This window comes from Pseudorhodoplanes sp. (assembly GCF_050250235.1).
Classification (GTDB): domain Bacteria; phylum Pseudomonadota; class Alphaproteobacteria; order Rhizobiales; family Xanthobacteraceae; genus Pseudorhodoplanes.
Genome location: NZ_JBFWPA010000022.1, coordinates 1 through 56,247 on the forward strand (window position 1 = coordinate 1; position 56,247 = coordinate 56,247).

General features: G+C 61.3%; 57 protein-coding genes (1 of these 57 only partly in view). 36 read left to right on the plus strand and 21 right to left on the minus strand.

From position 1 onward, the window contains the following. The 3 genes from dxs to hpnH all read left to right on the plus strand — a co-directional run. The coding region (gene dxs / locus AB7F49_RS12250) for a 1-deoxy-D-xylulose-5-phosphate synthase (protein WP_428522651.1) at positions 1-1,790 on the plus strand (1,790 nt) is incomplete at its 5' end. Continuing rightward, on the plus strand, positions 1,759-2,751 hold the full coding sequence (gene ispH, locus AB7F49_RS12255; protein ID WP_428522653.1) for a 4-hydroxy-3-methylbut-2-enyl diphosphate reductase: 993 nt from the start codon (positions 1,759-1,761) through the stop codon (positions 2,749-2,751). The genes dxs and ispH, both read left to right, overlap by 32 nt. 19 nt (positions 2,752-2,770) lie before the next feature. Continuing rightward, the gene (gene hpnH, locus AB7F49_RS12260) at positions 2,771-3,931 is read left to right on the plus strand and encodes an adenosyl-hopene transferase HpnH (protein WP_428522655.1); all 1,161 of its coding nucleotides are present in this window, start codon (positions 2,771-2,773) and stop codon (positions 3,929-3,931) included. Here hpnH and AB7F49_RS12265 read toward each other — a convergent pair. Genes AB7F49_RS12265 through AB7F49_RS12290 form a run of 6 tightly spaced genes read right to left on the minus strand, consistent with a single transcriptional unit; the run spans position 3,872 to position 10,702 of the window. Further along, the gene (locus tag AB7F49_RS12265) at positions 3,872-4,636 is read right to left on the minus strand and encodes a phosphorylase (protein ID WP_428522657.1); all 765 of its coding nucleotides are present in this window, start codon (positions 4,634-4,636) and stop codon (positions 3,872-3,874) included. The genes hpnH and AB7F49_RS12265 overlap by 60 nt on opposite strands. Before the next feature lie 10 nt (positions 4,637-4,646). Then, a complete protein-coding gene (shc, locus tag AB7F49_RS12270; protein WP_428522659.1) occupies positions 4,647-6,614 on the minus strand; it encodes a squalene--hopene cyclase in 1,968 nt (655 codons plus the stop codon). Then, positions 6,611-7,846: a hydroxysqualene dehydroxylase HpnE gene (hpnE, locus tag AB7F49_RS12275; RefSeq protein ID WP_428522661.1), complete on the minus strand. Its 1,236-nt coding sequence runs from the start codon at positions 7,844-7,846 to the stop codon at positions 6,611-6,613. The genes shc and hpnE overlap by 4 nt, the downstream gene beginning before the upstream one ends. Beyond that, on the minus strand, positions 7,846-8,679 hold the full coding sequence (gene hpnD / locus AB7F49_RS12280; RefSeq protein WP_428522663.1) for a presqualene diphosphate synthase HpnD: 834 nt from the start codon (positions 8,677-8,679) through the stop codon (positions 7,846-7,848). Before hpnD ends, hpnE begins: the two co-directional genes overlap by 1 nt. After that, positions 8,676-9,560 carry a squalene synthase HpnC gene (gene hpnC, locus AB7F49_RS12285; protein ID WP_428522665.1) on the minus strand — a complete coding sequence of 295 codons (885 nt, stop codon included), beginning with the start codon at positions 9,558-9,560 and terminating at the stop codon, positions 8,676-8,678. The genes hpnD and hpnC overlap by 4 nt, the downstream gene beginning before the upstream one ends. After that, positions 9,560-10,702 carry a glycosyltransferase gene (locus AB7F49_RS12290; RefSeq protein WP_428522667.1) on the minus strand — a complete coding sequence of 381 codons (1,143 nt, stop codon included), beginning with the start codon at positions 10,700-10,702 and terminating at the stop codon, positions 9,560-9,562. The genes hpnC and AB7F49_RS12290 overlap by 1 nt, the downstream gene beginning before the upstream one ends. A 301-nt stretch (positions 10,703-11,003) precedes the next feature. Between AB7F49_RS12290 and hutC the strand changes: the two genes are divergently transcribed. From hutC to AB7F49_RS12370, 16 genes are all read left to right on the plus strand, one after another. Beyond that, the gene (hutC, locus tag AB7F49_RS12295; RefSeq protein WP_428522669.1) at positions 11,004-11,756 is read left to right on the plus strand and encodes a histidine utilization repressor; all 753 of its coding nucleotides are present in this window, start codon (positions 11,004-11,006) and stop codon (positions 11,754-11,756) included. A gap of 125 nt (positions 11,757-11,881) precedes the next feature. After that, entirely contained in the window at positions 11,882-12,859 is a 978-nt protein-coding gene (locus tag AB7F49_RS12300) for an isopenicillin N synthase family dioxygenase (protein ID WP_428522671.1), read from the plus strand. Positions 12,860-12,873: 14 nt separating this feature from the next. Next, positions 12,874-13,848 (plus strand): ornithine cyclodeaminase family protein, encoded by a 975-nt coding sequence (locus AB7F49_RS12305; RefSeq protein WP_428522673.1) that lies wholly within the window; start codon positions 12,874-12,876, stop codon positions 13,846-13,848. After that, positions 13,845-14,810 carry an ABC transporter substrate-binding protein gene (locus AB7F49_RS12310; protein WP_428522675.1) on the plus strand — a complete coding sequence of 322 codons (966 nt, stop codon included), beginning with the start codon at positions 13,845-13,847 and terminating at the stop codon, positions 14,808-14,810. Before AB7F49_RS12305 ends, AB7F49_RS12310 begins: the two co-directional genes overlap by 4 nt. Before the next feature lie 117 nt (positions 14,811-14,927). Then, entirely contained in the window at positions 14,928-15,746 is an 819-nt protein-coding gene (locus AB7F49_RS12315) for an amidohydrolase family protein (protein ID WP_428522677.1), read from the plus strand. Beyond that, entirely contained in the window at positions 15,739-16,617 is an 879-nt protein-coding gene (locus AB7F49_RS12320) for a branched-chain amino acid ABC transporter permease (RefSeq protein WP_428522679.1), read from the plus strand. The genes AB7F49_RS12315 and AB7F49_RS12320 overlap by 8 nt, the downstream gene beginning before the upstream one ends. 1 nt (position 16,618) lies before the next feature. Next, positions 16,619-17,482 (plus strand): branched-chain amino acid ABC transporter permease, encoded by an 864-nt coding sequence (locus AB7F49_RS12325; RefSeq protein WP_428522681.1) that lies wholly within the window; start codon positions 16,619-16,621, stop codon positions 17,480-17,482. Further along, on the plus strand, positions 17,479-18,237 hold the full coding sequence (locus AB7F49_RS12330) for an ABC transporter ATP-binding protein (RefSeq protein WP_428522683.1): 759 nt from the start codon (positions 17,479-17,481) through the stop codon (positions 18,235-18,237). The genes AB7F49_RS12325 and AB7F49_RS12330 overlap by 4 nt, the downstream gene beginning before the upstream one ends. A gap of 8 nt (positions 18,238-18,245) precedes the next feature. Further along, on the plus strand, positions 18,246-18,962 hold the full coding sequence (locus AB7F49_RS12335; protein WP_428522685.1) for an ABC transporter ATP-binding protein: 717 nt from the start codon (positions 18,246-18,248) through the stop codon (positions 18,960-18,962). 158 nt (positions 18,963-19,120) lie between these two features. Continuing rightward, positions 19,121-20,422 (plus strand): ABC transporter substrate-binding protein, encoded by a 1,302-nt coding sequence (locus tag AB7F49_RS12340; RefSeq protein ID WP_428522687.1) that lies wholly within the window; start codon positions 19,121-19,123, stop codon positions 20,420-20,422. A 113-nt stretch (positions 20,423-20,535) separates the two neighbouring features. Further along, entirely contained in the window at positions 20,536-21,426 is an 891-nt protein-coding gene (locus tag AB7F49_RS12345; protein WP_428522689.1) for a branched-chain amino acid ABC transporter permease, read from the plus strand. Then, complete coding sequence (locus tag AB7F49_RS12350) at positions 21,423-22,514, plus strand: branched-chain amino acid ABC transporter permease (RefSeq protein ID WP_428522691.1); 1,092 nt, start codon at positions 21,423-21,425, stop codon at positions 22,512-22,514. Before AB7F49_RS12345 ends, AB7F49_RS12350 begins: the two co-directional genes overlap by 4 nt. Continuing rightward, positions 22,511-23,263 (plus strand): ABC transporter ATP-binding protein, encoded by a 753-nt coding sequence (locus AB7F49_RS12355; protein ID WP_428522693.1) that lies wholly within the window; start codon positions 22,511-22,513, stop codon positions 23,261-23,263. The genes AB7F49_RS12350 and AB7F49_RS12355 overlap by 4 nt, the downstream gene beginning before the upstream one ends. After that, positions 23,263-23,970, plus strand: a complete 708-nt coding sequence (locus tag AB7F49_RS12360) for an ABC transporter ATP-binding protein (protein WP_428522791.1) — start codon at positions 23,263-23,265, stop codon at positions 23,968-23,970. Before AB7F49_RS12355 ends, AB7F49_RS12360 begins: the two co-directional genes overlap by 1 nt. A 63-nt stretch (positions 23,971-24,033) precedes the next feature. Then, positions 24,034-24,588 (plus strand): nitrile hydratase subunit alpha, encoded by a 555-nt coding sequence (locus tag AB7F49_RS12365; protein ID WP_428522793.1) that lies wholly within the window; start codon positions 24,034-24,036, stop codon positions 24,586-24,588. Next, the gene (locus AB7F49_RS12370; RefSeq protein ID WP_428522695.1) at positions 24,585-25,340 is read left to right on the plus strand and encodes an alpha/beta hydrolase; all 756 of its coding nucleotides are present in this window, start codon (positions 24,585-24,587) and stop codon (positions 25,338-25,340) included. The genes AB7F49_RS12365 and AB7F49_RS12370 overlap by 4 nt, the downstream gene beginning before the upstream one ends. A gap of 30 nt (positions 25,341-25,370) precedes the next feature. On the opposite strand, the gene AB7F49_RS12375 is transcribed toward AB7F49_RS12370, so the two are convergent. The 3 genes from AB7F49_RS12375 to AB7F49_RS12385 are packed head-to-tail and all read right to left on the minus strand — an operon-like array spanning position 25,371 to position 28,966. Next, entirely contained in the window at positions 25,371-26,282 is a 912-nt protein-coding gene (locus AB7F49_RS12375; protein ID WP_428522697.1) for an SDR family NAD(P)-dependent oxidoreductase, read from the minus strand. A 21-nt stretch (positions 26,283-26,303) separates the two neighbouring features. Next, positions 26,304-27,305: an NADPH:quinone oxidoreductase family protein gene (locus AB7F49_RS12380; RefSeq protein ID WP_428522699.1), complete on the minus strand. Its 1,002-nt coding sequence runs from the start codon at positions 27,303-27,305 to the stop codon at positions 26,304-26,306. Beyond that, on the minus strand, positions 27,305-28,966 hold the full coding sequence (locus AB7F49_RS12385) for a class I adenylate-forming enzyme family protein (RefSeq protein ID WP_428522702.1): 1,662 nt from the start codon (positions 28,964-28,966) through the stop codon (positions 27,305-27,307). The genes AB7F49_RS12380 and AB7F49_RS12385 overlap by 1 nt, the downstream gene beginning before the upstream one ends. 90 nt (positions 28,967-29,056) lie before the next feature. On the opposite strand from AB7F49_RS12385, the gene AB7F49_RS12390 reads away from it, so the two are divergent. After that, a complete protein-coding gene (locus AB7F49_RS12390) occupies positions 29,057-29,833 on the plus strand; it encodes an SDR family oxidoreductase (RefSeq protein WP_428522704.1) in 777 nt (258 codons plus the stop codon). Here the strand turns inward: AB7F49_RS12390 and AB7F49_RS12395 are convergent, their stop codons facing one another. After that, positions 29,834-30,514, minus strand: a complete 681-nt coding sequence (locus tag AB7F49_RS12395) for a TetR/AcrR family transcriptional regulator (protein WP_428522706.1) — start codon at positions 30,512-30,514, stop codon at positions 29,834-29,836. A gap of 159 nt (positions 30,515-30,673) precedes the next feature. Between AB7F49_RS12395 and AB7F49_RS12400 the strand changes: the two genes are divergently transcribed. The 10 genes from AB7F49_RS12400 (at position 30,674) to AB7F49_RS12445 (ending at position 39,219) form a co-directional block, all read left to right on the plus strand. Next, positions 30,674-31,459, plus strand: a complete 786-nt coding sequence (locus tag AB7F49_RS12400; protein WP_428522708.1) for an enoyl-CoA hydratase/isomerase family protein — start codon at positions 30,674-30,676, stop codon at positions 31,457-31,459. Positions 31,460-31,478: 19 nt separating this feature from the next. Then, on the plus strand, positions 31,479-32,270 hold the full coding sequence (locus AB7F49_RS12405) for an SDR family NAD(P)-dependent oxidoreductase (RefSeq protein WP_428522710.1): 792 nt from the start codon (positions 31,479-31,481) through the stop codon (positions 32,268-32,270). A 125-nt stretch (positions 32,271-32,395) separates the two neighbouring features. Next, positions 32,396-33,385, plus strand: coding sequence for a tripartite tricarboxylate transporter substrate binding protein (locus AB7F49_RS12410; protein WP_428522712.1), 990 nt, complete (start codon positions 32,396-32,398; stop codon positions 33,383-33,385). Positions 33,386-33,433: 48 nt separating this feature from the next. Next, positions 33,434-34,273 carry an enoyl-CoA hydratase family protein gene (locus AB7F49_RS12415; protein ID WP_428522714.1) on the plus strand — a complete coding sequence of 280 codons (840 nt, stop codon included), beginning with the start codon at positions 33,434-33,436 and terminating at the stop codon, positions 34,271-34,273. Next, the gene (locus tag AB7F49_RS12420; RefSeq protein WP_428522716.1) at positions 34,273-35,442 is read left to right on the plus strand and encodes an acyl-CoA dehydrogenase family protein; all 1,170 of its coding nucleotides are present in this window, start codon (positions 34,273-34,275) and stop codon (positions 35,440-35,442) included. The genes AB7F49_RS12415 and AB7F49_RS12420 overlap by 1 nt, the downstream gene beginning before the upstream one ends. After that, a complete protein-coding gene (locus tag AB7F49_RS12425) occupies positions 35,439-36,359 on the plus strand; it encodes a CoA transferase subunit A (RefSeq protein ID WP_428522718.1) in 921 nt (306 codons plus the stop codon). The genes AB7F49_RS12420 and AB7F49_RS12425 overlap by 4 nt, the downstream gene beginning before the upstream one ends. Further along, positions 36,356-37,141, plus strand: coding sequence for a CoA-transferase (locus AB7F49_RS12430; RefSeq protein WP_428522720.1), 786 nt, complete (start codon positions 36,356-36,358; stop codon positions 37,139-37,141). Before AB7F49_RS12425 ends, AB7F49_RS12430 begins: the two co-directional genes overlap by 4 nt. A gap of 222 nt (positions 37,142-37,363) precedes the next feature. Then, positions 37,364-37,783: a DoxX family protein gene (locus tag AB7F49_RS12435; RefSeq protein WP_428522722.1), complete on the plus strand. Its 420-nt coding sequence runs from the start codon at positions 37,364-37,366 to the stop codon at positions 37,781-37,783. A 54-nt stretch (positions 37,784-37,837) separates the two neighbouring features. Next, positions 37,838-38,293, plus strand: coding sequence for a cupin domain-containing protein (locus tag AB7F49_RS12440; protein ID WP_428522724.1), 456 nt, complete (start codon positions 37,838-37,840; stop codon positions 38,291-38,293). An 11-nt stretch (positions 38,294-38,304) separates the two neighbouring features. Beyond that, positions 38,305-39,219, plus strand: a complete 915-nt coding sequence (locus AB7F49_RS12445; RefSeq protein ID WP_428522726.1) for a VOC family protein — start codon at positions 38,305-38,307, stop codon at positions 39,217-39,219. 44 nt (positions 39,220-39,263) lie between these two features. Here AB7F49_RS12445 and cyoD read toward each other — a convergent pair whose 3' ends face one another. The 4 genes from cyoD to cyoA are packed head-to-tail and all read right to left on the minus strand — an operon-like array spanning position 39,264 to position 43,103. Continuing rightward, entirely contained in the window at positions 39,264-39,566 is a 303-nt protein-coding gene (cyoD, locus tag AB7F49_RS12450; protein WP_428522728.1) for a cytochrome o ubiquinol oxidase subunit IV, read from the minus strand. Positions 39,567-39,581: 15 nt separating this feature from the next. Continuing rightward, the gene (cyoC, locus tag AB7F49_RS12455) at positions 39,582-40,193 is read right to left on the minus strand and encodes a cytochrome o ubiquinol oxidase subunit III (RefSeq protein ID WP_428522730.1); all 612 of its coding nucleotides are present in this window, start codon (positions 40,191-40,193) and stop codon (positions 39,582-39,584) included. After that, positions 40,190-42,232 carry a cbb3-type cytochrome c oxidase subunit I gene (locus AB7F49_RS12460; RefSeq protein ID WP_428522732.1) on the minus strand — a complete coding sequence of 681 codons (2,043 nt, stop codon included), beginning with the start codon at positions 42,230-42,232 and terminating at the stop codon, positions 40,190-40,192. Before AB7F49_RS12460 ends, cyoC begins: the two co-directional genes overlap by 4 nt. Then, positions 42,213-43,103 (minus strand): ubiquinol oxidase subunit II, encoded by an 891-nt coding sequence (cyoA, locus tag AB7F49_RS12465; protein WP_428522734.1) that lies wholly within the window; start codon positions 43,101-43,103, stop codon positions 42,213-42,215. Before cyoA ends, AB7F49_RS12460 begins: the two co-directional genes overlap by 20 nt. A gap of 503 nt (positions 43,104-43,606) precedes the next feature. On the opposite strand from cyoA, the gene AB7F49_RS12470 reads away from it, so the two are divergent. Genes AB7F49_RS12470 through AB7F49_RS12480 form a run of 3 tightly spaced genes read left to right on the plus strand, consistent with a single transcriptional unit; the run spans position 43,607 to position 47,567 of the window. Further along, positions 43,607-45,478, plus strand: a complete 1,872-nt coding sequence (locus AB7F49_RS12470) for a glycoside hydrolase family 15 protein (protein WP_428522736.1) — start codon at positions 43,607-43,609, stop codon at positions 45,476-45,478. Positions 45,479-45,499: 21 nt separating this feature from the next. After that, positions 45,500-46,480 carry an SMP-30/gluconolactonase/LRE family protein gene (locus AB7F49_RS12475; RefSeq protein ID WP_428522738.1) on the plus strand — a complete coding sequence of 327 codons (981 nt, stop codon included), beginning with the start codon at positions 45,500-45,502 and terminating at the stop codon, positions 46,478-46,480. A gap of 37 nt (positions 46,481-46,517) precedes the next feature. Then, positions 46,518-47,567 (plus strand): aldose epimerase family protein, encoded by a 1,050-nt coding sequence (locus tag AB7F49_RS12480; RefSeq protein WP_428522740.1) that lies wholly within the window; start codon positions 46,518-46,520, stop codon positions 47,565-47,567. A 155-nt stretch (positions 47,568-47,722) separates the two neighbouring features. On the opposite strand, the gene AB7F49_RS12485 is transcribed toward AB7F49_RS12480, so the two are convergent. Continuing rightward, positions 47,723-49,150: an FAD-dependent oxidoreductase gene (locus AB7F49_RS12485; RefSeq protein WP_428522742.1), complete on the minus strand. Its 1,428-nt coding sequence runs from the start codon at positions 49,148-49,150 to the stop codon at positions 47,723-47,725. A gap of 331 nt (positions 49,151-49,481) precedes the next feature. On the opposite strand from AB7F49_RS12485, the gene AB7F49_RS12490 reads away from it, so the two are divergent. Further along, positions 49,482-50,249, plus strand: a complete 768-nt coding sequence (locus AB7F49_RS12490) for an SDR family NAD(P)-dependent oxidoreductase (RefSeq protein WP_428522744.1) — start codon at positions 49,482-49,484, stop codon at positions 50,247-50,249. Between the two features lie 33 nt (positions 50,250-50,282). On the opposite strand, the gene AB7F49_RS12495 is transcribed toward AB7F49_RS12490, so the two are convergent. The 3 genes from AB7F49_RS12495 to AB7F49_RS12505 are packed head-to-tail and all read right to left on the minus strand — an operon-like array spanning position 50,283 to position 52,334. After that, positions 50,283-51,494, minus strand: a complete 1,212-nt coding sequence (locus AB7F49_RS12495) for an amidohydrolase family protein (protein ID WP_428522746.1) — start codon at positions 51,492-51,494, stop codon at positions 50,283-50,285. After that, positions 51,491-51,916: a hypothetical protein gene (locus tag AB7F49_RS12500; RefSeq protein ID WP_428522748.1), complete on the minus strand. Its 426-nt coding sequence runs from the start codon at positions 51,914-51,916 to the stop codon at positions 51,491-51,493. The genes AB7F49_RS12495 and AB7F49_RS12500 overlap by 4 nt, the downstream gene beginning before the upstream one ends. Then, positions 51,903-52,334 carry a Rieske (2Fe-2S) protein gene (locus AB7F49_RS12505; protein WP_428522750.1) on the minus strand — a complete coding sequence of 144 codons (432 nt, stop codon included), beginning with the start codon at positions 52,332-52,334 and terminating at the stop codon, positions 51,903-51,905. The genes AB7F49_RS12500 and AB7F49_RS12505 overlap by 14 nt, the downstream gene beginning before the upstream one ends. A gap of 436 nt (positions 52,335-52,770) precedes the next feature. Between AB7F49_RS12505 and AB7F49_RS12510 the strand changes: the two genes are divergently transcribed. Beyond that, entirely contained in the window at positions 52,771-53,235 is a 465-nt protein-coding gene (locus AB7F49_RS12510) for a MarR family winged helix-turn-helix transcriptional regulator (RefSeq protein WP_428522752.1), read from the plus strand. Between the two features lie 58 nt (positions 53,236-53,293). Here the strand turns inward: AB7F49_RS12510 and AB7F49_RS12515 are convergent, their stop codons facing one another. Genes AB7F49_RS12515 through AB7F49_RS12525 form a run of 3 tightly spaced genes read right to left on the minus strand, consistent with a single transcriptional unit; the run spans position 53,294 to position 55,851 of the window. Beyond that, the gene (locus AB7F49_RS12515) at positions 53,294-53,929 is read right to left on the minus strand and encodes an isochorismatase family protein (RefSeq protein ID WP_428522754.1); all 636 of its coding nucleotides are present in this window, start codon (positions 53,927-53,929) and stop codon (positions 53,294-53,296) included. Between the two features lie 23 nt (positions 53,930-53,952). Next, the gene (locus AB7F49_RS12520) at positions 53,953-54,993 is read right to left on the minus strand and encodes a 2,5-dihydroxypyridine 5,6-dioxygenase (protein ID WP_428522756.1); all 1,041 of its coding nucleotides are present in this window, start codon (positions 54,991-54,993) and stop codon (positions 53,953-53,955) included. 33 nt (positions 54,994-55,026) lie between these two features. Next, complete coding sequence (locus tag AB7F49_RS12525; protein ID WP_428522795.1) at positions 55,027-55,851, minus strand: alpha/beta fold hydrolase; 825 nt, start codon at positions 55,849-55,851, stop codon at positions 55,027-55,029. A 241-nt stretch (positions 55,852-56,092) separates the two neighbouring features. Between AB7F49_RS12525 and AB7F49_RS12530 the strand changes: the two genes are divergently transcribed. Next, positions 56,093-56,247, plus strand: the 5' end (the start) of a protein-coding gene (locus AB7F49_RS12530; RefSeq protein WP_428522758.1) for an FAD-dependent monooxygenase. 1,030 nt of this gene lie beyond the right edge of the window; 155 of the gene's 1,185 nt are visible here — the first part of the coding sequence; it begins with the start codon at positions 56,093-56,095; the stop codon falls past the right edge of the window.

The following is a 56,247-nucleotide window of genomic DNA, read 5'->3' on the forward strand; positions in this document are numbered from 1 at the left end:
CCGGCGGCCATCTCGGTGCCGGCCTTGGGGTGGTTGAACTCACCGTCGCGCTACATGCAGACTTCGATACGCCGACCGATCGGCTGATCTGGGATGTCGGGCACCAGGCTTATCCGCACAAGATATTGACCGGCCGCCGCGGTCGCATCCGCACCCTCCGACAGGGGGGCGGATTGTCCGGCTTCACCAAGCGGGCGGAGAGCCAATACGATTGCTTCGGCGCGGCCCACTCCTCCACGTCCATTTCTGCCGGCGTGGGAATGGCGGTGGCTCGCGATCTGTCGGGCCTTGCCCACAATGTGGTCGCGGTCATTGGCGACGGTGCGATGTCGGCCGGCATGGCCTATGAGGCCATGAACAATGCCGGTGCGATGGATTCGCGGCTCATCGTCGTCCTGAATGACAACGCGATGTCGATTGCGCCTCCGGTCGGCGCGATGTCGGCGTATCTCGCGCGACTGATTTCCGGGAAGACCTATCTCTCGCTGCGGGAAATCGGCAAGCAGTTCGCGAGTCACTTGCCCCGATTCATGAAGGATCAGGCGGCGCGTGCTGAGGAATATGCGCGCGGGATGGTGACCGGCGGAACGCTGTTCGAAGAACTCGGCTTCTATTATGTCGGCCCGATCGACGGGCATAATCTCGATCATCTTCTGCCTGTTCTGCGCAATGTGCGGGACGCCAATATCGGTCCAATTCTGGTTCACGTCGTGACCCAGAAAGGCAAGGGCTACGCTCCGGCCGAAGCGTCGCCGGACAAGTATCACGGCGTGGTCAAATTCGATGTAGCGACGGGCCGCCAATCCAAGGTCAAGGCCAACGCGCCTTCCTACACCAAGGTGTTCGGCGATAGCCTTGTCAAAGAGGCGCAAAAGGACGATCGAGTCGTCGCTATCACCGCTGCCATGCCGTCGGGCACCGGGGTCGACATCTTCGGCAAGGCCTTTCCGGAACGGACCTTCGATGTCGGCATTGCCGAGCAGCATGCCGTGACCTTTGCAGCCGGGCTCGCAACCGAAGGTTTCAAGCCCTTTGTGGCGATCTACTCGACATTCCTGCAGCGCGCCTATGATCAGGTCGTCCACGATGTGGCCATCCAGCGGCTTCCGGTGCGGTTTGTTCTGGATCGCGCCGGCCTCGTCGGCGCAGACGGTCCGACGCATGCGGGATCGTTCGATGTGGCTTATCTTGGGTGCCTGCCGCATTTTGTGATGATGGCGGCCGCCGACGAGGCCGAACTCGTTCATATGGTTGCGACCTCCGTAAGCATCGATGACAGGCCATCCGCGTTGCGGTACCCGCGGGGGGACGGCGTTGGTGTCGATCTGCCGGATGCCGGGATTCCCCTGGAGATCGGAAAAGGCCGCATCCTGCGGGAAGGCAATGCGATTGCGCTCTTGTCATACGGCACCCGACTCGCCGAATGCATGAAGGCCGCCGACATGCTCGCGGCTCATGGACTGACCGCGACGGTTGCCGATGCGCGCTTTGCCAAGCCGCTCGATATCGAGCTATTGATGCGGCTGGCGAAAAATCATGAAGTGCTGCTGACGGTCGAGGAAGGGAGCATCGGAGGTTTCGGATCGCATGTCCTCCAAACCCTGGCGGAGCACGATCGCCTCGGCCGCGGTCTGAAAGTTCGTTCGATGGTCCTGCCGGATATCTTCATCGATCATGACACCCCGGCTGCCATGTACGCAAAAGCCGGGCTCGATGCGAACGGGATTTTCACCAAGGCCTTCGCGACCCTCGGAAAGGATGTCAAGAAAAGCATGGTGCAGCTTGCTTAAATCCGATCAAGTCATCGACGCGGATGCCCGTACGCTCAAGGTTTTTCTTGCGCAGCCGAGGGGATTTTGTGCCGGCGTCGTCAGGGCGATCGATATCGTCGAGCGCGCTCTGAAGAAATACGGTCCGCCGGTCTATGTCCGACATGAAATCGTTCACAACAAATATGTGGTCGAAGCGCTGAAGGCGAAAGGCGCTCGCTTTGTCGAGAACGTTTCCGAGATTCCGGATGGAGCTGTTGCCATCTTCAGCGCGCATGGTGTTTCGAAGGAAGTCGAACGCGAGGCCGAGGAACGGAACCTTCCGGTTATCGATGCGACCTGCCCTTTGGTCACGAAAGTTCACAATCAGGGCAATCGATATGTCGATCAGGGACGAACCGTGATCCTGATCGGACACGCCGGACATCCGGAAGTCGAAGGGACGATGGGGCAAATCCCGGGCACGGTCGTGCTGGTTCAGACCGTCGCGGACGTCGAAAAGCTCGATCTTCCGACCGATGCGCCCGTTGCCTACGTGACCCAGACGACGCTGAGCGTCGACGACACCCGCGATATCATTGGCGCGCTCACGCGTCGTTTCACCGACATTCGAGGTCCCGATATCCGCGATATCTGCTACGCGACCCAGAACCGTCAGAGCGCCGTCCGGGACCTATGCAAAGTGGCAGATCTCATCCTGGTCGTGGGCGCGACCAACAGTTCGAATTCCAACCGCTTGCGCGAGATCGGGGCCGAACTTGGAATTCCGAGCTATCTGATCGCCGACGGGTCGGAGCTCGATCCGGCGTGGCTCGATGGTGTGGGTATTGTCGGAATTACTGCGGGAGCTTCCGCGCCCGAGGTTCTGGTGGACGACGTAATCCGCACCCTTAATCGCTTGCGGCCTGTCGAGGTGGTGACCCTGCCGGGGCGCGAAGAGAATATCACATTCCGTCTGCCGAGCGCTCTGGCGTCGGCGTAGCCCCGCGGTACATCGGTTCATGACCATTCCATTCCACAAAGAATTCCGGATCGGCGCTTACCTGCTCAAGCAGAAGCTGCTCGGCCGCAAGCGCTATCCGCTGGTGCTGATGCTGGAGCCGCTGTTTCGATGCAACCTCGCCTGCGTCGGCTGCGGCAAGATCGATTATCCGGATGCGATCCTCAACCGCCGCATGACCGCACAGGAATGCCTCGATGCTGCCGACGAATGCGGCGCTCCGATGGTCGCGATTCCGGGCGGCGAACCGCTCATCCACAGGGAGATCGGCGAGATCGTTGCGGGGTTGGTGGCACGCAAGAAATTCGTGTCGCTGTGCACCAATGCGTTGCTTCTCGAGAAGAAGCTTCATCTGTTCACGCCGTCGCCCTACCTGTTCTTCTCTGTGCATCTCGACGGGCTGCGCGACCACCACGACAAGGCGGTGTCGCAGAAGGGCGTGTTCGACAAGGCGGTGAAGGCGATCAAGGCGGCGCAGGACAAGGGCTTCGCGGTCAACGTCAACGCTACGATCTTCGACGGCCATTCCGCCGAGGACATCGCGGCATTCCTCGACTATGCCAAGAGCATGAATGTCGGAGTTTCGATCTCGCCGGGCTATGCCTATGAGCGCGCGCCGGACCAGGAACACTTCCTCAATCGCAGGAAAACCAAGGAGCTGTTCCGCAAAGTGTTCGCGCTCGGGAAAGAGCGCGGGAGGGGCAAGGGCTGGAAGTTCATGCACTCCAGCATCTTTCTCGACTTCCTCGCCGGCAATCAGGAATTTGGCTGCACCCCTTGGGGGATGCCGGCGCGCAACATTTTCGGCTGGCAGAAGCCCTGCTACCTGCTCGGCGAAGGCTACGCCACAACCTTCAAGGAACTGATGGAAACCACCGACTGGGATTCCTACGGCACCGGGAAGTATGAAAAGTGCGCCGACTGCATGGCGCATTGCGGTTACGAGCCGACCGCGGCGCATGCCGCCATCAGCAATCCGCTGAAGGCGCTGTGGGTATCGCTGCGCGGCATCCGCACCTCGGGGCCTATGGCGCCGGAAATAGCGATGGATCACCAGCGGCCGGCGCAATACGTGTTCTCGTCGCAGGTACAGATGAAGCTGTCAGAGATCCGCGCCGCGGAAGCCGAAGAGCGGGCCAAGAAGACGGCGACAGCGGCGTAACGACGCGAACGCGCGCTCCGAATCGATGCCGGCCGCGATCAGCGCCGGTAATTGACCGGGCCGGCGCAGCAATCCCCCGATCACTTTCGACGGCGCCACATTGCCGTCGGGGGTCAGCGCATCGCTCGCCAGACCCGGCAGGCAGCGCGTCGCCGGATCGCTGATCGCGCGCAACGAAGCGAAAGGAAGACCATGCTCGCGGGCGAAAGCCGCCGCGATATGCGACTCCATGTCGACGGCGAGCGCATTGCTGATCGAATGCAGCGCGACCTTGTCGGCGGATTTGGTCAGCACCCGATCCATGCCGGCAATCAGGCCGCGATGGAGCCGCACTGCGCCTTCGAGTTTGGAAGCCATCGCGTCGTGCCAGTCGAGGGTTACGTCGTGGTGGGCATCGCCTGCTCTGACATGGGTCGCCAGCACGATATCGCCCGGTTTCAGACCCGGCGCGAGGCCGCCCGCGAGGCCGAAGCTGAGGATGCCTCCAATCCTTCCACCGCTCATTCCTGCGAAAGCGGGAAGCCAGTCTTTTTGCGCTGGGTCCCTGCCTTCGTGGAGACGAGCGGGATGCAGATTCATGAGGCGTTCTCTCAACAGGACCGGTCTGCCGCCGCTGCACAGCGTCGTCACCCCCTGGCCCGACGCAATATCCGCCTCGCGCTGAAGTCCGGTGACCACAAGGATCAGGGATTTTTCAGCGGTCATGCGCGCAGCATCACATGCCGAATGCGACGCGGCGGTCGTTCGCTGCGGTCAGATTGCGATACCGCGCTACCGCCCAAAGCGGGAAGAATTTCCGGTAGCCGTGATAGCGCAGGTAGAACACCCGCGGAAAGCCGGTAGCGGTGAAGCGCTCCTCGTCCCACAGACCGTCGCCGTTTTGATGTGCGAGCAGATATCTGACTCCGCGCTGCACCTGCGGGTGCTCGACCTTGCCGGCTGCCATCAGCCCAAGCAATGCCCATGCGGTCTGCGAAGCCGTGCTGGGCGCCGGCTCGTAGCCCTTGTAGTCGAGCTTGTAGCTCGCGCCGTCCTCACCCCAGCCGCCATCGTCATTCTGGATGCTGAGCAGCCAGTCGGCGGCGCGCGCGACCGTGTCGTCGTCGGCGCCGAGCCCTGCAGCATTGAGCGCGCACAGGCAGGACCAGGTTCCGTAGATGTAGTTCAGGCCCCATCGGCCATACCAGGAGCCGTCGGAAAGCTGCGTCTTGCGCAGATAGCCGATGCCGCGCGCGATCGCCTGCCGGCCGGCTTCATCGGGCGGAAGTTGCGCCAGCATCGAGATGCATCGCGCGGTGACATCTTCCGTCGGCGGATCAAGCAATGCGCCGTGATCGGAGAACGGGATGTTGTTGAGATAGCCGTAGGTGTTGTCGGCGTCGAAGGCCGCCCAGCCGCCGTTCTTGCTCTGCAGGCCAAGCACCCATTCGCGGGCGCGCGCGATCGCGGGATCGAAGCTGCTCGTGCTGTCGCTGGCCTGCGCGCGATCCATCGCCATCGCGACCACCGCGGTGTCGTCGAGATCGGGATAATGCGCATTGTTGTACTGAAACGCCCAACCACCCGGCCGCACGTCAGGGCGCTGCTCGGCCCAGTCGCCCTTCACGTCCAGCACCTGCAGCGGGATCAGCCAGTCGAGGCCCGCCTTCGCCGCCGTCTTCGCCGGATCGCTGCCGGCTTCCATCATGGCATGGGCGGCCAGCGCGGTGTCCCAGACCGGCGAGACGCAGGGCTGGCAATAAGCTTCGTCGTCCTTGATGACCAGCAGCCTGTCGATTGATCGTCGTGCGATGGCCCGATCCGGATCATCCTCCGGATAGCCCAGCGTGTCATACATCATCACGCTGTTGGCCATCGCCGGATAGATTGCGCCGAGCCCGTCCTCCCCGTTCAGCCGCTCCTTGACGAAGCCGAATGCAGCATCGATCGCGCGCTTGCGCGTGGTCTTCGGAAACAGCGGCTCGGTCGCGCGCAGCACGACGTCGACGCCCCGGAAGAACAGGAACCAAGACCATTTCTGGTGCGGCGCCTTCTTCACCCCACCAACCGATTTCGGGTCCTCGAGGAACAGTTCGTCGATGGTGACGCCCTTGCCATTGCGCGCCAGCGGCTTCAGCGCGCCGAGAACCAGCAGCGGTACGATCACCGTGCGCGCCCAGTACGACACCTTGGTCAGGTGAAACGGAAACCAGCGCGGCAGCAGCATGATCTCGACCGGCATCACCGGCACCGCGTGCCAGCTCACCACCCCGTAAAGCGCAAGCAAGGCACGGGTAAACACATTGCTGCGCGATGCGCCGCCGCGCGCGCGGATGGCCTCGCGGGCACGCCGCATGTGATCGGCATCCGGCGGATCGCCGATCATCTTCAGCGCGAAATAGGCCTTCACGCTGGCGCTCATGTCGAACGCGCCCTCATGGAACAGGGGCCAGCCATCATGCCGGCCCTGGATTCGGCGCAGATAGACCGCAATCTTGCGCTCCAGCTCCGCGTCGACCGGCTCGCCGAGATAATGCCGCAGCAGCACGTATTCCGCGGGGATGGTGGCGTCGGCTTCGAGTTCGAATACCCAGTGCCCGTCGGGCTGCTGCATCTTCAGCAACGCGTCGGACGCATGGGTCACGGAGCTTTCGAGACGGTCGCGGGAGAGCGGCGTCGCCGGATCGTTGATAATATGCATCATCCCGAGGGTATCATTTCTGCGGCACGCCGGCCGGAGCGGATGGCGCTCTCGATCGTTGCGGGCAGCCCGGTATCGGTCCAGTCGCCCGCCAGAAAAAGGTTGGGCCAGCGTGTCCTGGGGCCGGGCCGGCGCGCATTCTGCTCGGGCGTTGCGGCGAATGTTGCACGCCGCTCGCGCACCAATTGCCATTTTGGAAGCGGCGCGTCCATCTCCAGTATGTCCGAAATCTCCCTCCAGACCGTCTCGGCAAGCTCCTGCCGCGGCAGCGTCAGCAGGCGATCGGCATGGCTGATGGTGGCGGAGATACGGTGCCTGAACGCAAAAATCCACTCGACATTGCGGTTGATCACCCCGGTCATGAACGGCGAGCCGGTGGGCGGCGCAAAGTCGTAGTGAATATTGATGATGGCCCGGAACTGATCCGGTGCCGTCAGGCCAGGAACCAGCGTCGCTGCCGCATAAGCCGGGACCGCGAGCACGACGGCGTCATCGGGCGCAACAGCGATTTCACCGTCCCTGAAGCGGATTGCGCTCACCTTCTGGTCTGCTACCGACAACGCTTCGAGTTCATGCTCGAATCGTATGACCGCGCCCCGCTCCGTGAGCCAGGCCAGCGCCGGATCGACAAAGGCCGTACTCAGGCCCTGCTCGAACACCAGCGGCCGGCAGGCGCGCCCTCCGCGCAGCAACGTCTCGCGCGCGATCTGCGCAGCGAGTTTTGATGAGCCGCTCGGCGTATCAATGTTGAGCGCGGCAACCATCAGCGGATCGAGCAGCCGGCGATAGAGTTCGCTGTCGCGGTCGATAACCTCCCGCAGCGGGCGGTCCGCGCCGCCAATGAGAAGCGGCAGGAGCTTCAGGTAATCGAGCAGCGCCGTTCGCGGAACACGGCTGCCGGCATCGAAGATCCAGGTCGGCAGGTTGCCGTCACCCAGCCGGAGTATCCAGCTTTCCCCATTGGCGCCGTCAACAAAGCGGAAATCCGCCGGCGCGAAATCGGGTGCGATGCCGATCGCCTTGAGATAATCCACCGCGCAATGGTTGCCCGACAGCAGCAGATGCGTGCCGTTGTCGATATGCATTCCGGTCGCGGCGTCGTCATAGGAGCGGCAGCGGCCCCCGGCCTGGCGCGTCGCTTCATGCACGCTCACGCCAATGCCGGCCTTCGTCAGTCGAACGGCGGCGGAAAGGCCGGCAAGACCTGCGCCGATGATGTGAACATGTCGCGGCATCAGATGAAAGCGTAGCGCAGGATCGCCAGAATGAGATGCGCGCGGTTGATGCGCACCCGCTCGCGCGGCGGCGCGAATCCACGCCGTTCGAGCGCGTCCAGCATCGGGGCATAGGCTTCGGCCATGATGCGGGGCGCTCTGACGGCCGTACGCGGCTGTCGATCCATGATCGCGCGCGCCTTGCCGAAATGCTCGCGCGCGGCCGCAACCAGCGGCGCGCAGGCCGGGGTCAGGTCGGTCTCTATCGCGTCCTTCGGATCCCTGATGGCGACGCCGACCGCGTCGAGATATTCACGCGGGAGATAGAGCCGACCGATGCCGGCATCCTCGTCGATATCGCGCAGGATATTGGTGAGTTGCAGCGCGCGGCCCAGATGATGCGAGAGCGCGATGCCGTCGGCCTCCGGCACTCCGAACACCTTGACGGAGAGCCGTCCGACCGCGCTGGCGACCCGGTCGCAATAGAGATCGAGGGTCGAGAGGTCGGGTGCGCGGATGTCGGAGACGACGTCCATCTCCATGCCGTCGATGACCGCAAGGAAGTCATTCTTGCGCATCCTGAATTGTTGCAGCGGCTCGATGAAGCCGCTCATGCGTCCGGCCGGCTGCCCGGCATAGAGTGCCTCGACATCGGCGCGCCAGGAGTCGAGCGCGGCGAGGCGGGCATCGCGCGGTCCCTCGGTATCGGCGATGTCGTCGACCTGGCGGCAGAATTTGTAGATTTCGAACATCGCCTCGCGCTTGGCGCGCGGCAGGATGCGCATGGCGAGATAAAATGAACTGCCTTTTGCAGGCGCCGCGGGGTCCTCCCCGGAGGTTTCGACCATCGTCATGATCTCACATCCTGCGGCCTCTTGTGCGATGACCACGGCGAAATCATTCTGCGTCCCAGTGTGCGGCTCACCGCGGCGACAAGCACTCCGATCAACGTGCCGCGACCCAGGTGAACCTTGTCCCGGAGGGGATCGCGTTGCTGGATGATCGAAAGCAGCCGGTACGCGAGAGCTTCGATCGCGGCTACTTCGCACGCCAGCCGAAGGTCAGCAATGCATCGCGACAAGGATGCTTGCGACGCCAGGCATTGCTCCGTGCGCCCCGCCAGCCGGTGGAGACAATCCAGCAACGCAGGTGACGAGGTGTGTCCGCCGAGTGCGTCTGTCGCCGTCCCCGCCGCGATCAGCGCGTCCTGCGGAATATAGACCCGATCCAGATCGCGGTAGTCCTTGCCGCAATCCTGCAAGTGATTGATGATCTGCAACGCGGCGCATAGCGTGTCGGACGCGGGCCAGGTCGATGCATTCTCGCCATGCACGTCGAGCACAAAGCGGCCCACGGGCATTGCGGAATAGCTGCAATAGTCGATCAGTTCGTCCCAGTCCGCATATCGGTTCTTCGTAACATCGCGGCGGAAGGCGATCAGCAGATCGAGCGCGTGCCGTGGCCCGAGCGAGCGGGTTTCGAGGCACTCGCGCAGGCGAACCGAGACCGTATCATCCGATGTCTCGCCCGTCAGAGATGCGCGCATGCGGTCGAGCTGGTGCAGCTTGTCTTCGCGCGGCAGGGAGGGATGATCCGCAATGTCATCCGCGGTGCGCGCGAAATCGTAGAAGGCCATGATGATTGCGCGGTGTTTGGCACTTACCAGGCGCGAAGCGACCGGAAAGTTCTCGTCGCGATGTCCTTTGCCAGAACGAAAGGCTGCCGACTGTTCCATCACGCTTTTTTGGCCTGGTAGCGGCCCTTCCAGCGGCCACCTCTTCCGAACATGTGCTGAAATGCTGAACTCAGCGTGAATGCCATATAGCCGGTCGCAATGGCCGGCAAGGCCGGTGCCCAAAACGGTGACGAACCGTAGAGCCGCAAGGTTGGCCAAAAAGTGACCGTCATGATTGCCCAAGTGGCGAGCCCAAGCAGTCTTTCAGTTGTTCCCCCGAAAAAAACGACCAAAACCGGCGTCCAGTAGGTGAGTGCCATACCCGCCAGCGTCAGGATCAGAAGGAGCGGCGAATATTGAAGCTGGGCATAGGCCGACCTCGACACCATGGCGTGAATGTCGGAGATGGCTTCCGAAATGCGGATGCTGTGGACGCGTTGCGTCAGTCCAAGCCAGATTGGGCCCCGTGCCTTCATTTCTTTGGCGAGCGAGCAGTCGTCGATTAGCGCGTCGCGTATGACGGCGATCCCACCGGCCCGTGCGAGGGTATCGGCTTTGATCAGCATGCAGCCGCCCGCCGCTGCGGCAGTGGACCTGCGGGGATTGTTGACCCAGGAAAACGGATACAGCATCTGGAAGAAGTAGACGAAAGCCGGAACGAAGGCGCGCTCGGCGGGCGATTCGCAACGCAGCTTGACCATCAGGGATGTAAGAACGGAGCCGCTTGCGGCAGCGTGCGACACCAGCCAGGAAAGCACGTCGCGATCGTAGACGATGTCGGCATCGGTCAGCAGAAGGTATTCCGGCATCTCGGCATTGGCATGGGCCACGCCTTGGTGGAGCGCCCACAACTTGCCGGTCCACCCCGGCGGCAAAGGCTTCCCTCGAATCAGCGCGACAGGCACGGACGAATTTGTTGAGCGGCGAAGGCGTTCGGCAATCTCTGCGGTGCCGTCATCGCTGTTGTCGTCGACCATGACGATGGAAAACGCTCCGGGATAATCCTGGTCCAGCAACGATCGCAAACTCATTTGGATACTGGCTGCCTCGTTGCGCGCCGGTACGATCGCGACGATCCTGGGTAGCGGGGAGCGCGTCGTCGAAACGCCGTCGTCTCGAACGCTCGAGCGCCAATAGCCGCCGCGAAACAGCAGGCAGTAAACCCAGATTGCAAGGCTGGAAATCGTCGCCGCAAGTATCATGGAGGCGTCAACCCTGTTATTTCCCGAATCCTGCGGATGTTGCAACCGCTGGGCTTTATGGCAGAAAATGAGGAAACTGCCGCCACGATTCCAGCGGTTCCTGCATACGTCGCTGGTCGAGGCGACGACAGGTGGCGTTGGCGCCCGGAGGCGTCCGGTCGGCAAGTCCGGACATTGCGAATGCGCGTCAGGGACGGCCCGCGCCGAGCGACTCCATTTCCGGTGTGACGACGGGAAATCCTGTGCTAGATCGCCTGTGCGCATAGTGCATTGAGATTTGCAAAGGATACTCGAGACGCACGTGGCCAGTCGGGATACCCAGCGAGCAAAGTCTTCGCTGCCGCGTTACGAAGAAATCCGCCGGCGTTTCGAAGAAGCGATTCTCTCCGGTGCGTGGCCGGCCGGACGCCGGGTTCCGTCGGAGCGCGAGCTGGTCGAGGAATATGGCTGCGCGCGCATGACCGTCAATCGCGCGCTTAGCGCGCTGGCTTCCGCCGGCCTGATCGTGCGCCGCCGACGCTCCGGAAGTTTCGTCGCGACACTGAATGCCCAGAAATCGGTCGGTGAAATTCACGATATCGAGGCCGATGTCCTGAAGTCCGGCCGGCACTATCGCTATCTCTTGCTGTCGCGTGCCGTCAGGCGTGCCACCAGCGCGGATCGCGCGCGGATCGGCGTGCGGTCGGGCCAGCAGATCCTTGCCGTCAAGGGGCTTCATTTCGCGGCCGGACGCCCGCACGTGGCCGAGGACCGGCTGGTGAACCTGTCTGCGGTCCCGGATATCCGAAGTGTCGATTTCAACCTGATCTCTCCGGGGAAATGGCTGTTCAATGAAGCGCCATGGAGCTTCGGCAAGCACAGCATCCGGGCCGTCTGCGCCTCCGCCGCCGAAGCCAGACAACTCGATATCGCGAGCGGCTCTGCCTGCCTTCTGGTCGAACGCATGACCTGGCAGGGCAGCACGCCCATTACGGCCGTGCGGCTGCTCTATCCTGGCGATCAGCATGAGCTGATCGCTGAATTCAGCCCCTCGTCACAAGCCGAACGCGTTTAGCGCCTTCCGCAAGCCCCGCGTGTCGCGGTGTCGTGCCGTACCGCGGTTATATGTATAGACAAATGGAAGATAAGGCGCGACAATTGCATCCGCGCTTGATCTCGAGCTTTTCCCAGGGGGCGCTCATGGCCTATGCGGCGGCGAAAGATATCGGAAGCGAAATTCCGGTCATCGACATGGCTCCGCTGATTGACGGAACGCAGGCGCAGATCGAGCGCGTTGCGGACGACATCCGCCGTGCGGCGATCGACATCGGCTTTTTCTATGTGAAGAATCACGGCGTTTCCCAGATTCTCTATGATCGCGCGCTGACGGCGGCGAAGGCTTTCTTCGCTCTGCCGCTCGAAACAAAGTCGCAGCTTGGAATAAGCAAGCGGCATCGCGGCTTCGTCGCCATCGGGGGGGCCAATGTCGCGCAGGGAAAACGCATCGACGCCAAGGAGACATTCAGCTGGGGGCTGGAGCTTCCGGAGGACGATCCGGACGTGATCCGGATCAACGGGCTGCCCGGACCGAATAACTGGCCGAGCTTCTTCCCCCAGCTGCAGCCGGCTCTCTACGACTACTTCCTGGCGTCGTTTGAATGCGGGGACCGGCTCCTCCGCGCGATCGCGATCAGCCTCGGTATCGATCCGGAATTCTTCCTCAAGCGATACAGCAAACCGTTCGCGCGCGGGCAGATCATTCATTATCCCCCGCAGTCACCCTCCGCGGGCGTGGAACAGTTCGGTATCGGCGAACATACCGATTTCGGCGCAATCACGCTGCTCTGGCAGGACATGAACGGCGGGCTGCAGGTCAAGAGCCGCAGCGGCGACTGGGTGCATGCAACGCCGATCGAGGGGACCATGGTCATCAATATCGGGGACCTTCTCGAGCGCTGGAGCAACGACCGCTTCAAGTCGAACCCGCACCGCGTCGTGAACAAGTCGGGGCGAGACCGGTATTCGCTGACCGTGTTCTACGATCCGGATTACCCAACCATCGTGGACCCGAGGGAGATGGGTCTGCCGCCCGGCATGACGCCCAAATACGAACCGGTCGTCGCCGGCGATCACATCCGATCGCGGTTCGACAAGACATTTTCGTACCGTCAAAAGTGACCGTTGCGGAGCCCATGACCTGCAATGTAACTCAAGGCCAGGTACGCGTGCTTTCTGGCAACGACATCGCAAAGCTCCTGCCGCTTCCCACCTGCATCGAATTGATGAAGACCGCACTTGCCGCCACCTCACGGGGAGACGTGATCCAGCCTCTGCGGCAGGTGATTGGATTGCCGGGCAACGACGGTGCGCTCAGTCTGATGCCCGGAGCGCTGGCCGATCCGCGCTGCTTCGGAGCCAAGGTGGTGAGCGTTTTTCACGGCAACTTCGCGATCGGCCGACCTTCCCACCAGGGTGTTGTGGTTCTGTTCGAGCCCGAGCGGGGTTCGCTTGTCGCACTGATGGACGCAACCGAGATCACCGCTCGCCGCACCGCCGCGGTCAGCGCGGTTGCCACCGATGTTCTTGCGCGACGCGAGGCCGGCGATCTTGCGATCCTCGGCTACGGGCAGCAAGCGAGCGTTCATCTCGCGGCGATGTGCGCTGTCAGGACGATCCGTCGGGTCCGGGTGTGGGGCCGGTCCAGTGCGAGCGCACAGAAATTCGCAGCGCGCGAGAGCGAAAAGCATGGCGTTTCCGTTGAATCCGTCTCCACGGCGGCCGCATGCGTCCGCCATGCGGACATCATCTGCACAACAACCTCGGCTGAGTCCCCGGTGCTGAACGGTGCCGATATCAGCCTCGGCGCGCACCTCAACCTCGTCGGGTCGAGCGTTCCGGAAACGGCCGAGGTCGATGCCGAGACGCTGAAGCGCGCCCGCGTTTTCGTTGATTTTCGCGAAGCGGCGCTTGTCCAGGGCGGCGAATTGCGGCGCGCGATGGCGTCGGGAGAAATCTCGCCCGCTCACGTCCTGGGCGAGATCGGAGAGGTGGTGCTCGGACGTGTCGAAGGCCGCCGCACCGATACCGACATCACCCTGTTCAAATCGCTTGGGCTTGCCGCCGAGGATCTGGTCGCCGCATCAACGGCAAGAAGCTCAAGATCGTGAAATTCGATACCGCCGGGCAACCGGAGCAGGCGGTGGTTGCCATCCGGCGCTTCGCTCGCGACGAGAAGGCGCTGGCGGTGATCGGGCCGTTCCTGTCGAGCGAATGTCGGGTCGCGTTTCCGGTCGGTGACCGTGAGGGGATCGCCATGATGTCCTCGGCGTCATCCGCGCCTGGCCTGACTGACGGCTTCCAATACGCGTTCCGCAACACGATGGATGAGTCGGTCAAGGTCAAGCGTCTGCTTGACATGATGGGCGAGCGCAAGATGCTGGGTAAGTCGGCTTCGGTCGCCTACGCCGCCGATGATTTCGTCTCGAAGTCGCTCGGCGCCGAGGCCTTTCCGAGGCTGCTGAAAGAGGCGGGGCTGAAAGTCGACGGGTCGGTCAGCTTTTCCTTCAATGCATTTGACCTCGCCCCGCAGGTTTCGCAGCTGATGGCCAATCCGAGTGACACGGTCGGACTTTCAGCACCGCCGGAATCGGCGGCCAAGTTTGTCCGCGAATTGCGCCGGCTTGGCCACAAGGGCCGTGTCATCGGTGGGTCTGTCTTTGCGACGCCGGAATTTCCGGGCCGGGTCGGCGAAGCCGGGGACGGGACCTTGTCGACCGTCACATTCTTCAGCGGGCTGGATAACCCGCGCGTCAAGAAGTTCGTCGCCGATTTCCTCGCCCTGGCCAAGGAGCGCAAGCTCCCGGAGGTGCTGCCGCCGAGCCAGTTCGATTCCGCGAGCTTCGACGTGGTCTACATCTATGCCGATGCATTGCGCCGCGCCAACGTGACGGGCGACCCCTCCAAGCTTGCCGCGGAACGAAAGGCGGTTCGCGACCAGATCGCGGGGCTCAAGGATTTTCCGGGCCTGGAAGGCCCGCTCACGATGGGTCCGAAGGGTGACATGATCAAGAACGTCTATGTCATCGAAGCTCAAGGCGGGAACTGGAAGTTGTTCGAAACCATTCGCTGACGGCGATCGGAGCGGCGCTCCTGTCATTAACGAGCGAACATGATTCCGTCATGCCCTCCGCCCAGGACTCAGCTTCGCAGACCGAAGCTGAGTCTGCCGCGTGGCGCCTGCGATGCCATGGTGCATGTTTTCGGGCCGCAGGCGCGGTTCCCTTACATGCGCGACCGCAAATACGACGTTCCCGACGCCCCGCTCGAGGATCTGTGGCGCCTTCTGGATTTCCTCGGATTTGATCGCGCGGTGCTTGTCCAGGCCTCGGTTCATGGCGTCGACAACAAGGCGATGATCGATGCGCTCGCGCGGGGCGGAGGGCGGCTTCGGGGCGTGGCATTGATCGATGAGACGTTTTCTGAGGACGATATCGCGCAGATGAACGCGGCGGGTGTTCGCGGTGTCAGGTTCAATTTCGTGCGGCTCCTGGGCGGACCGCCGCCGTTGTCCGTCTTTGAACATGTGGTGGAGACGATAAGGCCGTTCGGCTGGCACATTGCGCTGCATGTGGGCGGCGAGGAACTGATCGAATACGGTACGCTGTTCGAACGGGCAGATGTGCCCGTCGTGATCGAGCATATGGGGCGGGTGGATATCTCCGGCGGTCTCGAACAGCGGTCGTTCCGATGGATGATCGACCTCGCAAAGACCAGCGGTTTCTGGATCAAGATCGATATGGGCGACCGCCTGTCGCTGCAAGGTCCGCCCTATGACGACATGGTCCCCTTCGCGCGGGCGATTGTGGAGGCGATACCGGACCGGACGATATGGGGAACCGACTGGCCTCATCCGATGTACCAGGCCGGCAAGATCATGCCCGACGACGGCGACCTTGTAGACCTGCTGGGCCGCTATGTGCCGGATGCCGAGTTGCGCCATCGCATTCTCGTCCAGAATCCGCAAGCGCTCTACGGCTTTCCCGAGATGCGGCAGGCCGATGTTTAGTCAGCAACTCGTCAACGGCGTCATGCTGGGAAGCATCTATGCCCTTGTCGGCGTTTCGTTCACGATGACAATCGGCATTCTGAACTTTCTGAATTTCAGCATTCCATCCATCTTCATGCTCGGCGGCATGATGAGCTGGGCCTTCATCGTCTGGGGCGGTCTACCATGGTTTGTCGGTGTCGCGCTGGGTATCGCGACCGGCGGCGTCGCGTCGCTCGTTGTCGAACGGTTCACCTACCGCCGCCTCAAGAACTCGCATCCCGACGTGCCTCTGATCAGTTCGGTCGGTTTCCTGGTGCTGTTCGAGAATCTCGTGATCGTCTATTTCGGGGCTTATATCCAGCGGTTTCCGACGCCGTTCGGCGATGCGAACCTGCGCGTTGCCGGGCTTGTTGTCAGTATCCCGCAACTCTGTTCGCTGCTGATTACCGCGATCCTGGTTCTGACGCTTCATTACATCCTTCGTCGTACCCAGCTTGGCCGGTCCCTTAGGGCAATCGCGGAAAATCCCAACACCGCTCTGGTGGTCGGGATCAATGCGAACCAGATTGTGCCGATGCTGTTTCTGATCAGCGGAATCTTCACCGCACTTGGCGGGGTCATTTTTGCGACCAACTATCATCAGGTTTCGCCCTTCATCGGCAACGAGGTGACGTTGAAAGGCGTGGCGGCCATGATCATCGGTGGCATGGGAAATATCTGGGGCGCCGTCCTTGGCGGCCTGCTGCTCGGGCTGACCGAAGCGGTGTCCATTCATGTTTTCGGCGGGTCTGTTGCCGAGGTCGTCATCTTCGCTTTCATCATCCTGCTGATCTGCGTGCTTCCGACCGGTCTGTTCGGCGACCGCAACATTCGATCCGAGCGGGTCTGATATGAGCGGATACGCCGAAGGCATTCTCGTGATCATGGCGCTGAATATCATCACCGCCTACGCGACCTATCTGCCGCTCAGTGCCGGCCAGCTCAATCTCGGCGTCGCCGGCTTCATGGCGATCGGAGCCTATAGCGCGGCGTTTCTCGGCAACGAATTGGCGTGGCCGGTTGCGGCGACCGTCGCGGCCGGCGCCGGCGTTGCCGGGATCGTGGGGGCCGTGATCGGCTATCCGGTACTCCGTGCGCGGGGCATTTACCTCGTGCTCGCGACGCTTGCTTTCGGCGAACTGGTCCGGACCGGGATACTCAATCTCGATGTTGTCGGTGCCGCCGCCGGCTATCCGGTAAAGGGCTATGTCAGCTACTGGGTCATCTGCCTCGCGGCGGTTTGCGTCGTCGTCTTCGTCACCTGGCTGACCTATACCCCGTTCGGTCTGGCCATGGTCGCCGTGCGTCAGGACGAGATCGCCGCGGAGCAGTTCGGAGTTACGATCCGCAACACCAAGACCATCGCGTTCGCGCTTGGCGCTATGCTGGCCGGTCTCGCCGGCGCCCTGTATGCGCACCATTTCAGCTACATCGAAGCTCAGAGATTCAGCGTGGTCGCAAGCGTCTATGTCGCGATGTATGTGCTGCTCGGCGGCGTTCAGACCGTTGCCGGACCGCTGGTCGGAGCCGTGTTCTTCACATTGCTGCCCGAGGTGTTCCGCGTCGGCGATACGTGGCGCTTTGTGATTTTTGCGGTCGTGCTCATCCTGACGATGCTGTGGCGCCCCGAGGGTCTCATCGATCGTGATCTGGTCGAGGCCGCAAAGCACAGGCTTGCGCGAATCCTGCGCAGGTCGCGCGCGAGGCCGACGTGACCGGCACCGCAAGCCCGATTCTTGAGATCAAGCGGCTCACCAAGGAGTTCGACGGCCTCAAGGTCATCGACGACATTTCCCTGACGCTCATGCGCGGACGCCGGATCGGATTGATCGGTCCCAACGGCGCCGGCAAAACCATGCTTTTCAATCTTATCACCGGAGTTTATCCGCCGACGGCTGGCTCCATCAGTATCGACAGCCGGGACATCACAGCTGCACCGGCGGTTCGGCGCGTCCATTACGGAATTGCGCGCACATTCCAGAACGTGCGCCTGCTCGGGCATCTCACGGCGCTGGAAAATGTCCTGCTGGGACAGCATGTGCGGATGAGCGCCTGGCAAATGGTCATCCCGGTCATGGCCGGCAGCGGCAATCGCTGGATGGAGGAATGCAGGGCGGGGCTGGAGGAAGCCGGGCTGGGAGCGCACGCCCATACACAGGTCCGAAACCTGCCGTTCGGCATTCGAAAGCGCATCGAGGTCGTACGCGCGATCATGACGCGACCGCAATTGCTTCTGCTCGACGAACCCGCCGCAGGCCTCAATGAGGCCGAAACCGATGCGTTCAGAGATCAGCTGGATGATGTCTCCAGGCGTGGCATTACGATATTCGTGATCGAGCACGACATGAATTTCGTCAGCAGGTTCTGCGAGGATCTGATTGCGTTCAATTTCGGACGGAAGATTGCCGAGGGAACGCCCGATCAGGTCCGCATGAACGCCGAAGTCCGGCAAGCCTATCTGGGATTATAGGGCGGCCGATGACGCTTCTGTCCATCCAGTCGCTCAACGTGAATTACGGTTACATCCAGGCGCTCAGGGATGTCGCGCTGCATCTCGATGCCGGCGAAACCGTCGCTGCGGTGGGGGCCAATGGTGCCGGCAAGAGCACGCTCCTGCGGGCGGTCATCGGCGCCGTCACACCTGTGGCTGGTGTCATCTCTTTCGCCGGAAAGGATATCGGAACACTGTCTGCTCCTCAGCGCGTCGCCGAAGGCATCGCCATGGTGCCGGAAGGCCGTCAGGTGTTCGTGAGCCTGACCGTCGAGGAGAATTTGCTCGTCGGGATGTCAGCGCGGCGCGATCGCGACAATCATCGTGAGGACATCGATCGCATCTACGAGCGCTTTCCCAACCTCGCGGAGCGACGTCACTTCGAGGCGCGCGTATTGTCAGGCGGAGAGCAGCAGATGCTGGCGATTGGCCGCGCGCTGATGGCGAGGCCGCGACTCCTGCTGCTCGATGAACCTTCGCTTGGCCTCAGCCCGGCCTATGTGAATCGCGTCTATGCGCTCCTAGAAGACCTGCAGCGGCAGGGCATGTCGATGCTGCTGGTCGAGCAGAATGTCACGCTGGCGCTGAAGCTTTCAAACAGAGCCTATGTTCTGGAGCTGGGACGCGTTGCTCTCTCCGGGAAGTCTTCAGACCTCATGCAGTCTCAGCGGCTCCGCGAAGCCTATCTCGGTCGCGAGACATAGTCGCGACGACGGTCCAGCGTCGATCGGCCCACGTCGGACGGGCATTGCCTGTCTGGAAAAAATGTTTCCGGACAGTTGACACGTTTGGTTTGCTGGGGCACGCTGACTTTGCCGGACTGAAGCGATCGTTATGCGCGAGCCCTCTGGAAGGAGCTACGATGACCGACGAGCAGAACGCCAAGATGTGGCGATCCCGGTACAAGACCATGGACCGCCGGGAGTTTGTCATCGCTTCCCTTGCTGCAGGAGCGATGACGCTTGCGCCCCGGCACGTCAGCGCCCAGGCGGGCACGCCCTATCGGATCGGATTGCTGCTGCCCTCAACGGGTGCCGGAGCCAACTGGATGGCAGAAGCGATCCGCGGGCTTCCGGTTCTGGCGGCGGAGATAAACAAGACCGGCGGCCTGCTCGGAAAGCATCCGATCGAAATCATCTACCGCGACACACAAACGAAGCCGGATGTGGGCGCGCGCGAGGCGCGCCAGTTGATCCTGAACGAGAAGGTCAATGCGATATTCGGCGTCTATTCCAGCGCGGTAGCGCTTGCCGTTCAGGAAATCATCCACGAGCACAAGATTCTGCATTTTGCAGCAACGAGCAACAGTTCGACCCTCACGACCGAGAACCATACTCCCTATACCTACCAGTGGTGCCCGGACAGCGACATGCAGGCTGGTGCTGTCGTAGTAGCGGTTAGCAAGCTGATCAAGGAGCGCAATTGGAAGAAGTTTGTAAGCATCGGCCAGGACTACGAATGGGGTCGTGCGACTCACAGGGGATTTGTTACCGGGCTTTCGAAGGTGGCGCCGGAGGTCAAGGAGACGAAGCAGCTTTGGTTCAGGCTGGGAGAAACCGACTTCACATCCTATATCGCGGCCATTATGGCCGAGAAGCCCGACTTCGTTTATCCATCGATTGCCGGCAAGGACAACGAGACCTTCATCCAGCAAGCGCAGGGTGCGGGCCTGCTGAAACTCACCGCCTATCCTGGCGGCGTGATTTCCGTCGTCGAGTTGCGGCAGCAACGCAAGTCGCTGCCGCGGGGACTGATCGGGCTGACTCGCTGTCCGTTCTTTGCGCATATGGATCAGCCGCTCATGCAGAAGTATGTTTCCTTGCATCGAGCGAAATTCGGTCCGGATTTCTACCCCGACGACTGGGCGTGCCTGTATTTCGACGCGCTCATGGGGCTCGAGCAGGCGGTGACGCGAGCCAATTCCATTGACACCGAGCAACTGCTCAAGGTGCTCAAGGGCGGCACCTTCGAGACCTGCCGCGGCAAGCTGAAATTCCGCGAGGCAACCAACCAGCTCGATTGCCCGTCCTATGTCGGCGAGGTCTGGGATTCGCCGGACTATCCATTCCCGATCTACAATCCGAAGACGATGATCACGGTCGAGGGAAACACCGTCTGGCGCGACGACGAAACGGTCAAGGCCAAACTCAAGAAGCGCGCATGAGCCGGTGATGGCCGCCCCGGACTGCTGGCGCGGCGTTGCGAGATGTGTGCGCGCGATGAAGGCGCAACAACCGAAGCCATCCTTTCCTGCAGCTGCGGCTTCGGAGAATGCCGGTGCCTGACGTCAACGCGCTCCTGATACAGCTGTTTGCCGGCCTGTCGCGCGGCATGGTGCTGTTCCTGCTTTCCGCGGGCTTGTCGCTCATATTTGGAGTCATGAACATCCTGAACTTTGCGCATGCAACGTTCTGGCTGCTCGGCGGCTACATCACGGTAACGATCTTCACCTCTCTGGCGGAGACATTCGATCCCAGCTTTGCGCTGCTGGTTCCGGCCGTAATGGGTGCTACCGCGATCATGGTCCTGGTGGGTCTGCTGGTGGAGCGATTTCTGATCCGGCGGCTTTACGGCCGCGATCTGCCGGAACAACTCCTGCTGACCTTCGCCCTTGTCCTGATTCTTGGTGACGTGATCAAGCTGATCTGGGGCGTGCAGAACCGGCGCATATTCGTCCCAACGCCGCCAATGGAGGCGTTCGGAGTCTTCGTCAATCCATACTACTTCTTTATCATCGGCTCCGGCATTGTGGTCGCGATCGGGCTGTGGGCGCTTCTTCACCGCACCAAATATGGCAAGATTGTCCGCGCAGCCGTCTCGAGCCGAGAAATGGTCAGCGCGCTCGGAATTCGTATTCCGCTCATCTATGCCAGCGTTTTTGCTCTCGGTGTCGGCATCGCGGCGTTTGCCGGCGGCATATTCACCCCGCTGCTCCCCATGGCGCTCGGAGTCGATATCGATATCATCGTGCAGTGCTTCGCCGTGGTCGTGATCGGCGGATTTGGCAGCATCCTCGGCACATTTGTCGCGTCTCTGCTGGTGGGAATCGTCTACTCGTATTCAATTCTCATCTGGCCGGACGGGGCGCTGGCGATCGTTTATCTCATCGTCATCGCCGTTCTCGTGTGGCGGCCATGGGGCCTGTTCGGAACCGAGCTGCGGGTATGAGTGCCGTGACCGAGCAGGAAAAGGCGGGCCTGGACATGCCTGCACCCAAGCCCGACCGGCTGGCGGGACTGAACGCAGGTGACCGGCTTTCCGTCATCGTCGCCTTGCTGATATTCGGATGCCTCGCGCTTGTGCCGCTGCTCCCGGGGCAATTCTGGACCTACGTCGCGACGGAGATCCTGATCCTTGGCCTGTTCGCGATGAGCTTCAACCTGCTGCACGGCTATATGGGACAGATTTCATTCGGTCATGCCGCATTCTTTGGGCTTGGTGCGTATACGACAGCCATGCTCATACGCTACTTCAAGGATGCAAGCGGCAGCGGCGAGATCGGATATGCGGAATTCTTCTTTTCGCTTGTCGCTGCGCCGCCGATCGCCGCCGCAGGCGCGCTTGTCGTAGGGTATTTCTGCGTAAGACTCACAGGGATCTACTTTGCGATCCTCACCCTCGCGTTCGGCGAACTGGCCTATTATATCGTGTTCTCCTGGTACAGTTTCACCAAGGGTGACGACGGCGTGCAGGGCCTGCTGCCCCCTCGCTTTTTCCAGGACCCGGTCAATTATTACTATTTCACGATGCTTGTGGTCGGCGCCGCGCTGGTGCTGATGTGGCGCATCGTGCAATCGCCGTTTGGTTATTCACTGCGCAACATCCGCGACAACCAGCGGCGCACCGCATTTCTCGGAATCAACGTCCGGGCTCACATGCTCGTCAACTTCGTGACCGCCGGCGCTTTCGCCGGCGTTGCCGGCGCACTTTGGGCACCATTTCAGCGCAGCGTCGCTCCGGGCCTTCTGGGCTGGCAGGAGTCTGGCATTGCCGTTTTCATGGCTCTGATCGGAGGCACGAAATATTTCATCGGACCTATCGTTGGTTCCATCGTCTACACGTTCCTCCACGCCTGGGTGACGACGTTCACCGTCTATTGGCCGCTCACAATCGGGATAGTCATTCTGCTTATCGTTCTGTTTGCTCCGGGTGGGGTGCTCGGACTGACGGCGGATCTCATGCGACGGCGACGGAATTCGCCCGATCCGGAAGCGGGAGCGCCATCCCTGCCGCCCGAGGGACGTTTGGCGCCATGACCAGCAACCTGCTTGAGGTCAAGGGCCTCAGCAAGAGTTTCGGCGGAAACAAGGTCACGCAAAACGTGACTTTCAACCTCGCCGAGAGAGCGAAGGAAGCAATCATCGGCCCGAACGGAGCCGGCAAGAGTACGCTGTTCAACCTCCTCACCGGGTATCATGCGCCCGACAGCGGCTCCATCCATTTTGACCGCACCGATATCACAGGCTGGTCTCCGCACCGCATTTCACGCTCCGGCATCGCCCGGGCATTCCAGATCAGCAATATCTTTCCAAGTCTGACCGTTCGCGAGAATGTTCGCTCGGCTGTACATGCGCAAATGGGACAGTCGCTGAACATGATCGGAAGCGCGCGGACGATCGGAACAGCGCGTACCGACGAAGTCATCGAACTGTGCAATCTGCAGGATCGGCGGGACGTGACCGCGGGCGAACTTTCGCAAGGCGACAAGAAAAAGCTCGAGCTTGCTCTGGCGCTGGCATCAAGGCCAAAGCTCCTGCTCCTCGATGAGCCGACCGCCGGCATGTCTCTTGAGGAAACGCGGTCGACCATGGACCTCGTCGATCGCCTCAATGACCAGCTTCGATTGTCGGTGCTGTTCACGGAGCATGACATGAGCGTCGTATTCAACCATGCGAGCCGCGTCACCTTGCTGCACCGGGGTGAAATCATCGTGCAGGGCTCGCCCGACGAGGTGCGACACGATCCCACCGCCCAGAAGATATACCTCGGCGAGCACCAGATATGATTCATCTGCAACTCGACGATGTGCACACCCATTATGGATCCAGCCACATTCTCTTCGGTATTCACCTTGAGGTGACGGAGGGGCGGGTGGTGTGCCTGCTCGGCCGAAACGGAGCGGGCAAGACAACGACCATGAGAACCATCATGGGCCTTGCACGTACCAGCAGGGGAAAGATCGCCTATAACGGCAAGAATATCGTAGGCGCGGAACCGCACGATATCGCGCGCATGGGCATAGGGTTCGTTCCCGACGATAGAATTATCTTCCCCGATCTGACCGTGCGCGAGAATCTCGAGATTGCGGCGCGCAAGGGGCCGGGCGCAGAGAAGTTCGACTGGACGATCGACAAGATCTACGACCTCTTTCCGGTCCTCAGGCGGCTTGACCGGCACATGGGCGCCTATCTGAGCGGTGGCGAACAGCAGATGCTCACGGTCGGGCGCACGCTCATGGGAAACCCGTTGCTTCTGCTGTTAGACGAACCGGTGGAGGGTGTGGCGCCGATTGTCGTACAGGAGCTTGGAGAGAAGATCCGTACCCTGAAAGCGATGGGCCTCACCATCCTGATGGCGGAGCAGAACCTGCATTTTGCAACGCAGATCTCAGACTATGCCTATGTTATCGAGAAGGGCCTGATCCGGTATCAAGGCACGATGGTGGACTTGGCGGAAAATGAGCAGGTCAAGCAGAAATACCTGATGATCTAACCGGTCTCCTATGATCGCCATCGCTGCGGAGATTGCCTTATGTCACTGGTCCTGAATCATGCAATGGGCTGCATCATAGCCCGCGCCTGGTCGGACAGGAAATTCCATGGCCGGCTCATGGATGACCCGCGTGTGGCGCTGCGCGAACTCGACATTTCGATACCGCAATCGACGACGATCGTCGCGGTGGAAAACACGCTGGATCGGATTGGGCTGGTACTCAGTGCGCCGCCTGCGGCCATGCCGTTGTCCGCGCTATCCGAGATCCGGGACTTTGGCGAAGTGTATCGCGATCCCCGCTTGTGGCCATTGAACTGGCTGGCGCGCGATCCCGTCGCGGCGAGACGAATGGTGACGGATCCGCGACGCGAACTGGCGAAGCTTGGCGTCGTGGTTCCGGAGGCAATGGATGTTTCATTTGTAATCAATACGTTTGATATGGTGCACCTGGTTGTTCCCGCCTTGCCGGCGGGCATGACAGATCGTATCGAGTCGATTCTGAAGTCCGTGTCGAGCGGCAGTGTGCCCGCCGCACTTCGTTTCGGGCGCCTGTTCGGCGATTCTGCGTATGCGACCTTGCTTGATTCAATTCGGGAAGCTGCAGGATCACGCACATGATCGAGACGCAGACAGTCGTGTATGGCTACGTGGATGGGGCCTCGCTGCTGGCGGATATCGCGAGGCCGCGTACGGGAGACCGTCTCCCGCTGATCCTGTCTGTTCACGGGGGCCGCTGGTACTATGGAACGCGCAGGGACACCGGCGCCATCGATGTGCGGCAATGGGCCGGATTCGGTTACGTTGCGATGAGTATCGACTATCGGCTGGTGACCTGCACGCCGGCGCCCGCCTGCTATCAGGACATGCTGTGCGCGCTTCGATGGGCTCATGCCAACGCGGGTGATTTTGGAATCGATGCCGCGCGAATCTTCCTCATCGGCATGTCCGCGGGCGGCCACATGGTTTCGCTTGCATCCACCCTCGGCGAGGGGCGTTTCCCCAGATCAGGCGGATGGGACGACTACCCTGCCAGCTTCCGGGCAGCGGTGTGCGTATCAGGAGCGTACGATCTGGTGAAGCTCGACTGGGGTGCCGGATGGGCGCCCGCGGGCGAGCCGTTTCCTCATGCGCGCGAATACGCGTCCCCGATTCGGCATGTACACGCGCGCGCGATGCCCCAGCTTATCCTGCACTCGGACGACGATCCCTCGATTCCGATCGAGCAGGTATTGCGGATGGAACGGGCGCTGGCCGATGCAGGCGCGCCGCACCGCTTTATCCGCTACACGGATCGCGGACACATGTTCATAACCGACGAAGTCATTCGCCACGCAAGGGAATTTATCGACAACCACTGCGAGACCATGTGATGCCGTGGAGTGCAGCACGGACCGATCTAGCTAGATCGGATCCCAGGCGAAGATGTCTGACGAGCGATCCAGAGGCGTGAAATTTGGCGCGAAGGCGCCTTTGAGCTGTTCATCGAGCGTCTCGGGCGTCCAGCCGTCGGAGCGGTGGATGGTTCGGATCGGGCGATTTTGGCTGAACAGAAAAATCTCGTTGTTACGTACAGAGAATATCTGGCCCGAGATTCCGGTCGCCGCATCCGACGCCAGGTAGGTCACCAGGGGTGCGACTTTCTCCGGCGTCGTCTGCTGCAGCCGTTCGACGCGCTTTTTCTCGGCTTCCGTCTCGGCGCGGATGGAGCCGATCATCCGGCTCCACGCAAAAGGCGCGACGCAATTCGAGCGGACGTTATACGCCTGCATGTCCAGCGCTATGCCTCGAGACAGGCCGACGATACCGAGCTTTGCCGCCATGTAATTGGCCTGCCCGAAATTTCCGATCAGCCCCGAGGTCGACGTCATGTGGACGAAGGCCCCGGAATTCTGCTCACGAAACAGCCGGGCGGCAGCGCGCGAGAGGTTGAATGAGCCGTGCAGATGAACGGCAATGACATCGGACCAGTCCGACCAGCTCATCTTGTGAAAAATTCGATCCCGAAGGATGCCTGCGTTGTTCACGACGGCGTCGACACGGCCGAATGCCGTGACGGCGGCCTCGACAATCCGGTCAGCATTTCCCGGATCGGCAATGTCGAATGTCAGCGGGAGTGCGGTACCGCCCTCCTTCAAGATTTCGTCGTTGACCTCTTTCGCTGGTGCCGAATCGGTGCCCGCGCCGTCGAGTGAGGCGCCGACGTCGCAGATCACGACTTTGGCGCCTTCCCGCGCCATCAGAATGCAAATTGCCTTTCCGATCCCGCGTCCGCCGCCGGTTACGATCGCGACCTTTCCGTCCAGTAGACCCATGCTTCTTTTTCCTTGATGCGATCAATCGTAACGATGGGTGTCCGCCTGCTCGAGGACGATCCGCGCGGCAGCTCTCCGACTCGCCAGATCGCTCAACGCTTCGGGTGCGCGCGCGATCGGCCAGACCACCGTTGGTACCGGCTTCACCAGTCCACGCTGAAACAGATCGAAAATGTCGTGCCAGCATTGGGCAATGAGGTCGGGATGCCTTCGGCGATAGTCGCTGATCTGCATGCCTGACAGCGATATGTTCTTCAGGAGGAGGTAATTGGTCTGGATCTCCGGGATATTTCCGCTGGCGAAGCCAACGATAACGACCCGGCCCTCCCATGCCACCGCGCGCAGCGTATTGGCGAACAGCGGACCGCCGATCAGATCGACAACAACGTCCGCGCCCTTGCCTTCGGTAAGCCGGAGGATTTCATCCCTGACAGATGCGGATTCGGACCCGGGCAGGATGATAACCCGGGCGCCCGCAGCCCGCGCCACGCCGGCCTTTTCCGAACTCTGGACGATGGAGAGAACATTGGCACCCGTGGCGCGCGCCAACTGCGTTGCCGCGAGTCCGACGCCGCTGCTTCCTCCCAGCACCGCCAGCGTCTCGCCGGACCGGAGCATTCCGCGCCGATGGATTGCGATCCATGCGGTATCGAAGATCGATGACAATGAGGCCGCTTCGGCAAATGTCATTGAGGCCGGAAGCAGAAAACAATCCTTTGCCTTGACGGCCAATCGTTCGCCAAAGCCGCCGATATCCGCCAGAGTCAAAACGCGATCGCCGGTCTTGAACCCGGACACGTTCCGGCCCACGATTTCGATCACCCCCGCGGGACATTTTCCCGGAATGAAAGGCAACGGCGGCTTGAACTGATAGCGTCCGGCCACAAGCAGCGAGTCGGCGAAATTGACCGCCGTCGCGCGCACCGAGAGGATGACGCCGTCATCGGCGAGGATCGGCTCTGGCACTTCTTTGGAGATGAGGTTGGTGTAGACGCCAAACTCGGAGAGAACAAGCGCGCGCATCAACTGGCCAGCCGGATCGCTTGGGGGACGATCTCGCCCTCCTTCACGCGCTTGACGAGATCCGGTTTGCGCACCTTGCCATTTGTCATGACCGGAATTTCCGAAAGCTGCACGAAATATTCCGGCATTTCATATCGAGTGAGGCCGGCCTCCGCCATCCGCGCGAGAATCTGGTCCGCTGAGGCCTCGCGGCCGGGCTTGAGCATCACGGCGAGGCAGATGCGTTCGCCCAGGCGCTCGTCCGCCAGGGGGAATACGGCCGCGCGCTCGACCGCATCGTGGCGCATGACGAAATCCTCGATCCGCCCAGGATTGATGTTATGGCCGCCGCGGATGATGAGGTCCTTCATGCGGCCGGTGACATACAGATAACCGTCCTTATCCTGCCTGCCGAGATCGCCGGTCATGAACCAGCCGTCCGAATTGAATGCCGCTTCGGTGGCGCCCTGATCGCCATAATATCCGAGCATCAGGCTCGCGCCCCTGCCTCCGATCTGTCCCACTTCGCCCTGCGCGAGCGGCCTGTCGGGGTCCTGGATGTCGAATATCCGGACTTCATATCCAGCGCAGACCTTTCCGCAGGTTTGCAGGATCCTTTCCGCGGAGTCCGAGGGCCGCGTGTATTGGTGAGCGCAGTTCTCGGACATCCCATAGCCGCTCTGAATCGGAACATAGAAGGAGAGCAGGCCTTCAACGACGGAAGAGGGCAGGGCGGCTCCCGAAACCCTGAAGCATTTCAGTGTACTGACCTCAGGAACTCCGGCACGGCGCAGTTCACCAAGCAGGTCGATCGCGTGCGTGGGTACGCCGACCAGATAGTTTGCACTGGTTTCCACGATGCGATTGAGAACGCTCGCGCCGCGAGCCAGATCGTGCAGCACGAATTCGCCGCCATTTACCAGCGAGGTCAACCATCCGCTGATGCCGAGACCGTGGCTGATAGGGCTGAGCGAGTAGGTCACCGTATCCGCATTGAAGCCCCAGTCCGCCGACATCGAGCGAAGCACGGTGATCAGCGAATTGTCGCTGTGCATGACTCCCTTCGGCACCCCAGTAGAGCCTGATGTAAACGATAGATAGCGCACGATGTCCGGGTCGTTGTTGATCCAGTGCTGCGGGCGCTGCCCGGGCGACAACGCGTTGAACTGGCCAAAAGGGACTTCGTCCGCGCATTCGACCGGAACAAGTTTTTCAACCTGGCGAAGAGAGGAGACGCCTTCCAGCGCCTGACCTATATCGTCCTTGTCGGAATCGGCCCCGAACCCCGACTGGTAGATGAAGGCGCTCGCTTTGACGCGCCGCAGCAACTCGACGACATCCGCCGCCGTGTGGTTGCGGTCTGGCGAGGGGCAATAGACCTGGCCGCCGCGCGAGCAGGCGATATGCGTGACCGCGCATTCCAGCCGGTTGGGCATCCACGTGACGACGCGTTCGCCGGATCGCAGCCCATGGTTCGCAAACGCGTCAGCCAGCGCTTCCGCGCGGTCGAGCAGTGCGGCGTAGGTCAGCCGGCGCGTCTGTTCGCGCACGGCAACGCGCTCGGGAGTGCGGGCGGCGTGCCTGCGCACGATCGCGTAGAGCGTTTCGTCCCGCCAATGCCCGGCCGCGTAATGGCGCCGTCGCGCGTCTCGATCAGCGAGGGCCAGTATGGGCGCGTTCATTAGCCTATTCGATCCGTTGCGTTGACATCACCGTCCAGAATATCTACCAAATGCTTGTTCAAAATTCAAACCCGCTTCGAGAGGGTGGATATGCGCGGACTCGCTGGAAAGAGTGTCATCGTGACGGGCGGCGCCAGCGGCATCGGGCGGGAAATCTGCCGGCGGATGGCGAGCGAAGGCTGCGCGCATGTCGGCATCTTCGACCTGAACGAGGCTGGAGCGCACGAGACCGCCGGACTGCTCCGCTCCGATGGGAATTCCGACGTCGCTTCCGTTCATGTCGTGGATATCACCGATTATGATGCGGTGCAGCGTGCGGTGGAGGCGTTTCTGGCCGTTGGTGGCGGGATCGACATCCTCGTCAATTGCGCCGGCTGGGATCGGCCCACGCTGTTTCTGGACAGCAAGCCGGATCTTTGGCGCACAATGGTTTCCATGAATCTCATGGGTCCGATCAACATGCATCATGCCGTGCTTCCCCATATGGTGGAGCGAAAAGCCGGCAGGGTGGTCAATATCGCGTCCGATGCGGGACGCGTCGGCTCCTCTGCGGAAGTGGTCTATTCGGCATGCAAGGGCGGCGTCATCGCGATGACCAAATCACTATGCCGCGAACTGTCCCGTTACAACATCACCCTCAACGTCATTTGCCCCGGGCCGACGAATACGCCGCTTCTCGATATCTTTACCGGCTCCACCGAGAAGGGGCCGAAGATGCGCGAAGCGATGATCCGCGCGACGCCGCTTGGCCGGCTGGCAGAGCCCTCCGACATGGCCGGAACTGTCGCGTTCCTGGCGAGCGACGACGCCGGTTTTATCACCGGGCAGACGATCAGCGTCTCCGGCGGATTGACCATGCATGGCTGACTATTTCGGATCTTCGGCGACGCCGTAATAGAAGAAGCTCAAGAGCCGGTCGGCGAGCGCAGAGATCGGCTGCTTGGAAGCGTCGTACCAGTCCACCGTCCAGTGCAATGCCCCCAGCAGGAACAGCCTCAACAGCGTGAGATCGACCTCTGGTTTGAGTTGGCCCGCCGCCTTCGCCTCTTCGAACAGCGAACGCCAGTATGCGGCGTATTGCTGGCGCAGCACCAGGTTCCGCTTTCGAATCACAGGCGGGGCGCGCTCGAACTCGCGGGCGTTGGCGCGAATATAGTCGCCCTGGCTCAGCAGGGCGTTGAGATGCGCGTGCACGGCGGCGCTGACGCGGTCGCGCGGCGTAGCCCTTGCGGGAAGCGCTTCCACCGCAGCCCTGACCGCATTGTGAAGGGCGATGATGCCCTCCTGAAGGACTGCATCCAATATGTCTTCCTTGGAATCGAAATGATAATAAATGCTGCCGGATATCATGTTGGCGCGGTGAGCGATGTCGCGCAGCGAGGTGTCCGCGTAGCCCTTGCGCCGGAAAAGATGCGCCGCAGCGTTCAATATCCGGCGTCGCGACCGTTCCGACTTGCGGTAGGGCGCCCGGGTCTTCGACGCGGCGCGCGCGGCGCCTGAGCCGCGCCTGGCGGGCGCAGAGCCCCTTGAATCCGTGTTGGGTGGCATTTCCGAAGCCATGGCGTGATTGCCATCTCTGTAACCTCGCTCGCGCTATTCGGCAACGCAGCAATGTGATCGAGGGCGCCCGCATTCAAAATAAATCAAACGATTGATCGGAATTTATTATTGTGCCATGTTCGGCGCTTCCACTTGGAGCAGGCGGGAATGGCGGAAGAACCGCACCTTTTGTTCGAGACAAGGTCCGCGGTGGCGGTGCTGACGTTCAATCGGCCGTCCAAATACAACTCGATGTCCGGGCAGCTTCTCGACGGTCTGGAGCGGGCGCTCGATGACATCGAGCGTCGCTCAGATGTGCGGGCGCTTCTGATTTGCGCGACGGGGAAGCATTTCTGTACCGGAGCGGATATCGACATCGTCCTTGGATGTGTCGCGGATGGCGAGGCAGCGGTCGAGCGCTGGCTGCGGCGCGGTCAGCATCTGTTTCGGCGTATCGAGGCGCTGCCGATTCCGACCGTGGTTTCGATCCAGGGACTGTGCCTTGCCGGCGGGCTCGAGCTAATGCTCGCCTGCGATATCGCCTTCTGCTCCGAGACTGCGAGGTTCGGCGATCAGCATGTCAATTTCGGATTCTTGCCCGCCTGGGGCTCCAGCGAGCGGCTGCCGCGGCTGGTGGGCACGAGGCGCGCTCTCGATCTGATGTATAGCGGCCGCCTGCTGTCGTCGGCGGAAGCGCGCGAGTGGGGCTTGGTCAACGCCGTGATTGCGGACGACAATCTGCAGAGCCACGCCATCTCCTATTGCGAAACGCTGACGACCAGAAGCCGCTCCGGGCTTGCCGCAATGAAGCGGATGGTGCGCGAGGGGGCCAGCGTCGCGCTCGAGGACGCCCACCAGCGCGAGTGCATGTTGGCCGGGCGCCAGTTGTTGTCGCGGGACGGTGCGGAAGGCTTCGAGGCCTTTCGCGAAAAGAGAAAGCCGGTCTTTGCATGACGGCATGTGGGCAAACAGGATGAGAGTGGACCGGCGAAATCCCCTGAAGGGTCAGCACGCCGTTGTAACCGGCGCGTCGCGCGGGCTCGGACGCGCGATCGCGCAAGAACTGTATGATCTCGGCGCGAATGTGACCTTGATCGCGCGTTCGGAGGCGCTCCTCTCGGAAACCGCTGCTTTGCTGCCCGCGACCCCTGGCCGGGGAGTCTGCGTTGCACCCGCCGATGTGACGGACGGCGCTGCGCTGAAGCATGCGATCGACAAAGGTCAGGGACAATTCGGTGCGGCAAATATCCTCGTCAACAATGCCGGTGCGGCCGAGGGAATTCCGTTTTTGAAAATGGATATGGCTGCGTGGCACCGCACCATGGACCTGAATGTAACCTCCGTTGTCGTTGCCACCCAGCACGTGCTGGGCGCCATGGTCAAAGCGAATGCCGGACGGATCGTCAATATTGCGTCTGTCGCCGGCCTGAAGGGCGTGGCCTACGCGTCGGCCTATACTGCCTCGAAGCACGCCCTGGTCGGGTTGACGCGAGCGCTTGCGCTCGAGTGCGCCAGGCGGGGCGTGACGGTGAACGCCGTGTGCCCGGGCTATGCGGACACGCCGATGCTCGAAAAGTCGGTCCGCAACATCATAGAGAAAACCGCGCGATCGGAAGATGAGGTCCGCAAGACACTCTCGGCCGGAAACCCGCAAGGCCGGTTTGTCACGCCGGAGGAGGTTGCCGCCGCCGTCGGCTGGCTCTGTCTGCCTGCCGCCGCATCGATCAACGGGATCGTGCTGCCGATTGCAGGGGGAGAGGTCTAGGACGCGCACGAAGGCGCCTTTCATGCATCCAAAAAATCAAACAAGCGTTCGATAGAAACGTGAATTTGCCAACGGAGCGGATAACCGCCGGCGAGAAGTCACCGGGAGCAAACAAGGAGGAACATATGAGACTGACGAAATTTGCGAGGTGGTCCGTTGGATTGGTCGCCGCCGCCCTGTCGCTGAATGCGTCCGCGGCACTCGCCCAGGAATCGAATTATCCAACGCGGCCGGTCCGGATCATTGTTCCCTATCCGGCGGGTGGTTCGAACGACATCGCGGCTCGCATTCTCGCGCAGAAGCTCTCGGAGCAGATGGGCCAACAATTCATCGTCGAGAACCGCGGCGGTGGCGGTGGCAATATCGGAATGGAAGCCGTCGCCCGGTCCGATCCGGACGGATACACGCTGTTGCTGACGGCGCCGGGTCCGCTGGCGGTCAACCACGCCTTGATGAAGAACATGCCGATCGATCCCGCGAAGGCGTTCACGCCGATCGCGTTGATCGGAGAGGTCCCGGTTGTTCTCGTCGTTCACCCGTCCCTGAAGGTGAAGTCGGTTCAGGAACTGGTCGCACTGGCCAAATCGAAGCCGCGCGGTCTGAACTACGCTTCTTCCGGAAACGGCTCTTCGCATCATATGGCGGCGGAGCTGTTCAAACATATGGCGGACGTTGAAATCGTGCACGTTCCCTACAAGGGCGCCGCGCCGGCCTTGAACGATGTCCTCGCGGGGCATGTTCCGATCATGTTCGACAGCATGCCGGGCGTCATCAGCCACATCCGCGACGGAAAGATCGTCGCCTTGGGCGTCGGAACGCCGGGCAGAGCCAAGGTTCTGCCCAATGTGCCGACAATCAGCGAAGCCGGCGTGCCGGGCTATCAGTCGCCTGTCTGGTACGGCCTCGTGGCGCCGGCCGGAACCCCGGCGCCCGTGGTGAAGAAGCTGACCGATGAGGTCATGCGCGCACTGAAGGATCCCGATGTTGCCGGGCGGATGTCGAAAATCGGAATCGACCCCGGAACGATTTCGGGCGCCGAATTCGGAAAGTATCTCGCCGACGAGACCGCCAAGTTCACCAAGGTGATCCAGGTCTCCGGCGCAAAGGTCGAATAGCGCATTCAGCGCGAACAAGACGGTCGCAAGACCGGCACATGAAAGGAGATGGGCGTGATCGCTGCCAATCCGGTGACGTTGCCTTTGTCGGAGTACAAGGCAAGACACGTGCTTTTCGATGTCGTCGGAAAGGTTGCAACGATCACGCTCAATCGACCCGAGCGCAAGAATCCTCTCTCGTTCGAGAGCTACGCGGAAGTTGGCGACATTTTCCGAGCCGCGCAACTCGATCAGAGCATCAAGACATTCGTCGTGACTGGAGCGGGCGGCAATTTCAGTTCCGGCGGCGACATGCACGAGATCACGAAGCCTCTTCTCGACATGGATACGGTCGGCCGGCTCGCCTTCACGCGCATGACCGGAAGTCTGGTCAAGGCTCTGCGTGCGGCCCCGCAGCCCGTAATTTCCGCTGTCGATGGAGTCTGCGTCGGCGCCGGAGCGATCATCGCCATGGCCTCCGACCTCCGCCTGGGTACGCCGAACTCGAAGGTTGCATTCCTTTTCAATCGGGTTGGCATCGCCGGATGCGACATGGGAGCTTGCGCCATTCTGCCGCGCATTATCGGGCATGGGCGGGCGGCGGAATTGCTGTTTACCGGGCGTGTCATGGGCGGCGAGGAGGCCGAGCGCAGCGGTTTCTACAGCCGGCTCGTCCCGCCGGAGCAATTGCTGCCGGAGGCGACCAGGCTTGCGACCGAACTCGCCAGCGGACCGACTTTTGCCAATGCGATGACCAAGCGAATGCTCGAAATGGAATGGGCAATGTCGGTCGAGCAGGCGATCGAGGCTGAAGCCGTCGCCCAGGCATTATGTATGGAGACGCAGGATTACAGCCGCGCCTATCACGCATTTGCTGCAAAGCAGAAGCCTGTATTCGAGGGAAATTGATGCTCGCGGCGACGCTCGCCTGGCCGTTCTTTGCCGAGCGGCATCGGCGCTATGCAAAGGATCTCTCCGACTGGGCGGTGCAGCACTTGCCGAAGCGACCGCAATCCAATGTCGACGAGGTCAGCCGCGATCGGGTGAAGCAACTGGGCGCGGCGGGCTTTTTGTCCGCCATCGTCCCGGCGGGATTTGGCGGCGACTCTCCCGAACTGGACGTGCGGACCATCGCACTTGGGCGTGATATCCTGTCCTTCCATTGCGGCCTTGCAGACAGCGGCTTTGCCATGCAGGGCCTCGGGAGCGGGCCGATCACGCTGTTCGGCTCGCCGGCTCTGAAGCAACGATATCTGCCGGGCGTTTGCGCAGGCACCCTGATCGCCGGACTGGCGATGTCAGAGCCCGACGCCGGTTCCGATGTTGCCGCGCTCTCCGTCACCGCGGTTCCGGACGGACATGAACACGTCCGCATCAGCGGAACCAAGACCTGGATATCGAACGGCGGCATTGCAGATTTTTACGTCGTCTTCGCCCGCACGGGCGAAGCGCCAGCGGCCAAGGGCCTGTCGGCTTTCGTCGTCGATGCGGATTCCCCGGGCCTCACGGTTGCCGAACGCATCGAAGTGATGGCGCCTCAGCCGCTTGCGAAGCTCCGCTTCGACGAGGTTCGCGTTCCGGTCGCCCACCGGCTGGGCGCCGGGGGAGAGGGCTTCAGGGTAGCCATGGCGAATCTGGATATTTTCCGTTCGACGGTCGGCGCCGCAGCGCTGGGCTTTGCCAGACGCGCCCTGGATGAAGGCGTGGACCGCGCCAGGGAGCGAGAGATATTCGGCGGCACGCTGGCGGACTTGCAGCTTACGCAAGCCGCGCTTGCGGAATGCGCGATCGAAGTAGACGCCTCCGCGCTGCTCGTGTATCGCGCGGCCTGGCTGAAGGACAGCGGCGCGCCGCGCGTTACGCGCGAGGCATCGATGGCGAAATATTTCGCGACCGAAGCGGCCCAGCGCGTGATCGACCGGGCTGTTCAGTTACATGGTGGGCTAGGCGTCACGCGCGGCGTGAAGGTCGAAGAACTGTACCGTGAAATACGGGCCCTGCGGATCTATGAAGGCGCCAACGAGGTCCAGAAAATTGTGATCGGCAGGGACATCATCAAATCCGGAGCGCGCGCGTGAGCACCGGTCCGAAGCCGGTCCTCACGCTTGCGGAAGCTGTCGCTACCTACGTTCCTGACGGTCAGGAACTTTTTATCGGCGGGTTTGCCTACAGCGATCCCATGGCGCTGGCGCATGAACTCATCCGCCAGAAGCGCCGCCAGCTCTATGTCATGAAGACGTCCGGTGGCGTCCTGGTCGATCAACTGGTCGGAGCCGGTTGCATCGACAAACTGCTGCTCTGCCATGTATGGAATTCCGTCGGACCGGTGCCGGCGCACTGTTTCCGGCGCGCGATCGAGCAGGGGCATCCCCACCCGATCGCGATCGAAGAAATGAGCTTCGGAGCGTTCACGAGCGCGCTGATTGCCGGCGGCTGCGGCTTGCCTTTCATGCCGACGACGCCTGTGCAGGGCGCCGGCCATTTCACACAGCGCACTTTCATGCCTGACAAGTTCGCGGTGGTCGAGAGCCCGTTCGATGGCCGGCCTGTCTGCGTGGTTCCTCCGTTGCGGCCCGCGCTTGGCGTTTTCCATGTGCATCGGACGGACCGCTTCGGTAACGCGCAGCTGTTCGGACCGACGGCCGAGATGCGCTACGCCATCGCCGCCTGTCAGAAAGTCATCGTGATTGCCGAGGAACTCGTTCATACCGACATCGTGCGTGAAGCGCCGGAAGCAACCGTCGCTCCGGGATTCATGGTTGACGCCGTGGTCGTGCAGCCATGGTCGGCCCATCCGACCGACGCCTACCGGTATTATCTTCGCGACCTCGATCATCACGCACTTTACGGACGCCTGTCGAAGACGGTTGATGGCTATCAGCAATATCTCGACGAATGGGTATACGGCTGTGCGACGTTTCATGATCTGCTTGCGAAAATTGGAGCAGACCGTGTGGCGGCGCTTCAGGCTCGCGCGCGCTGGTGGCAGCAATGACCGACGCTTCGCTCTTCGAGCAGATGCTGCTGACGGGTGCAAAGCGCATCAAGGACGGGTCGGTCCTGTTCGTCGGATTTCATTGGCCGATGCTGATGACACGTATCGCACGGAGGCTGCACGCGCCCGATATCGTCGTCATCTACGAAAACGGCATTGTAGAGGACCGGCTCACCTCCGTGTTGCCGACCTCCCCATCCGACCTGACCGCAGCCGAAGGCGCAGCTGCTTGCGCAGGGAGCCTCGAGTCGCTGTTCATGTGGCTCGCATCCGGGCGCGTGCAAATGACTTTGCTCGAAGCGGTCATCGCGGATCGCTTCGGTAATATCAACACCACGGCCATCGGTCCGTACGAGAAGCCGACGGTGCGGTTGCCGGGTTCCGGCGGAGGCACGGAGTTGGCTAGCATGGGGCACGGCTTGATGCTGGTCAGCGCAAGCACGGCCGCCCGCAGCTATCCGGAACGCGTCGACTACAACACGAGCCCCGGATATCTTGCCGGGCGTCAGCGGCGCACTGGGCTTGGGTATGATCCAGCCACCGGTCCGCAATGTCTCGTGAACCCGTTTGGCGTCTTCGAATACGACCAGAACGGGGAGATGTACGCAGCTGCGCTTCATACCGGTCTCTCGGCGAAGACCGTACAATCAGCATTTGCTTGGCCCATCAGAGCGGAACTCGCAACGGAGCTGCCGGGACCCTCGGTCGACGACCTTCGCATCGTGCGCGAGGAGATCGAAAACGCCCGCAAACGGCTTTACGTTCTGCCCGCCTCCGCCTGATCGGGCCAACCGGCTGAATCAGGCATCAGCGGCGATGAGCCAATCGTCACGCTTGAATCCCGGGGATGCGAGCCCGCCCGCTCGGATCCGAGCGGATGCGACACTGGGTGATGCCAACCGAGACAATGCCTTGCAGGAAATGCGGGAAGGGTTGTGATCCAGGCCATCTTCGTAGAGGGTTCATTCTAAGGACAAACCATGGGGGCTTTTTAGGAGCAAGCGATGGAATGGCTGGTCAACGACGCCTTGCCGATGCTGGCGCGCTTCTTCATCGTCTGGATATTCCCGTTCAGCTTTGTCGACAAGGTCATCAATTGGGACAATGCGCTCAAACAGGCGACATCGAGCTGGCTTCCTGGCGGACCGGTCCTCCTGGTCCTGGCGATGGCTGTCGAGTTGCTGACGCCGCCGATGATCGTGTTCGGGTTCTACGACGGGATCGCGGCCTTTATTCTTGCTGGCTATTGTGTCGTGACCGCCATTGTCTATCACGCGTTCTGGACTTACCCGCGCTTCTGGTCGCCGCAGAGCGAGGGCTATCCGCATATCTGGGATTTCTTCAAGAATTTCGGTCTGGTAGGCGGGCTGATTTTCGTCATGTATTCCAGCGGCTTCATCAAGGATGTGTCGTCGCGACTCTAGGCGGCGCTCGTTTCAACCGAAACTTGACGAAGCGTTTTAGCGAAGGAGGGCGACTTGGTCGAACCAGCGACTGCGAAGATCGCCTATTGGCATCTGTGGGCCGACGATCGCGGCGCGACCCACCAAACCCGGTGTGAATTGACCAGCTTCGAATTGCAGAGCATGGGCGGCAAGGCGGCCGCCCAGTGGAACGATTGTCTGCTCTCGGGCGAAGCCACTCTGCTGTTCGCCGTACTTCCGGTCGGATGGATCGGCGAGTGGCACACGAATCCGAAGCCGCAATGGATTTCGGTCGTGTCGGGACGCTGGTTCGTGGAATCCACGGACGGCATCCGTGTGGAAATGGGGCAGGGGGACCTCGCCTTCGGCGGCGATCAGAACGCGGCGCCGGACGCGCAGGGCAGGGTCGGACATCGCTCCGGAGCGATCGGCAGCGAGCCTTGCGCGTTGATGATCGTCCAGCTCGATCCCGCGGTCTGGTCCGGCACCAGGCCCGGCACCTTCAAATAGGTGTAGGCACCGTGCCGGTTGGACAACTCAGCGGGATCATTATCACGGTCGCAGACCTTGCAGGGATGGCCGCCTTCTATCGCGAAGCGCTCGGGTTCGCGGTTGAAGCCCAGCAGCCAGCCGACCGGGCTTGGCTCCGGCTGCTTGGCGTTGAGGAGGGCACCACGGCGCGTTCAGTCGACGTCCCGATTGGACGGCAGACCCTGAAGCTCATGGCGTTCGATCCTCCCGGGTTCCCATACCCGTCTCCCCGCGCCTCGAACGACCAGTGGTTTCAACATCTCGCGCTGGTGTGCGGAGGGATCGAGAAAGTCTGGCAACGCCTGTCGGAAGCCGCGGCGGGCGCCGTCACCGAGGGCGCCCCGGTTCTGCTGCCGGCCAATACCGGCGGCGTCATAGCTTTCAAGTTCCGCGATCCCGAAGGGCATCCGCTCGAACTGATCGCATTTCCGCGAGGGACTGGCGATCCAGTCTGGCAGAACGCGGGCAATGGCATAGCAGGCTACGATCACACCGCGATCTCGGTCATGGATATCGATCGAAGCATCGCCTTCTACACGGGCCTGCTGGGCTTTCGCCTCGCCGGACGAACTCTGAACCAGGGTCCCGAACAGGACCGGCTCGACGGTCTTACCGGGTGTGAAGTCGACGTGGTAGCGCTCGAGCCCGCGCTCGTCGCGACACCGCATGTGGAGCTCCTGCATTATCGCTCGCCGCGGGGGCGGACCCTGGCGTCGCCGGTCCGTGCCAACGACGTGGCTGCTGTGTGCCAAATTCACCGCGCCGACGATCTCGACATGCTCGTCAGGCGGCTGGAGGCGGAACATGTGACGTTCGTGAGCTCCGGCATCGTGACCTTGCGGGATGGCGGCAAGGCCGCGGCCATCCGCGATCCCGACGGCCACATCATCGTGCTCACGGAATAGGGCCCGTCCCTTGCCGCGCGACGGGGCCTGCCGTCCTCGTATGCCTATTCCATCATCCGGCGATAGAGATCGAACATGATCCAGAAGCTGCCGCCCAGCATGATGCAGATGAGCACGGCAGCGAAGGCGAGGGCGATCAGGTTCTCCCGCGGCGTGGTGCGGAAGCCGATATGGAGGAAGAAGCGCAGATGCACCAGCACCTGGAGGACGGCTGCGACGGCGATCACAACGATGGTCGTGTGGCGCGGCGCGGCGCCGGTCATCACCAGCCCAAAGGGAATCGCCGTCAGCAGGACGGCAAGCGCCAGGCCGACCAGATACGGCCTGACGCTGCGTTCGACCGGCAAGCCGGATGCATCCATCTAGAGTACCCCCGGAAGATAGACCACGGAAAAAATCGCGATCCAGACGATGTCGAGGAAGTGCCAGAACAATCCCAGCCGGACCAGCCGTGAGGCGACCGGTGCGGTCAGCCCCTTGATCAGGATCTGGCCGATCATCACCACGATCCAGAGAATGCCGACGCTGACGTGAAGTCCGTGGGTGCCCACCAGGGTGAAGAAGGCGGACAGGAAGCCGCTGCGGTCCGGCCCGGCACCACGCGCAATCATGCCGCTCAGTTCGATATATTCGAGGAAAAGAAAGCCCGCGCCCAGGGCAATGGTTGCGACGAGCCATATCAGGACATGGAATTTCCTGCCGTTGGCGAGTGCGACGCTCGCAAAGCCGAACGTGGTGCTGCTCAACAGCAGCAATGCGGTCTCGGCGGCGGCGTGCTCCAGGCTGAACAGTTCCCTGCCCGAGGGACCACCGGCCGTATTGCCAAGCATCACAACATAGGTCGCAAACAGAAGCGCGAAGATGATGGCGTCGCTCATGAGATAGAGCCAGAAGCCGAACGCCTTCTCCTCGTAACGCTCCGCGGACAGGGCGGGTGGCCTGACCGTGCCGGGTGTGACGGTGTCGGCGGTCATGTGGAGCCCTCGGGCACCGGCTCGCCGGCGAAACCGGGTTCGTCCGCCATTTCGTTTCGCGGCGCTCTGGCGAGCTGCGCGAAACGCGCGTCCTCGATGGCCTGAACCGCGCTCGCCGGCATGACGTAGTCCGAATCGTCGTCGGAGGCGCGCACAATGATCGCCAGCGCGATGGCCGCGAGGCACAGGATCGCAAGCCACCAGATGTACCACACCACGGCGAAGCCGAACGCAAAGGCAGCGCCGCCGATGAAGGCGGCGATGAAGGTATTCCTGGGCAAGACCAGATCGACGTAACGGTCGGGGCGCTTGTAGGCAACGCCGCGCTGCTTCATGTCCCAGAAGGCGTCGGTGTCGCCGACCTGCGGCAGCGTGGCAAAATTGTATGGCGGAGCTGGAGATGACGTAGCCCATTCCAGAGAACGGCCATTCCAAGGATCTCCGGTCAGATCGAGCGCGCGCTCGCGGTCCTGGATGCTGACGGCAAGCTGAACCACAAGGCAAACGATGCCGAGAAAAATGATGAAAGCGCCGGCGGCGGCGAGAATGAGATGCGGCTGCCACGCGGCAACATCGTAATGCTCCATCCGTCGCGGCATTCCGAGCAGTCCGAGCACATAGAGCGGCATGAACGCCACATAGAAACCGATGATCCAGCACCAGAACGACCACACGCCCCACTTTTCGTTCAGCTTGAATCCGAAGGCTTTCGGGAACCAGTACATGTAGCCGGCCAGATAGCCGAACAGCACGCCGGGGATGATCATGTTGTGGAAATGCGCGACCAGGAATGTCGTGTTGTGCAGCATATAATCGACCGGCGGCATGGCGAGCAGCACACCGGTCAGCCCTCCGATGACGAAGGTGACGAGGAATCCTACGGTGTACAGCATCGGTGCCTTGAAGATGATGCGACCGCGATACATGGTCAGCAGCCAGTCGAACACCTTCACGCCAGTCGGAACGGCAATGATCGTGGTCATGATGCCGAAGAAGGCGTTGACGCTGGCGCCGGAACCCATGGTGAAGAAGTGATGCAGCCAGACGGTGAAAGACAGGATGCCGATGGCCATGGTGGCGAGCACCAGCGAAAGGTAACCGAACAGGCGCTTCTGGCTGAAGGTGGCAACCACTTCGGAGAACACGCCGAAAGCGGGCAGGATGAGAATGTAGACCTCCGGATGCCCCCATATCCAGAACAGGTTGATGTAGTTCATCATGTTGCCGCCCATGGCATTGGTGAAAAAGTGCATGCCGGCGGTACGGTCGAGCGCAAGCATGCCACAGGCGACGGTGAGGGCCGGGAAGGCGAAAATCATGAGCACGCTGGTGACAAGCACGGTCCAGGTAAACAGTGGCAGGCGGAACAGCGTCATGCCGGGGGCGCGGCACTTGATGATGGTAACGAGGAAGTTGATGCCGCTCATGGTCGAGCCGGCGCCTGAGATGAGCACGGCCCACAGCCAGTAATCGACGCCGACTCCGGGATTGTATTCAGGCCCGGAATAGGGTGGATAGCCGGTCCATCCGGCGGTCGAGAACTTGCCGATGACAAGCGATATCAGCACCAGTCCCGCGCCCGCGCCGGTGAGCCAAAGGCTTACGGCGTTCATGAACGGAAACGCGACGTCGCGGGCGCCGATCTGCTGCGGCATGATCAGATTGATCAGTCCCGACAGGAAAGGCATCGCCATGAAAAAGATCATGATGGTGCCATGCGAGCTGAAAATCTGATCGAAATGCTCCGGCGGCAGATAGCCATCATTGTTGTAGGCGATCGCTTGCTGGCTGCGCATCATCGCCGCGTCAATGAAGCCTCGCATCAGCATTACGAGCGCGACCAGCACATACATGATGCCGATCTTCTTGTGGTCCAGGCTTGAAACCCAGTCGAACAGCACAAGGCGCCATGCACCGAGATAAGTGATTGCGGCGATCACCGAGAGCGCGCCGAGCACGGTGACCGCGGCGCCCGACGCCGCAATGACGCTGTAGAACGGCAACGAATCGACGGTCAGCCTACCGAAGATGTCCACCATGCTTCATTCCGTTGAGGGCGCCACCTGACGTGGAGCTGGCGTGATCGCCATGTTGCCATTTCGCTATGATCGCTTCGAACAGCTTTGGCTCGACATTGGAATAGTAGGTCACGGGGACCCTGGCGCTCGGCTTGGCAAGGCGCTCGTAGGCTTCAGCATCGAGGACATCGGCCGACGTCTTCACCTTCGCGACCCACGCCTCGAATTCCTCCTGACTGGCGGTGGAGATGGCGTTGAACTGCTGATCGGCGAAGCCGCGGCCGCTATATTGGACATTGCGGCCCATGAAACGCCCCGGCTTGTTGGCCAGCAGATGCAACCGCGTCTGCATCCCCGCCATGGCGTAAATCTGGCCGCCGAGTGCCGGAATGACGAACGAGTTCATCACCGTGTCGGAGGTGATCCTGATGGCAAGCGGGGTGCCGGCGGGAAATACCAGTTCGTTGACCACGGCGATATTCTGTTCGGGATAGATGAAAAGCCATTTCCAGTCTTGTGCCACTGCCTCCACCTGCAACGGCCTGACGCCCGGATCGATCGCCTTGTACGGATCGAGCTTGTGGGTGCCGGTCCAGAGATGAAAGCCGAGCCACAGGATGATGGCCGCCGGCACACTCCAGACGACGGCCTCGGCCGGCCAGTAATAGGCGACGTCGGGCGTGTAGCGCGCGTTGCGGTTGGTCCCCCGATATCGCCAGGCGAACCACGCGGTCATGATGAAGACCGGGACGATCACGACCATCATGATCGAGACGGCATCGAACAGAAGTTGCCGCGCCGCGAGCGCAACCGGACCGCTCGGATCGAGATCGGGACTTGTCACCAAGCCGCAGGCGCTGCAGAGCAGCACCGAACCGAGAGCCACAACCATGCACAACGATCGATAAGCAAGAGCCGATTTCACAATCACATGCCTTGCGATTCGATTGGGCAATCGGATTTCTCGATCTCAAGATGAAGGTTAGCAACCTCTGTCGGAATGTGCGAGGGCAAAAGCGCGCAAGCCTATGGGTGCGGGATTTTGTATTGAAATGTCCGTTGCGAAGACACTTGCCAGAAAGCACCTTGATGAATCGTCGAGGCAGCTCGCCCCTTGTGAATGCCCTCGGCAACAGCTGCGCCCGATCGTCGCATCGGCCGACTTGATTTTCCACGAATGGTCTATGGACCATTCCACTTCCAAAGGAAGTGATCTGTGCCTAAAGTCCAAACTGCTGATGATTTGAAGTCATGCACGCGCACCGCAACCCTGACCGGGCGAATTGCTGATTTGATGAAGCGCGATCTCGCGATCTTATCTCGGGCAGATGATCGGAATCTCGGGAGGACGAGCCAGCGGGCGGCCTCGGCCTTACGGTACCGAGGGGGGTGGCGATGGCGGGTCCGATAGAAGACTACGCTCTGATCGGGAACTGCGAGACGGCTGCGCTTGTCGCCCGCGATGGTTCGATCGACTGGCTTTGCTGGCCGCGCTTCGACAGCGGCGCCTGCTTTGCCGCGCTCCTCGGCACTCCCGAGCACGGTCGCTGGCAGATCGCGCCGGCCGATCCCGCGGCAAAAGTCACGCGCCGCTACCGTGAAGATACCCTCATCCTCGAGACCGAGTTCTCGACCAGCGAGGGAGCCGTCACCGTGGTCGATTTCATGCCGTGGCGCGACGGCGGCAAACCGTCGCAGGTGGTGCGGCTTGTCATGGGCCAGCGCGGCAAAGTCGCGATGTCCTGCGAATTCGTGCTGCGCTTCGGCTATGGCTCCGCGATCCCGTGGGTGACACGTCTCGATGATGGCGCCATGCGGGCGATTGCGGGCCCCGACATGACGATATTGCGCACGCCGGTCGAACTGCGCGGCGACAATTTCAAGTCGGTTGCCAGATTTGTTGTGTCGGAAGGCGAAACCGTGCCGTTCATCCTGAGCTACGGCCGATCCTATCATGACGACCCGCCCGATCCGAGCGATCCGATGGCGGCGCTGAAGGACACCGAGAAATTCTGGCGCGACTGGGCTGCGGGCTGCCGCGAGACCGGCAAGTGGTCGGCCGCCGTGCGGCGTTCGCTGATCACACTCAAGGCGCTCGCCTATCATCCGACCGGCGGCATCGTCGCGGCCCCCACCACGTCGCTGCCCGAACAGCTTGGCGGAGCCCGCAACTGGGACTATCGCTATTGCTGGCTCCGGGACGCAACCTTCACTTTGCTGAGCCTGATGAATGCCGGCTATTATCAGTCGGCGCGGGAATGGCGCGAATGGCTGGTGCGGGCCGTAGCCGGCAGTCCGCAGCAGCTGCAGATCATGTATGGCATCGAGGGCGAACGTCTCCTCACGGAAGTCGAGCTGCCGTGGCTGCCCGGCTATCAGGGCGCCAAGCCGGTGCGCATCGGCAATGCCGCATCGAATCAGTTGCAGCTGGATATCTACGGAGAGCTCATGGACGCTCTCTATCAAGGTCATCGTGGCGGCCTGGGCCAGCTCACGGCTTCATTCGATCTGCAACGCGCAGTGCTCGGTCACCTCGGCGAAATCTGGCGCGAACCGGATGACGGTATCTGGGAGGTGCGGGGCGGGCGCCAGCACTTCACCTATTCCAAGGTGATGGCGTGGGTTGCTTTCGATCGAGCCGTCAAGTTGACCGAGGAATTCAACTTCTCAGGGCCGGCAGATCAATGGAGAGCCACGCGTCAGGAGATCCACGACGACATCTGCCGAAATGCGTTCAATGAAAAGGTCGGAGCCTTCACGCAGTATTACCGTGCCAGCACGCTTGATGCGAGCGTCCTGCTGATGCCGCTGGTCGGCTTTCTGCCTGCAACCGACCCTCGAGTCGCAAGCACGGTCGCCGCGATCGAACGCGGCCTGATGGTGGAGGGACTGATCATGCGCTACGATACGCAAAGCGGCAAGGATGGGCTGGCCCCTGGAGAAGGCGCGTTTCTGGCCTGCAGCTTCTGGTATGTGGACAATCTCGTGCTGCAGGGCCGACTTGCGGAAGCGGAGCAGATGTTCGAACGACTCTGTGGACTGCGCAATGACGTCGGGCTTTTGTCGGAGGAGTACGATCCGCGTGCCAAGCGCCTTGTCGGAAATTTTCCTCAGGCGTTTTCACATATCGGACTGGTCAGGTCTGCGCACAACCTGACGCTTGCCGAAAATGCGCTCACGCAGCGCGCCGCGCACCAGCCGGGTACGGCGCCGGCGGAGGCTGCATCGGCGCCGCAGGCTCGGGCGACAGCACAACCGTCGAATTGACGAAAGTGGACTGAGGCGGACGTGACCACCTCTCCCGGTCAGGACGATCCAGAATTCATCATCCATCGCGAAGCGTTTCGTGCGGTGCTTGGCGACGATTTCCGTCGCGTCATGCTGATAGAGACCAATGCGCATGAAGGGCCGGTCTATGTCGATTCGGAGCATGCGCTCTATTTCACCACCGTACCCGAGCCTGGGCCAAAGAACATCGCCATCAAGCGGCTCGCATTGACCGGGACGGAATTTCCTTTCAGGGCGCAAGCGCTCGACACGGTCCGTTTTCCGTCGAACATGGCGAACGGCATGACGCTCGACCGCGACGGCCGGCTTGTGATCTGCGAGCAGGGGACGCGCGAGACGCCGGCCCGCATCAGCCGCATGGATATCAAGACCGGATCGGTCGGGACTGTGGTCGATCACTGGCGCGGACTTCGTTTCAATTCGCCGAACGACGTGGTCGTGAAGAACGACCGCACAATCTGGTTCACGGATCCGAATTATGGCGAGCTCCAGGGTTTCAAGGGCGCGCCCGAGGTGGGCGCCTTCGTCTATCGGCACGATCCGAAGACGGGCGAGACTGCGGTGATCGCCGACAGCTTCAACAAGCCAAACGGGCTCGCCTTCTCGCCGGACGAATCGGTGCTCTACATCACCGACACCGGCGCCAATCAGGCGCCGGGCACCTATTTCGTCGGTCTTCCACATCATGTCCGCGCCTTCGACGTGCATGAGGGGCGCCATTTGCGCAACGAGCGCCTGTTTGCGGTCGTCAGTCCCGGTGCTCCCGACGGCATCAAGCTAGATGCGGAGGGGCGGGTGTACACCTCGTCGGCAACCGGCGTACAGGTGTTCACGCCGGACGGCGATCTCCTTGGCGAGATCAGAGCGCCGGGCGTGGCCAATTTCACTTTTGGCGGCCGCGGCAACGATGTGCTGTTCATTCTGGGCGACACGCAGATATGGCAGGCCAGGCTCAAGGTCGCCGGCATGCGGACTTGCTAAAGCTGCCGGCCGGACGGTCGCGGAACAGGGAAACGCCATGCTTGTGAGGCCGTATGGAGTGACGCCGGGGGGCGCTGCGGTCGAGCTTTACACCCTGGGACGCGACAGGGGGCTGCGTGCGGAGGTTATCACCTATGGCGCGACAATCGTCGCGCTCGAAACACCGGACCGCAACGGTGTTCGCGACAATGTCGTACTCTCGCTGTCGTCGCTCGCCGCGTACATGAACCAGGACGCCTATCTGGGCGCGATGATCGGACGCTATGCCAACCGCATCGGAGGCGCGTCGTTTATCCTGGACGGCCGTGAGTATCGGGTGTCGAAGAACGAGGGCGACAACTGCCTCCATGGCGGTGGCATCGGATTCAACAAGGCGGTTTGGCAAGTCATCGATGCCACCGATAAACCGGAATCGCGCCTCACGCTTCGCCATCTCAGTCCGGACGGAGACCAGGGCTTTCCCGGCGCTGTAGTTCTGGAGGTCACCTATGTCGTGTCAGGTGACACGTTGCGGATTGAGTATCGAGCGGAAACCGACCGTCCGACCGTCGTCAATTTCACCAATCACTCGTATTTCAACCTCAGCGGCGGAGCCAGCGCGAGCATTCTGGACCACGAGGTGACGATCGCCGCCGAGTTTTTCACGCCCGTCGACGACCGTTTCATCCCGACCGGAGAGATGAGGGGCGTCGCCGGCACGCCCTTCGATTTTCGGAAGCCATATGCGATCGGTGCGCGCATCGGCGCGCCGGACGACCAGCTCGCGCTGGCCAATGGATACGATCACAACTTCGTATTGGGGCCGGCGAACGGCGACGTCCGGTTCGCGGCGCGCGCACGTCATCCGTACAGCGGACGCATACTCGACGTGCACACATCCCAGCCCGGCGTTCAGTTCTACAGCGGCAACAATCTCGATGGAACGTTGCGCGGGCGGAACGGAGAGCTTTACGGCCGGCACGCAGGTCTTGCCTTTGAAACGCAGCACTTTCCCGACTCCCCGAACAGGCCTCGCTTTCCGAGCACCGTCCTGTCTCCCGGTGATTACTTCATCAGCACGACGGAGTACCGGTTTGGTGTTGATTGAAGCCGCTTCCCGATTCATCATTTTGCTGTCATTTTGAGTCCTTCGCGAAGCGGAAGAACCCGGAATCCATCAATACGCGTTGAGTATGCATCTTGATTCCGGGTTCGCCACTTCCTGGCGCGCCGGAATGACCAGTCGATGTACCTGAAACCGTATCATCCCGTCGCCGCGAGGTGCTTTCCAAGGCGCAAGCCCCAGGCATAGATGGTCAGCGATGGATTGACACGGCTCGCGCGCGGCAAGGCGCTGCCGTCTCCGACATAGAGGCCTTCCATGCCGTGCACCTTGCCATGCGGGTCGATCACGGATTTCGACGGATCGCTTCCGGTCACCATGCTGCCCAGCGCATGCGCGGTACCCGCCAGGCCCATATATTTCTCGAAGCCGACTAGACCTGCATGCAGCAGGCGGTCGATCCACGCATCGACCAGAGCCTGATGCTCTTTTCTCGCTTTCTCCATGCGGTCGAGGCTGTAATCCATGACCGGCTGGCCGCCCGGACCGCCTGAGATGATCCGGTTTTGCGGAGAGGACGAGTCCTCCGTGGTTGCCCAGAATCCGATTGCCCGCTTGCCGAGGAACCTGTCGAGGAAGCGCGGCATTTCCGGCGGGACTTGCGTGGCGAGAAGTTCTTCATCGATCCAGCCGAGACACTGCATCGAAGAGTGCGGGAATTTGTCGTTAAAGAGGACAGCCGTCTTGCGGAGCACGTCGTGGTCCTTGAATGGCGAGAACCCGAGCACGGCAGAGTTCATGTGCATCTTGAAATTCGCGCCCACCAAATCACCGCAGGGCAGTGTGATTTCACTCGCCCGGAGATAGTCCTGGAGAATGCGCGGGCTGGTCATGGCACCGGCGGCCAGCACAATCGTCTGTGCTTCGTGAGTGGAGCCGTCGGCGCACTTGACACCAATGATGCGGCGCGGATCGCCGGGCGCCGCAACAAGCTCGGCGACCGGATCACCGGCGATGAGCTTGAAATTCGGCCTGCCGCGAATGTGATCAATCAGGTTGCGTTCCGCGTCCGACTTGTAGCCGGACGGCGATGCAAACCCGTCGAAATGCTTCGCCTCATCCGGATTGGTGAGGATGTCCTTCGACAGGCCGAGTGGCAGCGGTTCCAGTTTCCAGCCCGGATCGGCGGTTGTGATCCTGTCGAGCAGCGCCTGAAGCTCGGGTTCGTTCGTGAAGGTGTTGATCCTGAGGAGTTCGGTGGCCTGGTCGTAATAGGGCTCGAGTTCATCGTAGCCGAACGGCCAGTCCAGCAGGTCAAAATCCGGTTCGGCTTCGAACTCGACGGGCCGGAAGCGGAACAAGGCTGCGCCGTACCACTTGGTCTTTCCGCCCACGTTGTAGAATTCGCTTGGGACGACATCGCGCCCGCCTGCGTCATGCCAGACGGTATGGTTCTTGAATACGCCGTCGACAAACACCTGTCTGACGCTCAGAGTGGAGGCATCGCGCGGCAGAAACGGACCCTTCTCGATGAGGAGAACCTGCTTGCCGGCCAACGCCAGCTGATAGGCGACGCTGCTGCCGCCGGCGCCGCTGCCGATGATGATGACATCGTGTTTCGCCGTCATGATGCTCTCCGTCAGTGCGCGACGTCAGGGCGCGGGCAAAACCTCAAATCGGAACGATGGCAAGGTTGCCGATCAAATCACCGATGCTTAGGCTCGACCGCGCAAGTGGTCGTTAAGCGTGGGCCAGTTATGGAGTGCGACAACGACCCCTCTAGTGTCCCGAATCCGAAGTTCGCTCAACCCCGCGACTCCTTCTCAAGCGAACTTCGGATTCGAAGGACACTAGCAACGTATTGATTCTAGTGTCGTTTGGTTCAGAAATTCGCTTGAAATTACTCGCCGCGATTATGAAGCGAATTTCTGACCCACGACAATATATGGAGTGCCACGCATGTCTTTGCAGAACAAGGTCGCGATCGTCACAGGCGGCAACAGCGGAATCGGCCAGGCGATTGTTCTCGAGCTGGCCCGGCAAGGCGCCGCCGTTGTCATTGATTACGTGGTTCATCCGGAGGCGACTGAAGCGCTGGAGCAGCAGATCGGCAAGCTGGGCGCCCGGGCCATCGGCGTGGAAGCGGACATCAGCAAGGTCGCCGATCTCCAAAGGCTGGTCGATGCTGCGGTGAGCAGGTTCGGCCGGCTGGATATCATGGTGAACAATGCGGGAATCGAAACCCGCACCTCGGTTCTCGATACCACCGAGGATCAGTATGACCGCGTCATGGAGGTCAATCTCAAGAGCGCGTTCTTCGGAACGCAGATCGCGGCCGCCCAGATGATGAAACAGGGCGGCGGCGGCCGTGTCATCAACATCACGTCGGTGCATGAGGACTGGCCCATGCCCGGCAATACCGCCTATTGCCTTGCGAAAGGCGGGATGCGGATGCTCACCCGAACCGCGGGTGTGGAACTCGCTCCCCACGGCATTCTGGTCGTCGGTGTGGGCCCGGGCGCGGTGGCGACGCCGATCAATCTCAGCACAATGAACGATCCGGCCAAGCTCAAGCGGCTAGATGCCGCCATCCCGCTGGGGCGCATGGCCCGTCCTGAGGAGATTGCAAGCGTGGTCAGCTTTCTTGCCGGCGAGGGGGCGAGCTATCTGACTGCCACGACGATTTTCGCGGATGGCGGCATCATGCAAGGCAGCGTCGGCCTCTAGGCCAAAGCCGTCCGTGACCCATGATCCGCTCCGTCAGCAGACGGGCAGGTTGAACAGTCTGGCGGCATTCAATCCGAGGATGTTCCGCTTTGCCTGCTCCGTCAGAAAGGGCAGATCGTAGATCATTGCCGGCAGATCGAAGTCGTAGTGGGGCCAATCCGACGCGAAGAGAAGCTGGTTCTCGGCATTGATCATTTCCAAGGTCACTTCCAGTGCCTTCATATTCGTCGTTTCCATCGGCTGGGTGGTATACCAGCAATTCTGGCGCATGTATTCGCTGGGGAGTTTCTTGAGCTGGGGCGCTTCCGACACTCGCATCAGATAGCCTTCGTCCAGCCGTTGCATCAAGAACGGCACCCATGCGAGACCGCTTTCGACCCACAGGCTCTTCAGCTTCGGAAATCGCTCGGGGATTCCGTTGAGAATCCAGTTTGTCATGTGCACCATGTTGCACCAGGCGAATCCCAGGGCATGCATGCCGACGAAGCGGTTGATGGTCGCGAGTGACTGATCGTACCAGTGGTAGGCGGCGTGGAATGCGACAGGCTTCTCACACTCGTTCAGCATCGCATACAAGCGCATGTACTCGTTGTGATGGACCGCCCTGTACCGCGTGCTGGTGATGCAAAATCCGATGACACTCTTGTGGCCGGCGAGCTCCGCGACAGTCCGCTCCGCCTCGCGCGGCGTGTTGAACGGGATCAGACCGAGTACCTTGATCCGGTCGTCTGCGGATGCGATCCGCTCCAGCAGCCATCTGTTATATGCGCGAGACAGGTAGACTTCCATTTCCGGCTGCGGGTGCATTCCCAGCAGGAGCATCGGCGTCGGGAAAACCACCATGTACTTCAGACCGAGCGAGTCGATGGCGCGTCTCGTCAGCACCACGTCACGGTGATCGGTCGTGTCATCTACCGTTTCGCGCTGTGCGGTCTGATGTGGAATTCGTCCGCCGACGTCCTGGTATTTCAGGCCGGCGTCACCATTCAGCGCGTACGGCGACACCATGACCTCCTTCTGCCAGCGTCTCGCCTGATCCCGGACCACCGGATCCTCGATATACTCGACAACTTCCTCCCATGAGATCGACTCGACGTGATGGGCGTCAATGTCGCAAATGAACCAGTCTTTCAGCTTGGTTTCTGCATCGCGCCGGGCATGGCGGAGAATGTCGCGGGTATCACTGAAGATATCGATCTGCGGAAGCGGTGTGACCTTCGGCTGGCTCTTCGATCGGATGTTCATGATGTTGATCCTGAATCCTGCGCCTCGCTCGGCAATGGTGCGTCCGTTCGTGTCGCCGGCTCCGCATGGGGTCCGGACGTGAAGCCGGCATCGTCCGGTCTTCGCCGCCACCAGAGCGCGAGTTCCATTGGACTGAGCGACATGGCTCGGAGAAGTTCGGTCGCCGCGGTGATGACCTCGGTCGCGCAGACATATTCGTCCCTCTCTCCCATGAGGGGACGGAATGTCCTGTCTTCGCCGTCCGTCTTGGCGTAGTATAGTTTGATTGCGGCCGTGAGCAGCCTTGCGACCGCTTCATCGGAGACGCTCAGCTCGCCGCCATTGCCCTCGCGGTTGCTCTGCAGCGCACCCCAAATTCGCGATGCGGCATCTTCGATCTGGCTGCTTGGATCGTTTCGGAGGATGTGGCTAGACTCGGACATAAACGCGACCGTCAGCAATGCGCAGCTCGATCTTGCGAAGGCGGAGCGCCGGATTTCCGACATTTTCGCCGGTACTCACATCATACTCGTAACCGTGCCAAGGGCAGACGATGTTTGTCTGTCCTGGTCTGTAGTCCAGCGTCCGAACACTGCCGTCCTCGGCGATGGGCTCGATCACGTGCTGGAACAGGCCACCCTGGCATACAGGGCCGCGCCGATGCGGGCATAGGTTTTCGTAAGCGAAAAACTCGTCACCTTTTCGGAAGACGCCCACTTCCTTTTTGCCGACGGCGACGACGATCTTGCTGTTGTCTTCGAAGTCATCTGTCTCGCCAATCAGGAATTCGCTGGTCACCTTGCCATCCCTTTCCGTCGCCGGCCGCCTTGCTCGTTGCGGCGGTTCAACCAAAGAAATCATCTGCGCATCAGCCCATCAATCCGGATTTCGAGCTGTCTGTCCGGGGGCAATCTCGCTTGGCGCCGCACGCCGAAAAAAATCGGGTGTATACAAACATATTGTTTGCATAGATACAAGTCTGCATTGTGGAGAGGCGACGGCACGACACCTCCCCCCGTGACGCGCAGGAGTTCCGGGCTCGCGCATTGGGAAACGTCAGCAGAGACTGCTGCCCGGTGGGCCAGTTGTCGGCCCTTCCTTGAGTCGCATATGGCTATGGGCGGGGGGATAGCCGCAACGACCTTGTCGTAAGGAGGCAAAAGCGATCTTCCAGAAATGTCGGAGAACGGGCCTGATCACCCCCTCAAGCCGGCGTCATAAGATGGTTTGCGGTGCGCGCGCGGAACGTGTATCGGGACGGCGCGGTCGTACCGTGACGACAAAGATCGGGGAAACAATGGGGCTCGTCAAGAAGGCCGCCAGTGCTGTTGCATTGCGGCGCGGCAATAAGAGGGACTACTGGGTTGACGATCAGCCAGGATTTCTTTTTCGGCTGGTATTGAAGCGTCACACGACAATCTTCACCGACAACATGATCGGCGGGCTGACGCCTCCGCAGTTTACGGTGCTTGCGAAGCTGCTGGAAATCGAATCCACCTCGCAGAACTATCTCGGACGCCTCGTCGCCTTCGACCAGGCGACAATCAAGGGGATCGTCGACCGGCTGGAAAAGCGAGGTTTGGTCGCATTGCGTCAGGACCCGTCGGACAAGCGAAGGCACATCGTGGTGCTCACGCCCAAGGGCCAAAAGCTCGCCGAGACTGCGATCGAAGCGGCAAAGGACATTACGAGGCAGACCATCGCGCCGCTGTCGTCTACCGAACAGAAACGCCTCGTTCGCCTGCTCAAGAAGCTGGTCTGAGCCACGCCCGCGGAGCGGCGAACGTTCTAGACGGATGCTGTCATCATCCGGCAGGCGGCTATGCCTTGCCTCTCCGCATCTCCGGCAGGGAAAGCAGTTCATCGCTGTCCATGACCAGGGCATATTTCTGCTGCATGTCAAACAGGTTGGCCTCGTGAGGGCCAAGCGCCCTGTCGCCAACGCAATCGCGCAAGACCAGCGGCTTGAACCCGAACGACATGGCGTCGACCACGCTGGCACGTACGCAACCGCTTGTTACGCAGCCGGCGACCACCAAGGTCTTGATTCCGCGTTGCGTGAACCAGGGCGCGAGCGGAGTCATGAAAAAGGCCGACGGCACGGTCTTGCGGACCACCAGTTCGCCGACGTCGGGCTTCAACGCATCGACAATCGCGCTGTCGAACGAGGCCTCCTTGAGCGCGACGATGCTCGGAATCTTGAGGCCAAAGACATTTCGGTCTGCTTCATCGTCCGAAAAAACAACGCGGCTGTATGCAATCGGCCAGCGCAGTGCTCTGGCATGTACCAGAACGGACACGGTCCTCGCAATGGCCTGACTGATGTTGCCGCCTCCGAGCACGTTCGGATTGGCAAAGCCGTTGACGAAATCGACAATCAACAGACCAAATGGCGCCTCCAAACTGAAGGTTTGGCCAAAGCCCTGCCGTCCGTAAATCTGTTCAGTGCTTTCCATCGGTTCGATCATGCTGCAATGGGCTAGGCCGCAGGCTCGATGACGCGGCCTTGTGCAACGACCGGCTGTCCATCGAGCAGAATGGAACAATTGTGCAGCGGGATATCCATGTGGAAAGCCGTGGCTCGCGTGCCGCCGACCTCGTTATTCGGCCCCATTGAGAACAGGAAGTTGCCTTCGTAGGCGCGGGCGTCCATTCCGACGGTCGTCTCGCGGCCGTAAAATCCCAAAGCCGACCAGCGCGCTCTGGGCTGCAGGCCCCATCCGATATGGGCCATGGCATAGGCCTCGGGGTCCTCGAAGGACTCGATGAACTCACGAAACATCGCCGCGTCGACCCCGCCTTCGATCGACTTGATGAAGCCGTCCTTCACGGTCAGCTCGATTGCATCGGAAACATAGCGCTTCTGCGGCAGCAGGATATCGCCGCGATCGATGACGATTCGGCCATTGCTGCCTCCTTCGTTGGGCCATGTCAGCACAAAGCCGCTCGGCCAGTGATCCCAGCGTCCCGGTTCGTCGGCCAGCCCGTATTCCGGCACGGCGGGAAAGTCCCCGAGTGTGCAGACAAGGTCCGTGCCGGCAGCAGATTGAACGCGCATTTCGCGAGCCGCTCCAAGGCGGTTGGCCGCCGCCTTGACGCGCGCGCGGTCCGCTTCGGTTGGCAGCATGCGCAGCAGCACTTCCGGAGGCTCGATTGCCAGCAGGATGCGTGTGCCGCCGGCAAGAATCTCGTGCTGCTCCGGCGAGAACAGCAGCAGCATCAAATCGATGACGAGGTCGCTCGACTTCAGAGCCGCAAGCGCCGCTCGATTGCCGGTGAGCGGAGTGACGCCGAGATAGGCAAGCGGATCACGGCCGATCGCGCGGTCGGCGTTGACTGGAGGCAGGTCGAGAGTGTTGACGATCGCGCCAAGCGATTGCAGTGCAATGACCGCGGCGCGCAACGTCTGCGGATGCGTATTGGTGCTGGTGAGCAGGGTGACACAATCACCGGCTTTGCAATTGGAGAGATGGAGAACCTGCTTCCACGCATTGATGAGGTCGTTATCGCTGACTGACATATTGACTCCAGTCGTGATGTGGAAAGTCGTGATTCAGCCCCGTGCGGCCTCGTCGAAGCGGATGTCCAGAAATCCTTCGAGTGCACGATAGAAGCCGGGTTCGTTGTCCCAGGGAATCATGTGACCCGCGTCCGGCACGCGCACATGTGTGACGTTCGGCGCGAGCTGCGCAATCTCTTCGACGTCCTCCGGCGTCACCACGCCGCCGCGCTCTGCGGATACCAGCAAAGTCGGTATCGAGAGATGTCCGATGTCCACATGAATGTCGTCAGTGCCGAATCCTACAAAGGCCTCGGTCACAGCGCGCACATCGCAGGTGTGCAGCCATTCGGCACGCGTACGAAGGTGAGTAAGACTCCAGGTGGGGAGCGCCTTTGCAAAGCTCTCGGCCGACGCGCCGCGGCGCGCGTGCGCAATCGCATCGAGATAGTCGGACAGGCGCGCTGGATAAGCTCTGCGGTTCGGTCCGGACATGGGAGGATCGACCAGCACGAGACGTGACAGGCCGTCCGGCCGCTGACGGCTGGCCCGCAGCGCGATACGGGCACCCATGGAGTGACCGACGATCGACCAGCGCTCCAGCCCCAGCGCCGCCGCAAAGGCGATCACGTCGTCGGCGAGCGTGTCGAGGTCGTAATTCAGTCCTGCCGACGCCTCTGACAATCCACGCCCGCGCACATCGAGAATATAGGTCTCAACGTGCTTTCCCAGTTCCTGTCCGACGAAGGCCCAACTCGCGGCTGGGCTTGTGATGCCTGGAATCACCACCAGTGGTCCATAGGGGCGAATGTCGCCCGCCCGCCGAAAATGCAGGTAGTGCTGACGGATTCCGTTGGCGTGAATATTTGCGCCGTACATGAGCGTCGAGACCCGCAAACTTCGCCCGCCAAGATCGAACAGGCCCGAGACGGAAAACCGGCCGGCTGAAAGCACCTAATACAAGTCTACACACTATAAACGATGTTACAAGTGAAATTCCAATTTCAGGCTTAGCTTATATAATGGCGCGTCCATCCTCTCATTATTTAAGTGTAGACACTAGAAAAATCGCTCAAGGCCCGCTACGCTCTCGTCCGAAGTGGCAGCGGCAGAGATAAAAATGGCTTCTTCTGCGAGAATCGCGGTGGTGGGGGCGGGTCTTGGCGGCGCAACCGCTGCATCGTTGTTTGCTCGAGCCGGGTTCGATGTCCGTGTGTATGAGCAGGCGCAAAGGCTCGCGCGCCTCGGCGCGGGAATTCATGTCGGTCCAAATGC

Bases quoted from the DNA above. Each gene is read 5' to 3' on its own strand.
- ispH (WP_428522653.1), top strand. From the start codon at position 1,759: ATGTCAAGAAAAGCATGGTGCAGCTTGCTTAAATCCGATCAAGTCATC.
- hpnH (WP_428522655.1), top strand. From the start codon at position 2,771: ATGACCATTCCATTCCACAAAGAATTCCGGATCGGCGCTTACCTGCTC.
- AB7F49_RS12265 (WP_428522657.1), bottom strand. From the start codon at position 4,636: ATGACCGCTGAAAAATCCCTGATCCTTGTGGTCACCGGACTTCAGCGC.
- shc (WP_428522659.1), bottom strand. From the start codon at position 6,614: ATGATGCATATTATCAACGATCCGGCGACGCCGCTCTCCCGCGACCGT.
- hpnE (WP_428522661.1), bottom strand. From the start codon at position 7,846: ATGCCGCGACATGTTCACATCATCGGCGCAGGTCTTGCCGGCCTTTCC.
- hpnD (WP_428522663.1), bottom strand. From the start codon at position 8,679: ATGACGATGGTCGAAACCTCCGGGGAGGACCCCGCGGCGCCTGCAAAA.
- hpnC (WP_428522665.1), bottom strand. From the start codon at position 9,560: ATGGAACAGTCGGCAGCCTTTCGTTCTGGCAAAGGACATCGCGACGAG.
- AB7F49_RS12290 (WP_428522667.1), bottom strand. From the start codon at position 10,702: ATGATACTTGCGGCGACGATTTCCAGCCTTGCAATCTGGGTTTACTGC.
- AB7F49_RS12300 (WP_428522671.1), top strand. From the start codon at position 11,882: ATGGCCTATGCGGCGGCGAAAGATATCGGAAGCGAAATTCCGGTCATC.
- AB7F49_RS12305 (WP_428522673.1), top strand. From the start codon at position 12,874: ATGACCTGCAATGTAACTCAAGGCCAGGTACGCGTGCTTTCTGGCAAC.
- AB7F49_RS12315 (WP_428522677.1), top strand. From the start codon at position 14,928: ATGGTGCATGTTTTCGGGCCGCAGGCGCGGTTCCCTTACATGCGCGAC.
- AB7F49_RS12320 (WP_428522679.1), top strand. From the start codon at position 15,739: ATGTTTAGTCAGCAACTCGTCAACGGCGTCATGCTGGGAAGCATCTAT.
- AB7F49_RS12325 (WP_428522681.1), top strand. From the start codon at position 16,619: ATGAGCGGATACGCCGAAGGCATTCTCGTGATCATGGCGCTGAATATC.
- AB7F49_RS12335 (WP_428522685.1), top strand. From the start codon at position 18,246: ATGACGCTTCTGTCCATCCAGTCGCTCAACGTGAATTACGGTTACATC.
- AB7F49_RS12340 (WP_428522687.1), top strand. From the start codon at position 19,121: ATGACCGACGAGCAGAACGCCAAGATGTGGCGATCCCGGTACAAGACC.
- AB7F49_RS12350 (WP_428522691.1), top strand. From the start codon at position 21,423: ATGAGTGCCGTGACCGAGCAGGAAAAGGCGGGCCTGGACATGCCTGCA.
- AB7F49_RS12355 (WP_428522693.1), top strand. From the start codon at position 22,511: ATGACCAGCAACCTGCTTGAGGTCAAGGGCCTCAGCAAGAGTTTCGGC.
- AB7F49_RS12365 (WP_428522793.1), top strand. From the start codon at position 24,034: ATGGGCTGCATCATAGCCCGCGCCTGGTCGGACAGGAAATTCCATGGC.
- AB7F49_RS12370 (WP_428522695.1), top strand. From the start codon at position 24,585: ATGATCGAGACGCAGACAGTCGTGTATGGCTACGTGGATGGGGCCTCG.
- AB7F49_RS12375 (WP_428522697.1), bottom strand. From the start codon at position 26,282: ATGGGTCTACTGGACGGAAAGGTCGCGATCGTAACCGGCGGCGGACGC.
- AB7F49_RS12380 (WP_428522699.1), bottom strand. From the start codon at position 27,305: ATGCGCGCGCTTGTTCTCTCCGAGTTTGGCGTCTACACCAACCTCATC.
- AB7F49_RS12385 (WP_428522702.1), bottom strand. From the start codon at position 28,966: ATGAACGCGCCCATACTGGCCCTCGCTGATCGAGACGCGCGACGGCGC.
- AB7F49_RS12390 (WP_428522704.1), top strand. From the start codon at position 29,057: ATGCGCGGACTCGCTGGAAAGAGTGTCATCGTGACGGGCGGCGCCAGC.
- AB7F49_RS12395 (WP_428522706.1), bottom strand. From the start codon at position 30,514: ATGCCACCCAACACGGATTCAAGGGGCTCTGCGCCCGCCAGGCGCGGC.
- AB7F49_RS12400 (WP_428522708.1), top strand. From the start codon at position 30,674: ATGGCGGAAGAACCGCACCTTTTGTTCGAGACAAGGTCCGCGGTGGCG.
- AB7F49_RS12405 (WP_428522710.1), top strand. From the start codon at position 31,479: ATGAGAGTGGACCGGCGAAATCCCCTGAAGGGTCAGCACGCCGTTGTA.
- AB7F49_RS12410 (WP_428522712.1), top strand. From the start codon at position 32,396: ATGAGACTGACGAAATTTGCGAGGTGGTCCGTTGGATTGGTCGCCGCC.
- AB7F49_RS12415 (WP_428522714.1), top strand. From the start codon at position 33,434: ATGGGCGTGATCGCTGCCAATCCGGTGACGTTGCCTTTGTCGGAGTAC.
- AB7F49_RS12420 (WP_428522716.1), top strand. From the start codon at position 34,273: ATGCTCGCGGCGACGCTCGCCTGGCCGTTCTTTGCCGAGCGGCATCGG.
- AB7F49_RS12430 (WP_428522720.1), top strand. From the start codon at position 36,356: ATGACCGACGCTTCGCTCTTCGAGCAGATGCTGCTGACGGGTGCAAAG.
- AB7F49_RS12435 (WP_428522722.1), top strand. From the start codon at position 37,364: ATGGAATGGCTGGTCAACGACGCCTTGCCGATGCTGGCGCGCTTCTTC.
- cyoC (WP_428522730.1), bottom strand. From the start codon at position 40,193: ATGACCGCCGACACCGTCACACCCGGCACGGTCAGGCCACCCGCCCTG.
- AB7F49_RS12460 (WP_428522732.1), bottom strand. From the start codon at position 42,232: ATGGTGGACATCTTCGGTAGGCTGACCGTCGATTCGTTGCCGTTCTAC.
- cyoA (WP_428522734.1), bottom strand. From the start codon at position 43,103: ATGGTTGTGGCTCTCGGTTCGGTGCTGCTCTGCAGCGCCTGCGGCTTG.
- AB7F49_RS12470 (WP_428522736.1), top strand. From the start codon at position 43,607: ATGGCGGGTCCGATAGAAGACTACGCTCTGATCGGGAACTGCGAGACG.
- AB7F49_RS12480 (WP_428522740.1), top strand. From the start codon at position 46,518: ATGCTTGTGAGGCCGTATGGAGTGACGCCGGGGGGCGCTGCGGTCGAG.
- AB7F49_RS12485 (WP_428522742.1), bottom strand. From the start codon at position 49,150: ATGACGGCGAAACACGATGTCATCATCATCGGCAGCGGCGCCGGCGGC.
- AB7F49_RS12490 (WP_428522744.1), top strand. From the start codon at position 49,482: ATGTCTTTGCAGAACAAGGTCGCGATCGTCACAGGCGGCAACAGCGGA.
- AB7F49_RS12495 (WP_428522746.1), bottom strand. From the start codon at position 51,494: ATGAACATCCGATCGAAGAGCCAGCCGAAGGTCACACCGCTTCCGCAG.
- AB7F49_RS12500 (WP_428522748.1), bottom strand. From the start codon at position 51,916: ATGTCCGAGTCTAGCCACATCCTCCGAAACGATCCAAGCAGCCAGATC.
- AB7F49_RS12505 (WP_428522750.1), bottom strand. From the start codon at position 52,334: ATGATTTCTTTGGTTGAACCGCCGCAACGAGCAAGGCGGCCGGCGACG.
- AB7F49_RS12510 (WP_428522752.1), top strand. From the start codon at position 52,771: ATGGGGCTCGTCAAGAAGGCCGCCAGTGCTGTTGCATTGCGGCGCGGC.
- AB7F49_RS12515 (WP_428522754.1), bottom strand. From the start codon at position 53,929: ATGGAAAGCACTGAACAGATTTACGGACGGCAGGGCTTTGGCCAAACC.
- AB7F49_RS12520 (WP_428522756.1), bottom strand. From the start codon at position 54,993: ATGTCAGTCAGCGATAACGACCTCATCAATGCGTGGAAGCAGGTTCTC.
- AB7F49_RS12525 (WP_428522795.1), bottom strand. From the start codon at position 55,851: ATGTACGGCGCAAATATTCACGCCAACGGAATCCGTCAGCACTACCTG.